Annotated in this window: 50 protein-coding genes, 1 tRNA gene and 3 pseudogenes (2 of these 54 cut by a window edge); 32 read left to right on the top strand and 22 right to left on the bottom strand. The window is 71.1% G+C overall.

Annotated elements, in window-relative coordinates; all coding sequences use genetic code 11:
• The 3 genes from BJ965_RS17595 to BJ965_RS17585 form a co-directional block, all read left to right on the top strand.
• On the top strand, positions 1-344 hold the 3' portion of the coding sequence (locus BJ965_RS17595; protein WP_030846305.1) for a response regulator. Its footprint begins 340 nt before the window's first position; 344 of the gene's 684 nt are visible here — the last part of the coding sequence; the start codon falls outside the window, past its left edge; the stop codon is at positions 342-344.
• A gap of 110 nt (positions 345-454) precedes the next feature.
• Complete coding sequence (locus tag BJ965_RS17590) at positions 455-1798, top strand: sensor histidine kinase (RefSeq protein WP_184909541.1); 1344 nt, start codon at positions 455-457, stop codon at positions 1796-1798.
• Positions 1795-2460: a response regulator gene (locus BJ965_RS17585; protein ID WP_184909540.1), complete on the top strand. Its 666-nt coding sequence runs from the start codon at positions 1795-1797 to the stop codon at positions 2458-2460. The genes BJ965_RS17590 and BJ965_RS17585 overlap by 4 nt, the downstream gene beginning before the upstream one ends.
• A gap of 77 nt (positions 2461-2537) precedes the next feature.
• Here the strand turns inward: BJ965_RS17585 and BJ965_RS17580 are convergent, their stop codons facing one another.
• A complete protein-coding gene (locus tag BJ965_RS17580; protein ID WP_184909539.1) occupies positions 2538-2915 on the bottom strand; it encodes an SH3 domain-containing protein in 378 nt (125 codons plus the stop codon).
• A 147-nt stretch (positions 2916-3062) separates the two neighbouring features.
• On the opposite strand from BJ965_RS17580, the gene BJ965_RS17575 reads away from it, so the two are divergent.
• Entirely contained in the window at positions 3063-4268 is a 1206-nt protein-coding gene (locus tag BJ965_RS17575; RefSeq protein WP_184909538.1) for a cytochrome P450, read from the top strand.
• A 24-nt stretch (positions 4269-4292) separates the two neighbouring features.
• Here the strand turns inward: BJ965_RS17575 and BJ965_RS17570 are convergent, their stop codons facing one another.
• Entirely contained in the window at positions 4293-5891 is a 1599-nt protein-coding gene (locus BJ965_RS17570) for an ABC transporter permease (protein ID WP_184909537.1), read from the bottom strand.
• Entirely contained in the window at positions 5888-6793 is a 906-nt protein-coding gene (locus tag BJ965_RS17565; RefSeq protein WP_184909536.1) for an ABC transporter ATP-binding protein, read from the bottom strand. The genes BJ965_RS17570 and BJ965_RS17565 overlap by 4 nt, the downstream gene beginning before the upstream one ends.
• A 74-nt stretch (positions 6794-6867) precedes the next feature.
• Between BJ965_RS17565 and BJ965_RS17560 the strand changes: the two genes are divergently transcribed.
• The 5 genes and pseudogenes from BJ965_RS17560 to BJ965_RS17540 all read left to right on the top strand — a co-directional run bounded on the left by BJ965_RS17560 (position 6868) and on the right by BJ965_RS17540 (position 12209).
• On the top strand, positions 6868-7371 hold the full coding sequence (locus BJ965_RS17560; protein WP_184909535.1) for a GbsR/MarR family transcriptional regulator: 504 nt from the start codon (positions 6868-6870) through the stop codon (positions 7369-7371).
• A 177-nt stretch (positions 7372-7548) separates the two neighbouring features.
• A pseudogene (locus BJ965_RS17555) lies at positions 7549-7822 on the top strand (IS5/IS1182 family transposase); the annotation flags it as partial.
• Positions 7823-7953: 131 nt separating this feature from the next.
• Positions 7954-9231: a hypothetical protein gene (locus BJ965_RS17550; RefSeq protein WP_221514604.1), complete on the top strand. Its 1278-nt coding sequence runs from the start codon at positions 7954-7956 to the stop codon at positions 9229-9231.
• A gap of 17 nt (positions 9232-9248) precedes the next feature.
• Positions 9249-10715, top strand: a complete 1467-nt coding sequence (locus BJ965_RS17545) for a GMC oxidoreductase (protein ID WP_184909534.1) — start codon at positions 9249-9251, stop codon at positions 10713-10715.
• Positions 10716-10757: 42 nt separating this feature from the next.
• Positions 10758-12209: an SIR2 family protein gene (locus BJ965_RS17540; protein WP_184909533.1), complete on the top strand. Its 1452-nt coding sequence runs from the start codon at positions 10758-10760 to the stop codon at positions 12207-12209.
• Positions 12210-12215: 6 nt separating this feature from the next.
• On the opposite strand, the gene BJ965_RS17535 is transcribed toward BJ965_RS17540, so the two are convergent.
• Together BJ965_RS17535 and BJ965_RS17530 are read right to left on the bottom strand one after the other, a co-directional pair.
• Positions 12216-13202, bottom strand: a complete 987-nt coding sequence (locus BJ965_RS17535; RefSeq protein WP_184909532.1) for a Gfo/Idh/MocA family protein — start codon at positions 13200-13202, stop codon at positions 12216-12218.
• 449 nt (positions 13203-13651) lie between these two features.
• Positions 13652-14533: a diacylglycerol kinase family protein gene (locus BJ965_RS17530; RefSeq protein WP_184909531.1), complete on the bottom strand. Its 882-nt coding sequence runs from the start codon at positions 14531-14533 to the stop codon at positions 13652-13654.
• Between the two features lie 185 nt (positions 14534-14718).
• Here BJ965_RS17530 and BJ965_RS17525 point away from each other — a divergent pair, with 185 nt between their 5' ends.
• On the top strand, positions 14719-16002 hold the full coding sequence (locus BJ965_RS17525) for an adenylosuccinate synthase (protein WP_031109635.1): 1284 nt from the start codon (positions 14719-14721) through the stop codon (positions 16000-16002).
• 135 nt (positions 16003-16137) lie between these two features.
• Positions 16138-16431 (top strand): hypothetical protein, encoded by a 294-nt coding sequence (locus BJ965_RS17520; RefSeq protein WP_184909530.1) that lies wholly within the window; start codon positions 16138-16140, stop codon positions 16429-16431.
• Between the two features lie 26 nt (positions 16432-16457).
• Here the strand turns inward: BJ965_RS17520 and BJ965_RS17515 are convergent, their stop codons facing one another.
• The 3 genes from BJ965_RS17515 to BJ965_RS17505 all read right to left on the bottom strand — a co-directional run bounded on the left by BJ965_RS17515 (position 16458) and on the right by BJ965_RS17505 (position 19409).
• Entirely contained in the window at positions 16458-17108 is a 651-nt protein-coding gene (locus BJ965_RS17515; protein WP_184909529.1) for a hypothetical protein, read from the bottom strand.
• 121 nt (positions 17109-17229) lie between these two features.
• Positions 17230-17931, bottom strand: coding sequence for a GntR family transcriptional regulator (locus BJ965_RS17510; protein WP_184909528.1), 702 nt, complete (start codon positions 17929-17931; stop codon positions 17230-17232).
• Between the two features lie 122 nt (positions 17932-18053).
• On the bottom strand, positions 18054-19409 hold the full coding sequence (locus BJ965_RS17505) for an aspartate aminotransferase family protein (RefSeq protein WP_184909527.1): 1356 nt from the start codon (positions 19407-19409) through the stop codon (positions 18054-18056).
• Positions 19410-19571: 162 nt separating this feature from the next.
• Here BJ965_RS17505 and BJ965_RS17500 point away from each other — a divergent pair, with 162 nt between their 5' ends.
• The 7 genes and pseudogenes from BJ965_RS17500 to BJ965_RS39370 form a co-directional block, all read left to right on the top strand.
• Positions 19572-20186, top strand: a complete 615-nt coding sequence (locus BJ965_RS17500) for a DJ-1/PfpI family protein (RefSeq protein WP_184909526.1) — start codon at positions 19572-19574, stop codon at positions 20184-20186.
• Positions 20183-20641: a MarR family winged helix-turn-helix transcriptional regulator gene (locus BJ965_RS17495; RefSeq protein WP_184909525.1), complete on the top strand. Its 459-nt coding sequence runs from the start codon at positions 20183-20185 to the stop codon at positions 20639-20641. The genes BJ965_RS17500 and BJ965_RS17495 overlap by 4 nt, the downstream gene beginning before the upstream one ends.
• A gap of 78 nt (positions 20642-20719) precedes the next feature.
• On the top strand, positions 20720-22669 hold the full coding sequence (locus BJ965_RS17490; protein WP_184909524.1) for a serine/threonine-protein kinase: 1950 nt from the start codon (positions 20720-20722) through the stop codon (positions 22667-22669).
• 131 nt (positions 22670-22800) lie between these two features.
• Positions 22801-24363: a substrate-binding domain-containing protein gene (locus tag BJ965_RS17485; RefSeq protein ID WP_184909523.1), complete on the top strand. Its 1563-nt coding sequence runs from the start codon at positions 22801-22803 to the stop codon at positions 24361-24363.
• Positions 24364-24484: 121 nt separating this feature from the next.
• Positions 24485-24784, top strand: coding sequence for a CU044_2847 family protein (locus tag BJ965_RS17480; RefSeq protein ID WP_246545922.1), 300 nt, complete (start codon positions 24485-24487; stop codon positions 24782-24784).
• A 5-nt stretch (positions 24785-24789) separates the two neighbouring features.
• Positions 24790-26571 (top strand): annotated as a pseudogene (locus BJ965_RS40445) (nSTAND1 domain-containing NTPase); the annotation flags it as partial.
• A 63-nt stretch (positions 26572-26634) separates the two neighbouring features.
• Positions 26635-28170 (top strand): annotated as a pseudogene (locus BJ965_RS39370) (ATP-binding protein); the annotation flags it as partial.
• 12 nt (positions 28171-28182) lie between these two features.
• Here BJ965_RS39370 and BJ965_RS17470 read toward each other — a convergent pair.
• Entirely contained in the window at positions 28183-28944 is a 762-nt protein-coding gene (locus tag BJ965_RS17470; protein ID WP_184909520.1) for an SLATT domain-containing protein, read from the bottom strand.
• A 276-nt stretch (positions 28945-29220) separates the two neighbouring features.
• Here BJ965_RS17470 and BJ965_RS17465 point away from each other — a divergent pair, with 276 nt between their 5' ends.
• The 3 genes from BJ965_RS17465 (at position 29221) to BJ965_RS17455 (ending at position 30908) form a co-directional block, all read left to right on the top strand.
• Positions 29221-29562, top strand: a complete 342-nt coding sequence (locus BJ965_RS17465; RefSeq protein WP_078615225.1) for a YbaB/EbfC family nucleoid-associated protein — start codon at positions 29221-29223, stop codon at positions 29560-29562.
• A gap of 94 nt (positions 29563-29656) precedes the next feature.
• On the top strand, positions 29657-30256 hold the full coding sequence (recR, locus tag BJ965_RS17460) for a recombination mediator RecR (RefSeq protein ID WP_003991835.1): 600 nt from the start codon (positions 29657-29659) through the stop codon (positions 30254-30256).
• A complete protein-coding gene (locus BJ965_RS17455; protein ID WP_184909519.1) occupies positions 30249-30908 on the top strand; it encodes a DUF5063 domain-containing protein in 660 nt (219 codons plus the stop codon). Before recR ends, BJ965_RS17455 begins: the two co-directional genes overlap by 8 nt.
• A 4-nt stretch (positions 30909-30912) precedes the next feature.
• On the opposite strand, the gene BJ965_RS17450 is transcribed toward BJ965_RS17455, so the two are convergent.
• Positions 30913-31749 carry a PhzF family phenazine biosynthesis protein gene (locus BJ965_RS17450; RefSeq protein ID WP_184909518.1) on the bottom strand — a complete coding sequence of 279 codons (837 nt, stop codon included), beginning with the start codon at positions 31747-31749 and terminating at the stop codon, positions 30913-30915.
• Between the two features lie 172 nt (positions 31750-31921).
• Between BJ965_RS17450 and BJ965_RS17445 the strand changes: the two genes are divergently transcribed.
• Positions 31922-32449 (top strand): SgcJ/EcaC family oxidoreductase, encoded by a 528-nt coding sequence (locus BJ965_RS17445; protein ID WP_184909517.1) that lies wholly within the window; start codon positions 31922-31924, stop codon positions 32447-32449.
• Positions 32450-32455: 6 nt separating this feature from the next.
• On the opposite strand, the gene BJ965_RS17440 is transcribed toward BJ965_RS17445, so the two are convergent.
• Both BJ965_RS17440 and BJ965_RS17435 read right to left on the bottom strand, forming a co-directional pair.
• Positions 32456-33814, bottom strand: a complete 1359-nt coding sequence (locus BJ965_RS17440; RefSeq protein WP_184909516.1) for a sensor histidine kinase — start codon at positions 33812-33814, stop codon at positions 32456-32458.
• A complete protein-coding gene (locus BJ965_RS17435) occupies positions 33811-34620 on the bottom strand; it encodes a response regulator transcription factor (protein ID WP_184909515.1) in 810 nt (269 codons plus the stop codon). Before BJ965_RS17435 ends, BJ965_RS17440 begins: the two co-directional genes overlap by 4 nt.
• A 234-nt stretch (positions 34621-34854) precedes the next feature.
• Here BJ965_RS17435 and BJ965_RS17430 point away from each other — a divergent pair, with 234 nt between their 5' ends.
• From BJ965_RS17430 to BJ965_RS17415, 4 genes are all read left to right on the top strand, one after another.
• On the top strand, positions 34855-36132 hold the full coding sequence (locus tag BJ965_RS17430; RefSeq protein WP_030846224.1) for an aspartate kinase: 1278 nt from the start codon (positions 34855-34857) through the stop codon (positions 36130-36132).
• Positions 36132-37217 carry an aspartate-semialdehyde dehydrogenase gene (locus BJ965_RS17425; RefSeq protein WP_184909514.1) on the top strand — a complete coding sequence of 362 codons (1086 nt, stop codon included), beginning with the start codon at positions 36132-36134 and terminating at the stop codon, positions 37215-37217. Before BJ965_RS17430 ends, BJ965_RS17425 begins: the two co-directional genes overlap by 1 nt.
• A gap of 577 nt (positions 37218-37794) precedes the next feature.
• Positions 37795-38370: a SigE family RNA polymerase sigma factor gene (locus BJ965_RS17420; protein WP_184909513.1), complete on the top strand. Its 576-nt coding sequence runs from the start codon at positions 37795-37797 to the stop codon at positions 38368-38370.
• Positions 38371-38498: 128 nt separating this feature from the next.
• Positions 38499-39536: a hypothetical protein gene (locus tag BJ965_RS17415; protein ID WP_184917248.1), complete on the top strand. Its 1038-nt coding sequence runs from the start codon at positions 38499-38501 to the stop codon at positions 39534-39536.
• Positions 39537-39650: 114 nt separating this feature from the next.
• Here the strand turns inward: BJ965_RS17415 and BJ965_RS17410 are convergent, their stop codons facing one another.
• The gene (locus BJ965_RS17410) at positions 39651-40445 is read right to left on the bottom strand and encodes an SURF1 family protein (RefSeq protein WP_184909512.1); all 795 of its coding nucleotides are present in this window, start codon (positions 40443-40445) and stop codon (positions 39651-39653) included.
• Positions 40446-40639: 194 nt separating this feature from the next.
• Positions 40640-41464, bottom strand: a complete 825-nt coding sequence (locus tag BJ965_RS17405; RefSeq protein WP_184909511.1) for a class I SAM-dependent methyltransferase — start codon at positions 41462-41464, stop codon at positions 40640-40642.
• Positions 41465-41565: 101 nt separating this feature from the next.
• On the opposite strand from BJ965_RS17405, the gene BJ965_RS17400 reads away from it, so the two are divergent.
• Entirely contained in the window at positions 41566-43434 is a 1869-nt protein-coding gene (locus tag BJ965_RS17400; RefSeq protein WP_184909510.1) for a S9 family peptidase, read from the top strand.
• Between the two features lie 286 nt (positions 43435-43720).
• On the opposite strand, the gene BJ965_RS17395 is transcribed toward BJ965_RS17400, so the two are convergent.
• On the bottom strand, positions 43721-45613 hold the full coding sequence (locus tag BJ965_RS17395) for a potassium channel family protein (protein WP_184917245.1): 1893 nt from the start codon (positions 45611-45613) through the stop codon (positions 43721-43723).
• A gap of 183 nt (positions 45614-45796) precedes the next feature.
• On the opposite strand from BJ965_RS17395, the gene BJ965_RS17390 reads away from it, so the two are divergent.
• From BJ965_RS17390 to BJ965_RS17380, 3 genes are all read left to right on the top strand, one after another.
• Positions 45797-46915, top strand: a complete 1119-nt coding sequence (locus tag BJ965_RS17390) for a permease (protein WP_313666929.1) — start codon at positions 45797-45799, stop codon at positions 46913-46915.
• Entirely contained in the window at positions 46912-47622 is a 711-nt protein-coding gene (locus BJ965_RS17385) for a TIGR03943 family putative permease subunit (protein ID WP_184909508.1), read from the top strand. Before BJ965_RS17390 ends, BJ965_RS17385 begins: the two co-directional genes overlap by 4 nt.
• 64 nt (positions 47623-47686) lie before the next feature.
• Positions 47687-48097, top strand: a complete 411-nt coding sequence (locus tag BJ965_RS17380; RefSeq protein ID WP_184909507.1) for a hypothetical protein — start codon at positions 47687-47689, stop codon at positions 48095-48097.
• 499 nt (positions 48098-48596) lie between these two features.
• On the opposite strand, the gene BJ965_RS17375 is transcribed toward BJ965_RS17380, so the two are convergent.
• From BJ965_RS17375 to BJ965_RS17355, 5 genes are all read right to left on the bottom strand, one after another.
• The gene (locus tag BJ965_RS17375) at positions 48597-49196 is read right to left on the bottom strand and encodes a DUF5994 family protein (RefSeq protein ID WP_221513147.1); all 600 of its coding nucleotides are present in this window, start codon (positions 49194-49196) and stop codon (positions 48597-48599) included.
• Positions 49197-49342: 146 nt separating this feature from the next.
• Positions 49343-49690 (bottom strand): hypothetical protein, encoded by a 348-nt coding sequence (locus tag BJ965_RS17370; protein ID WP_184909506.1) that lies wholly within the window; start codon positions 49688-49690, stop codon positions 49343-49345.
• Between the two features lie 343 nt (positions 49691-50033).
• A tRNA-Pro gene (locus BJ965_RS17365) sits at positions 50034-50107 on the bottom strand.
• A 47-nt stretch (positions 50108-50154) separates the two neighbouring features.
• Positions 50155-50925 carry a Pr6Pr family membrane protein gene (locus BJ965_RS17360; RefSeq protein WP_184909505.1) on the bottom strand — a complete coding sequence of 257 codons (771 nt, stop codon included), beginning with the start codon at positions 50923-50925 and terminating at the stop codon, positions 50155-50157.
• Between the two features lie 152 nt (positions 50926-51077).
• Positions 51078-52016 (bottom strand): metallophosphoesterase, encoded by a 939-nt coding sequence (locus BJ965_RS17355; RefSeq protein ID WP_184909504.1) that lies wholly within the window; start codon positions 52014-52016, stop codon positions 51078-51080.
• Between the two features lie 135 nt (positions 52017-52151).
• On the opposite strand from BJ965_RS17355, the gene BJ965_RS17350 reads away from it, so the two are divergent.
• Positions 52152-52616, top strand: coding sequence for a GatB/YqeY domain-containing protein (locus tag BJ965_RS17350; protein ID WP_031105819.1), 465 nt, complete (start codon positions 52152-52154; stop codon positions 52614-52616).
• A gap of 120 nt (positions 52617-52736) precedes the next feature.
• Here the strand turns inward: BJ965_RS17350 and BJ965_RS17345 are convergent, their stop codons facing one another.
• Positions 52737-55016: a transglycosylase domain-containing protein gene (locus BJ965_RS17345; protein ID WP_184909503.1), complete on the bottom strand. Its 2280-nt coding sequence runs from the start codon at positions 55014-55016 to the stop codon at positions 52737-52739.
• A 409-nt stretch (positions 55017-55425) separates the two neighbouring features.
• Between BJ965_RS17345 and wblA the strand changes: the two genes are divergently transcribed.
• Positions 55426-55764 carry a transcriptional regulator WblA gene (gene wblA, locus BJ965_RS17340; RefSeq protein WP_030846174.1) on the top strand — a complete coding sequence of 113 codons (339 nt, stop codon included), beginning with the start codon at positions 55426-55428 and terminating at the stop codon, positions 55762-55764.
• A gap of 237 nt (positions 55765-56001) precedes the next feature.
• Here the strand turns inward: wblA and BJ965_RS17335 are convergent, their stop codons facing one another.
• Positions 56002-56870 carry the 3' portion of an ArsA family ATPase gene (locus BJ965_RS17335; protein ID WP_184909502.1) on the bottom strand. It continues 577 nt past the right edge of the window, so 869 of the gene's 1446 nt are visible here — the last part of the coding sequence; its start codon lies beyond the right edge, outside the window; the stop codon is at positions 56002-56004.

Genomic DNA, 56870 nt, shown 5'->3' with positions numbered 1-56870 from the left:
CGGCGGAGCAGCTCGCCGAGGCGGTCCGGGTGGTCGCCGCCGGGGAGGCGCTGCTCGCCCCGGTCATCACCCGCAAGCTGATCGCCGAGTTCTCGCGGCTCGACGGCAAGCCCCGCGCCCCGCTCAAGGAGCGTATCGGCGACCTGACCGAGCGGGAGACAGAGGTGCTCGCGCTGATCGCGCAGGGCCTGTCGAACGTGGAGATCGCCCGGCACCTGTATGTGGCCGAGCAGACGGTGAAGACCCACGTGGGGCGCATCCTGGTGAAGCTGGGCCTCAGGGACCGGACGCAGGCGGCGGTGTTCGCCTACGAGTCGGGGCTGGTGCGGCCGTCGGGCTACTGAGGGACGGACCCGATCGCGCCTGGTCGGCCCCGTAGTACCTGAGAGGGACGGGCGGGAACCCGTCTCACTGGGGACGACCGGCACCCGGGGGTGCGCATACCGTTCTGTACGTGACCGAGACGACTCACACGCAGACCACGCCGCCGGGGGACCGGGCCACATCGCGCAGCCCGGAGTACCGGGTGGCGGTGGATTCCCTGCGTGGCCTGAGGCAGGACCTCTTCCAGGACGCGTTCGCCTACCGGCCGCTGCCGGCCCGGCGTACGGACGGATGGATCGTCCGGCGGCTGCCGGGCCGGCTGCGGGAGTACGCGGCGTGGCTCCCGCACGCCCTGATCATCGCGGCGGCCCTGATCACCCTGGCCTTCTCCACCGTCGACAGCGGCGGCCCGGCCCTGCTGCTCGGTCTGCTCTGCGCGATTCCCGTGCTGCTGACCATGGTGCGGCCGGTCGGGGCGTTCTGGGCGTCCATGGTCTCCACCCCGCTCGCCTCGGTGCTCGGCAGCCGCTGGGGCGAATGGCCCTGGGCGGCCGGCAGCTTCGCCTGCCACCTGACCGTGCTGACGGTCGTGGCGATCCGCACCCGGCCGCGCACGGCCGGCTGGATGTGGGTGCTGACGGCGCTGTACGCCCTCGTCGCGGACACCGGCATCGGCCCGACGTACTACGAGTACGGCAGCAACTCCGGTGCCATGCTGGTCCTGTCGGCCCTGATCCTGCTCTGCGTCACCGTCTGGCACATCCGGCGTCACGCCGAGCAGGAGGTCACCGCCCAGCAGACGGTCACCGCGCACGAGCGCTCCCGCCGCACGCTGCTGGAGGAACGCACCACCATCGCCCGCGAGCTGCACGATGTCGTCGCCCATCACATGTCGGTCGTCGCCATCCAGGCGGAGGCCGCGCCGTACCGGGTGGAGAACCCGCCGCCGGAGCTGGAGAAGGCGTTCGCCACGATCCGGGAGAACGCGGTGGCGGCCCTGACCGAACTGCGCCGGGTGCTCGGCGTCGTCCGCGCCGAGGACTACGAGGTTCCGGACGCCCCGCAGCCCACGCTCGCCGATCTGGACGGGCTGCTGGCCAATGTCCGGGAGGCCGGGCTGATCGTGGAGAAGGCGGTGACGGGCGCGGTGCGGGAGCTGCCGCAGGGCGTGGAGCTGTCGGCGTACCGCATCGTGCAGGAGGCCCTGAGCAACACCCTGCGGCACGCGCCGGGGGCGGTCGCCCGGGTCGAGATCGGGTACGTGCTCGGCGGCCTGGGGCTGCGCATAGTCAACGGCCCGCCGCCGAACCCGAGCCTGATCAAGCCCTCGCCCGGCGCCGGGCACGGCATCACGGGCATGCGGGAGCGCGTGACGATGCTGACCGGCGAGATGACGGCCGGCGGCACGGAGGACGGAGGATACGAGGTGACGGTGTTCCTGCCGGTCGCCCTGCCGGGTGAGGACGACGCATGACCATCCGGGTCCTGATCGCGGACGACCAGATGATGGTCCGCGAGGGCTTCTCGGTCCTGCTGAACGCGATGCCGGACATCGAGGTCGTCGGCGAGGCGGTGAACGGCCGTGAGGCCGTCGCCAAGGTCCGCGAACTCGCCCCGGACGTGGTGCTGATGGACATCCGCATGCCCGAGCTGAACGGCATCGAGGCGACCCGCGAGATCGTCGCCGCCGACGACGCGGCGAAGGTGCTGGTGCTCACCACGTTCGACCTCGACGAGTACGTGTACCAGGCGCTGCGCGCGGGTGCCTCCGGGTTCCTCCTCAAGGACGCCTCGGCCCGCCAGCTCGCCGACGGGGTGCGGGTGGTGGCGTCGGGGGAGGCGCTCCTGGCCCCCTCGGTGACCAGGCGCCTGATCACCGAGTTCTCCAAGCTCTCCGAGAAGCCGCGCCTGATGCCCTCCGCGCAGGCGGCCTACGGGGATCTCACCGAGCGGGAGACGGAGGTGCTGGTCCTCATCGCGCAGGGCCTGTCGAACTCGGAGATCGCGGAGCGGCTGGTGGTCGCCGAGTCGACGATCAAGACGCATGTCAGCCGGATCCTGGTGAAGCTGGGCCTCAGGGACCGGACGCAGGCGGCGGTGTTCGCCTACGAGGCGCGGCTGGTGACGCCCGGCTAGCCCTGGCGCGGACAGCCGTCCCGCACAGCCGGGGGACGTCGCCCCGCAGGCCCTGGCCCCGGGGCGACGCGGACGGATCAGTCCAGCTGCATCGGCGTGCAGTCGCTGACGTAGGACTTGGAGACCCAGCCGGTGGTGCCCTTGGCCAGCCCGCTCCGGGACTTCTGGCCGAGCTGCAGCTTGATCCAGGAGCCCTTGGTGGCGAGCTTCTTGCCCCAGTCGTTCTTGTGCAGGAGGCCCTTGGACGCGTAGCCGGGGCCGGCGCCCGTGCGGAAGTTCACGCCGCTGCCCTTGTAGACGTAGTAGTAGACGCGCGGCTTGCAGGGCATCTCGGCGGCGGTGGCGGCCGGGGCGCCGGCCGCCACCGCGCCGGCGGTCAGCGACAGGGCCAGCACGGCCGAGGCGGCCAGACGGGCGGGGACGCGGGTGCGGAGCTTGGCTCGCTGCTGTGTCATGACGTTCTTTCCTTGCGAAGACTCGTGCCGCTCACACGGCCCGGCCAGCTTAACGATCTTGATGTCGCAAGATCGTTCCCGTCGTGTCCCTGTCGTGTGAGGGAACACCCCTGGTCAGGGACGGGGTTCTGGGGCTAGCGTCCCGGCATGGCTGCATTCGACCCGTGGGACCCGGCGTTCCTCGCCGACCCGTACCCCGCCTACGCCGAGCTGCGTGCCCGGGGCCGCGTGCACTGGTTCGAGCCCACGGACCAGTGGCTCGTCCCGCACCACGCGGACGTCTCGGCACTGCTGCGCGACCGGCGTCTGGGCCGGACGTACCAGCACCGGTTCACGCACGAGGAGTTCGGCCGCACGGCGCCCCCGCCGGAGCACGAGCCGTTCCACACGCTCAACGACCACGGGATGCTCGACCTGGAGCCGCCGGACCACACCCGGATCCGCCGCCTGGTGTCGAAGGCGTTCACGCCGCGCACCGTGGAGCGGCTGAAGCCGTATGTGCGGGGCCTGGCCGACGACCTGGCGTCCGCGCTGGTCGAGGCGGGCGGCGGCGATCTGCTGAAGGACGTCGCCGAGCCCCTGCCCGTCGCGGTGATCGCCGAGATGCTCGGCATCCCGGAGTCCGACCGGGCCCCGCTGCGCCCCTGGTCGGCGGACATCTGCGGGATGTACGAACTGAGCCCGTCCGAGGACACGGCGGCGAAGGCGGTCCGGGCGTCGGTGGAGTTCTCCGACTACCTGCGCGACCTGATCGCGGCCCGCCGCAAGGAGCCGGGCGATGACCTCGTCTCCGGGCTCATCGAGGCCCACGACGAGGGCGACCGGCTCACCGAGCAGGAGATGATCTCCACCTGCGTGCTGCTGCTCAACGCCGGGCACGAGGCCACGGTGAACGCCACGGTCAACGGCTGGTACGCCCTGTTCCGCAACCCGTCCCAGCTGGAGCTGCTGCGCGCGGACCACACGCTCATCCCCTCCGCGATCGAGGAACTGATGCGGTACGACACCCCGCTCCAGCTGTTCGAACGCTGGGTCCTGGACGAGATCGAGATCGCCGGCACGACGATCCCGCGTGGCGCGGAGATCGCCATGCTCTTCGGCTCCGCCAACCACGACCCGGGGGTGTTCCGGAACCCGTCCGCGCTCGACCTCACCCGCCCGGACAACCCCCACATCTCCTTCAGCGCCGGCATCCACTACTGCATCGGCGCACCGCTGGCCCGCATCGAACTGGCCGCCTCGATGGGGGCGCTGCTGGAGAAGGCCCCGACCCTGCGCCTCGCGGCCGAGCCCGAGAGGAAGCCGAACTTCGTGATCAGGGGGCTGGAGGGGCTGGCCGTGGAGGTGGGGTGATCGGTACGCGTCGACGGGTACCGATCACGTGGTCATGTCCCGCCTGCGCAACCCGGCCAGCCCTCCGGCGACCAGCAGCACCGCCAGCCCGGTCAGTACCAGCACCGGCCCCCAGTCCATGGCTCCGCCCGGCAGCTTCGGCAGGTGCCCGAACGGCGAGACGTCCAGCACGGCCTGCGGTACGTCCAGCGCGGGCCCGACCCAGCCGATCAGGAGCACGGCCCCGGCGATGCCCCACGCCGCCAGGGCCGCCCGGGGCAGGACCCCGTGCAGCAGCGCCGCCACCCCGCCGACCACCCACACCGCCGGGAGCTGCACCAGGCACGCCCCCAGGATCGGGCCGGTCTCCCTGCCGTAGCCGACGGCGAGGCCGAGCCCGGCCAGCAGCATGATCAGGGCGGCGCCGCCGAAGGCGATCACCAGATGACCGGCGGCCCAGCGCACCCGCCCCACCGCGTTCGCCAGGACCGGTTCCGCCCGCCCCGAGGTCTCCTCGCCGTGCAGGCGCAGCACCGACGCCACGATGTACAGCGCCGCGATCAGCCCCAGCATCCCGACCATCGACGCCAGGAACGCGTCCGTCAGGCCGGACTGGCCGCCCATGCGCTCGATGATGCGCCGTGCGCCCGCGTTGTCGCCCACCAGGTCGGCCGCGCCGTCGGTCATGCCGCCGTAGACGACCCCGGCCAGGAAGAAGCCGATGCTCCAGCCCAGCACGCCGCCCCGCTGCAACCGCCAGGCCAGGGCGCCCGCGCTGCCCAGCCGGCCGGATGCCGGGCCCGGCCGGGTCGGCAGGAAGCTCATGCCGAGGTCCCGGCGGCCGGCCAGGGCGTAGGCCACCGCGCCCTGGAGGGCCACCGCCCCGGCGAACAGGGCCAGCACCCACCAGCGCTCGTACGCGTACGGCCGCAGGTTCTCCAGCCAGCCCAGCGGCGACAGCCGGGTCAGGACCGACGAGCCGTCGTCCGTCGCCGAGTCGCCCGCCGCGCGCAGGACGAACGCGGCGCCGAGCACCGCCGCCGTCAGGCCGCGCGCCAGCCGTGCGCTCTCCGTCAGCTGCGCGACGATCGCGGCCATCGTGGCGAAGACCATCCCGACGGCGGCGATCCCCAGCCCGAGGGCCAGGGCGCCGGTCGCGCCCTGCCCGGCCAGCCCGGCCGTCACCAGCAGCGCCAGCACCCCGTTCGCGACCGCCGCCGCGAGCAGGGCCGCCGTCAGAGAGGCCCGGCGGCCCACCATCCCGGACGCCACCAGCTCCTGACGGCCGCTCTCCTCCTCGTCCCGGGTGTGCCGTACGACGATCAGCAGGCTCATCACGGCGGCCAGGGCACCGGCGTAGACGCCCACGCGCCAGGCCGTCAGGGCGCCCAGCGAGTCGCCGAAGACCGGGCCGACCATCGCGCGCAGCGAGGAGTTGGTCTCCATCTGCCGGATCAGGTCGGCGCGTTCGGCCGGGGTGCCGTACAGGCCCTCCAGGGTGCCCGGCATGGAGAGGACCATCAGCGCGTTCACCGCGATCCACACGGGGATCATCACCCGGTCGCGGCGCAGGGCGAACCGCAGCAGGGTGCCCGTGCCGGCCAGGGGGCGTGAACTGCCGGGCCGTACCGCGAACGTGGTCATCGGGCCACCGCCGCGTCCGGCTCGTCCTGGTAGTGCCGCAGGAACAGCTCCTCCAGCGTGGGCGGTGTCGACGTCAGCGACCGTACGCCCGACTCGCTCAGCGACCGCAGGACGCCGTTCAGCCGGTCGGTGTCGACCTGGAGCCGGACGCGGTGCCCCTGCACGTCGAGGTCGTGCACGCCGGGCAGTTCGGCCAGGCCGTCGGGCGGGCCGGCGAGCTCGGCGACGACGCTGGTCCGGGTCAGATGGCGCAGGTCGGCGAGCGAACCGCTCTCGACCGTACGGCCGCCGCGGATGATGCTCACGCGGTCGCACAGCTCCTCGACCTCGCTGAGGATGTGGGAGGAGAGCAGGACCGTACGGCCCCGGTCGCGTTCCTCCTCGACGCACGCCTGGAAGACCTCCTCCATCAGCGGGTCCAGACCCGAGGTCGGCTCGTCCAGGATCAGCAGGTCGACGTCGGAGGCGAAGGCGGCGACCAGGGCGACCTTCTGCCGGTTGCCCTTGGAGTACGTGCGGCCCTTCTTGGTGGGGTCGAGTTCGAAGCGCTCGATCAGCTCCGCGCGGCGCCTCGCGTCGAGCCCTCCGCGCAGCCGGCCGTAGAGGTCGATGACCTCGCCGCCGGAGAGGTTGCGCCACAGCGTGACGTCCCCGGGGACGTAGGCGATGCGGCGGTGCACCTCCACCGCGTCCTTCCACGGGTCGCGGCCGAGGACCTGCGCTGCGCCCGAGTCGGCGCGCAGCAGGCCGAGCAGGACCCGGATGGTGGTGGACTTCCCGGAGCCGTTGGGGCCGAGGAAGCCGTGGACCTCGCCGGCGGCGACCTCCAGGTCGAGCCCGTCGAGAGCATGCGTCCGCCCGAAGGACTTGTGCAGTCCGGAGACGGTGATGGCCTTCGTCATGCTCCAGAACGTACGCTTCTTTCAGAAATTTGTGAAGTTAAGGAAGCGTGTGAATCGCGGATAGGATGAGGTGCATGACGGAATCAACCGGTACCGGCCGGGACGCGGAGGTCGTGTCGAGGTTCGTGGAGTCCTTCGCGGCGCAGCTCGTCGAGGCGGGGATGACGCGCATGCCCGCCCGGGTCTTCGCCGCGCTCCTGTCCTCCGACACGGGCTCGATGACCTCCGCCGAGCTGGGGGAACAGCTGCGGATCAGCCCCGCGGCGGTGTCCGGTGCGGTGCGCTACCTGGCCCAGACGCACATGGTCTCCCGCGAACGGGAGCCGGGCTCGCGCCGGGAGCGCTACCGGGTGCACGGCGACCAGTGGTACGAGGCCCTGACCAACCGCGACGCCGTCCTCAAGCGCTGGGAGGGCGCCCTGCGCGAGGGCGTCACCAGCCTCGGCGCCGACACCCCGGCCGGCCGCCGCCTGTCCGAGACGCTGGCGTTCTTCGAGTTCTTCGACGGTGAACTCGCCGCGCTGATGGAGCGCTGGCGGGTGCACCGCGACGAGATGTTCGGGCCGGAGGGCCCCTAGGTTCTGTCGCCGGATGTCACGCCCACGCTCGGGGGTGGTGTGGCTTGATCGCGCCGACTCGGCCAGGTGTGGATTTGCTCTGGAGCTGCAACCCTTGGCGCCCAGGACGTGCGAGGCCGTGCCGGCACCGTCGCGGGCCAGGAGAATCTTGCTGGTCAGGCCGCCTCGGGGGCGTCCGACCACAGCATCGCCGAGCGGTCGAAGAACTACCGATGCCCGGCCGACCACCAAGGTGTCATCGTTGCTGACACCCGCCTGGTCCTCGTGGTCGGCCGGCCGCTCGCCGGGAACCGCAACGACCGCAAGGCATGGCAGGAGTCCGGCGCCGAATACGCCGCCTGACCGAGCTTCCGGACTGGAGGAACACAACAAGTCCCACAAGCAGGTCCGTGCCCGGGTCGAGTACGTCTTCGCCCGCATGAAGACCCGCCAACCGCAGGGGGGTTGTAAAGGAGGTCCGAACAGGAGCATATTCTTTTGGCGCCCTCTCGGGCTGCGTGATTTATCGCGGGGGAGGGTATGGGGCGCAACTTTCTCACCACAAGAACCGAACGTGTCCGCAGGCATGTTCGAACTCACCTTTTGCGTGCCCTGGTCAGTTCGGTCAGTTCCGTCGCGGTACTGGCGGGATTCCTGTCCGCAGCCGGGGTGGTGTGGCCCCTGTGGTCCTATGTGGCCCTGTGTATCGTCGGCGCACTCGTCTTCCTCGGCGCCTTCGCCGTGCCATCCGCGCGGTTGCGGTACGTGGTGCTCGCCGCCAGTTACACCGATTCCCAATTGGCTCCGCGGCGATCGTCGATGCGGCAAGTCACGCCGGGAGCACCAGTACGCCGTGTGGCGTCGGCCGCGGTGGACGATCCGGTGTATCTCGGGGGCCTGCGCTCCCTGATTCCCTCCGATGCGCCGTTGATCGTCGTTCCGAGCGGATCCCGGGACCTGCCCGACCCGGGTGAATTACCGGTTCCGATTCGTGCCAACCGCAAGGGCTACTCCTTCGTGCAACTGGACCGGTACGCACTCGGTGTTCCCGTCCCCGACATCACCTTCAGCAGGGAACTGCCGGCCGGCGCCCCGGACGGGGACCATTCGGGTGCCGTAGGCGATCTCACCTTCGCCGCGCGGCTGGCCGCCGCCCTGGCGGAACCCGGGCACGAGGTTCCGCTGCTCATGCCGGAACACTGCGTGGACGCCCGTCGGCTCGCGGAGCACGATGTCGTCGTGGTCGGCGGGCCCGACGTCAATTTCTGGCATGCCGCCCTGTACGAGACGGTGTTCGCTTCTTTCGCCACACCCACCAGCAGCGTCCCGCTGGCGATGGGCATGCGAAGCGAACGGAAAGGGGTGGCGAACTATGGATCGACCTACGTGCATGTGAATCTCGACGGGCTTGCGGGCGTTTTCCCCTTGGCTGAATCCGACGCATACGACATCGACGACCGCATGTACCCTGCGTATGGAATGATTCTTGCCTGCCGGAATCCGTTCGCCGCCGCGATGGGAAAGTCCCACTGGTGCACGTTCGTTGCAGGACTCACTTCGGTCGCCACAGCAGGATGCGTCAGCGCTCTCGCTGAAATTCTGCACATCATGCGCGCCGACCCGGAGCGCAACTTCCACAGCCCCGTCCCCACGGCGGGCCGGAACGTCCAGGCGAACGTGTCGGCATTGCTCTGCCGCGTGCTGGAGGTCGAATATCCGATCATGCGCCGGGACGGCGCACTGGTGCCGAGACAGCGACACACCCTGCCGGCAGAGGGCCGCGATCCGCACCACGGTTCTTCCGGAACACCCACGAAGGTCCAATACCTCGATTTCCGGGGTGCTCAGCCACTCTGGCGCGATGTGACAGCCGATCAGTGAAACCCGGGGGCGATGCGATGATGCACTTACCGGAGAGCTGCCAGGTGGCCGTCGTCGGATCCGGCATCGCCGGGCTGACCATGGCGCGGGAACTGGCTTTGTCAGGCGTGCGGTCCTGTGTGGTTCTCGAAGCGGGACCGGTCGGCGATCTCCGGCACAAGAACAGCCTCCCCGGGGACATCGGGCTGCGCCTGTGGCACACGGCCGCAGCCGATCCGTACTTCGCCCGGTCCTGGTCCAGCAACCGTCCGCCCCACTTCCACCGTTCCTCCGGTATCCGGCGCCGGGTCGGCGGCCGCTCGCTCTACTGGCACGGTGTGTGCCTCCCGATCGAGAACGACGTACTGCGCGCCGGGGCATGGCCCCCTTCGGTCGTCGACGCCCTGGGCTCCGTGAGCGGCAGCGGGTGGTACGCCGACACTGCACGGCGGTTGGAGGACTGGCTCGGCGAGCCGCTGGACGCCTCCCGGGGGCCCCTGGAGGCCGCTGTGCTGAAGTGGCTCCTCGCCCAGGGCTACTTCGCCCGGACGGTGCCGCAGGCGGCTCGATTCGACCGCGCCACCGGCATCCGCGTTCCGTACTCCCCGGTAGAGCATTGGCTCAGGGAGGAGCCGGGGGGCCTGCCTCCGGTGCACGCGCGGTGCGAGGTGCTGGAGATGACCCCGACGGCCTCCGGCCGGGTGGCCCTGACACTGGACTCCGGCGGGAGCCACCGGGTCCTGGTCGCGGAACGCGTGTGCCTCGCGGCGGGCACGCTGCCGACCACCGTACTGGCGGGACGCTTGATGATGCGGGTGGCAGGGACGGACGAGTGCCGGCTGGAAGGCCTGAACGACCACATCGTGCAGGGGTTCACCGCCTCCGTGCCACGCCGCGTGCTGGCTCTGCCGCGCCTGCCCGGCGATGCGCTCTGCTACGTCCCCAGGACCGACCCCACGGAATCCAACCTCTTCGTGGACGTCACGGAGACCTCCGATCCCGATCGGGTGCTGCTCACCGCGTGGACCATGGGTGAGCAGGTCGGTGGCGACTCGGCGGTACGCGTCCCCAGGGCCCCCGGTGCCCCCGCCGTCGTGGACGTCCGGTTCAGCGCGCGGGACCACTGCGTGATCGGGCACCAGACGCGGCAGTTGGGGGAACTGGCGGAACGGTTGGCGGGGAAACCGTTGCCCACCGGCGAGTGGCACTTCGCAGCGGGCTCACCTGAGTACCTCCCGGCCCGCACGCGGGCCCGTGCGCATCGTGGCGACGGCGACGGCATCGCCTTCTTCCCCTACGTCTACCCCCTCGGCAGCGTGGACCACGAGTCCGGCACGCTGCCGCTCGGGTCCTCGGTCGCCGACGACTACGGAGCCCTGCGGTGCCTGCCGGCCGTCCGCGTCGCGGGGCCGGCCGCCTTTCCCCGATCCGGTGCGGCGAATCCCTCGCTGACCACCATGGCCCTGGCCACCGGACAGGCCAGGGCCACATCTTCGACCCTGTGACCACCCGCGACGCGAGCGCGTGACACCCCTTCGGAGGCACCCGTGCACCTTCCCAGCGACCTGGTATCGGCCTTCCGCGGCGGACGCGGCGCAGTCTTCGTGGGTGCCGGCGCCTCGGTCGACGCGGGCCTGCCGACCTGGCAGCAGTTCGTCACCCGGCTCGCCCTGGAACTGGACATCGAACCAGGCCCCGACGGGGGCTTCCCCACGACCGAGCTGAACAAGATCCCGCAGTACTACGAGAACCGGTTCAACCGCCGGCTGCTGCTCTCCACGGTGCGGGAACTGCTGGGCGACCGGCGGAACGTGCGGTCGGAGGTGCACCGCCTCCTGGCCCGGCTGCCCTGCACCACCTTCTACACCACCAACTACGACGAACTGCTGGAGGACGCCCTCCGGGACCAGGGGCAGCGGTTCAGCGTCGTCGCGAGCGAGGAGGCGGCACGGGCCTCCTCCGACATCCACGGGCACGTGGTCAGGAAGATCCACGGAACGCTCTCCCAGCCGCAGACACTGATCATCACGAGGGACGACTACGCGCGGTTCGTCAACGCGAACAGCGTCACGATCAACACGCTCCAGAGCGACCTCATCCACCACATGTTCCTGTTCGTGGGGTACAGCCTGAGCGACCCCGACTTCAACAACATCTACGACAACGTCCTGTACAACATGGGGAACATGGCGCAGACGCACTACCTGTGCGTGCCGCACGCCTCGGCGATGGAGATCGACGACCTCGCGCGCCGGGGCATCAAGACGATCGACCTCTCGGGATGGCCCGGGGCGAACCCCAGCGAGCAGCTCAAGTCGTTCCTGTCGGACCTCGCCAACGCCACGAGTGATCTCGTGCACATCGAGAGGTTCTTCAAAGGACTGCGGAACGGTGACAGGGTGCCGCTGGTCATCAGCTCGACCCTGAACGACGGTGAGCAGTTCGTCTTCTACCCGGACTGTGACGTCCGCGTCGCCCAGCAAGTGGAACGTGCGCTGGAACGCATGGGGGTGTCCACCCGCTGGGTGGCCGATCAGGTGGCCCTGGAGGAGGCGGACACGTACATGGGAGACAACGTCGTCCTGATCTGCTCACCGTTCGGCAACAAATTCACACGCCGGGTCTTCGAGGAGCTGGGTCCCGGAAACATCTGCGTGCGCTTCTGTCATACGGACGGAAAGCGCTACATCCAGGACCTGAAAACGGCCAGGGAATACATCGCCGATGATCCCTCGAAGTCGCCCGGGAACGCCGAGATGTCGGACTACTGCGTCGTCGCCCGGTACCGAAATCCGTGGAATCCGAGCAAGCACATCTACTTGTTCGCCGGAATCTACGCCATCGGGACGCATGCCATATCGCAGTACCTCTCGAACCTCATGAACTACCGGCACCTGCCCGACGATCCCGAAGACTCGGTCGCCTTGCTGCGGGTGTCCTTCGTCGATCACGATCCGTACAACTACGACTATGAGGTGGCATTGCACGAGGTCCTGTGAGGTGCCTCAGCCGGCGAAAATAGCGTCCGCCGGAAAACGCAGGTCGATCTTGGATCGGATCGCATCCATCGTTTCCATGATGGACAGGGTCTCGTCCAGCGGCATGAGCGGACTCTCCAGCCGGCCGGCCGCAAGGCACCGGCTGACCTCCTCCGCCTCGTGCTCCATCCCGTTTCCGCGGTGCGGGAACCGGTGGGGGATCCTGCTCCCGTCGCTCAGCAGCAGGTCGAAGGCCGTGGGGTTGTACCAGCGGTCCATCTCGATGCGTCCGCCGGTGCCCAGGATCACGGCGTGCGCGGGGGAGTCGACCTGGATGCTGCACATCAGGCTGGTCAGCTGACCGCCTTCGTGCGTGAGGACGGCCCCGGTCTGTTCGTCCGCGCCGGTAGTCGCACGGGTACTGGTCGCCGCGATGCCGACGGGACGCCCGAACAGGTGGTGGGCCAGTGACACCGGGTAGATGCCGATGTCCATCAGGGCGCCGCCGCCGAGCTCCAGGTTCCGCAGCCGGTGTGTCGGATCCGGATCGCTGTACCAGCCGAGTTCGGCCACGAGGGCGCGCGGCTGGCCGATCGTGCCGTCCGCGACCATGCGCACAACTTCCCGCATCGCAGGAGTGAACCTCGTCCACATTGCTTCCATCAGGAAGACGCCGCGCTCGCGTGCCGCCCTCACCATGTCCGCTGCCTCGGAATGATTGATCGCGAACGGCTTTTCGCAGAGTACGGGCTTTCCGTGCTCAAGCGCGAGGAGAGACGCTGATCGGTGTTCCGTGTGAGGGGTGGCGACATACACGGCATCGACCTCGGGATCCCGCATCAGTGCCTGGTAACCGCAGTGCACCCGGACCTCGGGTGCCAAACGCGTGAGGCGCGCCGCGTTCCTGATGTCGCGCGTGCCCACGGCCACCAATCGCGAACCTTCGGTCACCCGCAGCGCTTCGGTGAACGCGACTGCGATTTTTCCCGTACCGACGATGCCCCAGCGCGTCATTCTGGCTCCTAGAGACGGTGATCGTGTCCTTCAGGGCGTTGCGGGACACGGATATGGTCGCTCACCCATGCGGGAAACGTCTCGATCTGGGCATCGGTTACTGGTCGCGGCGACATCATCCCCTGGCGGCCCTGTGCTAAACGTCCGATCAGGGGTTCTCGGTGGTGAAACGGTCGAGTCTCAGCACGCTTACAACATCGGTGCATAAGCCTTGTGACTTTTTGCGCCATCCCGTGAAAGAACCTGATGGGGCCGCACCCGGCGCGAAGGTGCCGTCCTCGGCCCGCCGGCGTTGAGTACCGTCCGGGCGTCCAGTCGCCTGCGCCTCCGCTCGGCCGGGGCAGCAGCGGCTGCGCGAAGACCCGATCGGCTTCGGACAGTTCATGGCGACGTATCGCCCGACCATGATTCCCGATCGGAGATCATTCGACGACAGACCCCGGGCCCGCTCACCGCCCCGACGGCACCGTCAGCCCCCAGGCGTCCTCCCGCACCACCCACGTCCGGGTCCGTACCGGCCCCGAGACCACCGTGTCCGCGCGGTAGCGGAAGTGCGCCCCGGACACCGTCACCGTCCGGCCCTCGGCCAGCAGCGGCGAGGCCTCCGCGCCCACCGACAGCGGCCTGACCTCCACCGACGCGATCCCCGCGGCGCCCGGCGCCACGGACACCGCCTCCACCGGCTGGTCCAGGTCGACGAGCGTCTCCCCGTCCACCTCGACCCGCAGCCGGGACGGCCCCGGCTCGGGCGCGGCGGCGACCCGGGACGGGCGGCCCGCCGGTACCAGCGTCCGGACCAGGGACTGGCAGGTGCGCAGCCACGGGTGGCCCGGCACGGTGTCCCCGTCCGGCGGGTCCTCCAGGAGCGTCCCGGCCGGAGCGGGCCGCAACGGCGGTATCCGCAGCGCGCCGAGCACCACCCCGTCGCTGTCGTCGACCATCAGATCCATGCGCCGCACGACCCCGTCGAGCACCGCCCGCGCCGCCGCCACCGTCCCCGACGGCACCCCCAGCGACCGGGCCAGCGACTGCGCGCCCCCGACCGGCACCACCGACAGCGCGCATCCGGCCAGCTCCCGGTGCCGGTGCAGCAGCGCCACCGCGCGGATCAGGGCCCGGTCGTCGCCCACCACGACCGGTCGCCGCGAGCCCCGCCGGGCCAGCGCCCGGGCGAACTCCTCCGGCCCGTCCGGCAGGCACAGCTTCATGCCGGCACCCGCTCCGAGCACGTCTTTCGCGATCCGGACGGACTCGCCGTCGGACCTACGGGCGACCGGATCGACCACCACCAGCAGCTGCTCGGACGTCGCGGAAGTCGCCACCTCGGCCATGCCTCGCTTCCTCGGGTAGCATCTTTGTGCAAGAGCCCCTTGCGCTATTGCGCCAGGGGCTTCGTCTATTCCGGGGCATCCGGTCCGACGGTTGGCGGCCAACGACGGTCGCGGTGCACGCGGCTGCGATCCTGCGCGTTCGCCCTCGACCATGGACATGCCCCGCCCGGAAGGGGTGTACGCGCGTGCCCGCACTTGTGCTGCTCGGTGCTCAGTGGGGTGACGAAGGCAAGGGAAAGGCCACCGACCTTCTCGGTGGCTCCGTGGATTATGTAGTGCGCTACCAGGGCGGCAACAACGCCGGCCACACGGTGGTCGTGGGTGACCAGAAGTATGCACTGCACCTCCTCCCTTCCGGAATCCTGTCTCCCGGCTGTACGCCGGTCATCGGAAACGGCGTCGTCGTCGACCCGTCGGTCCTGCTCTCCGAGCTGAGCGGTCTGAACGAGCGTGGCGTCGACACGTCCAAGCTCCTCCTCAGCGGAAACGCGCACATCATCACCCCGTACAACGTGACGGTGGACAAGGTGACCGAGCGCTTCCTCGGCAAGCGGAAGATCGGCACGACCGGGCGCGGCATCGGCCCGACCTACGCCGACAAGATCAACCGCGTCGGCATCCGCGTGCAGGACCTGTACGACGAGTCGATCCTCACGCAGAAGGTCGAGGCTGCCCTCGACGTCAAGAACCAGGTCCTCACCAAGCTGTACAACCGGCGCGCCATCGCCGTGGAGCAGGTGGTCGAGGAGCTGCTGGGCTACGCCGACAAGCTCGCGCCGTACGTCTCCGACACCGTCCTGGTCCTCAACCAGGCGCTGGAGGAGGACAAGGTCGTCCTGTTCGAGGGCGGCCAGGGCACGCTCCTCGACATCGACCACGGCACGTACCCCTTCGTCACCTCGTCGAACCCGACCGCGGGCGGTGCCTGCACCGGCGCCGGTGTCGGCCCGACGAAGATCAGCCGGGTCATCGGCATCCTCAAGGCGTACACCACCCGCGTCGGCGCCGGTCCGTTCCCGACCGAGCTGTTCGACGAGGACGGCGAGGCGCTGCGCCGCATCGGCGGGGAGCGCGGTGTCACCACCGGCCGTGACCGCCGCTGCGGCTGGTTCGACGCGGTCATCGCCCGCTACGCGACCCGCGTGAACGGCCTGACCGACTTCTTCCTCACCAAGCTCGACGTCCTCACCGGCTGGGAGCAGATCCCGGTCTGCGTGGCGTACGAGATCGACGGCAAGCGCGTCGAGGAGCTCCCGTACTCCCAGACCGACTTCCACCACGCCAAGCCGGTCTACGAGATGCTCCCGGGCTGGAACGAGGACATCTCCAAGGCCAAGACCTTCGGTGACCTGCCGAAGAACGCCCAGGCGTATGTGAAGGCGCTGGAGGAGATGTCCGGCGCCCCGATCTCCGCGATCGGCGTCGGTCCGGGCCGGGACGAGACGATCGAGATCAACTCGTTCATCTGACCCGCCCCCGCGTCCGCAGGCCGGCCCCCGTGTGAACGGGGGCCGGCCTGCGTTCCGTCGCAGGGAGAGTTGCCGGGAACCGGCATACGCTGAATTCGTACCCCCGCGTGCGTCGACCAGAAGAAGGTGACCACGATGCGCGTACTGCTCAAGGCATCCATGGACACGGAGAAGGCCAACGAGGCCATCCGGAACGGCACCCTGGGCAAGCTGATCCAGGAGTCGATGGAACAGATCAAGCCCGAAGCGGCCTACTTCACCACCGACCACGGCAAGCGCACCGCCTACGTGTTCTTCGACATGCAGGACAGCTGGCAGATGCCGGTTCTCAGCGAGCCCTTCTTCCTCCAGCTGGGCGCGGAGATCTCCTACACGCCCGTGATGAACATGGAGGACGTGCAGAAGGGCCTCTCCCAGCTGGGACGCTGAGCCGCCGGTCCGGCCGACGACGGGGCTCAGCTGAAGACGATCATCGACCCCTGGGCGAGACTGCGGGTCACGGCCGCGTGCAGCCCGAGCCAGACGTGCCGTTCGCGGGCGAACGGGCTCGGGTCGTACGGGGCGGGCACGGCGGGTTCCTCCAGCTCCGTCGGGGCGAGCGGCGGCTGCGGGGCCGCCGGCGGGTTGGCCGGGTCGATGCCGAGGGCCGGGGCGACCACCTCCAGCTCCCGCAGCAGCGCGTGCGAGGAGCCCAGCGGGCCGCCGCCGGCGAGGAGGGCGTCGTCGGCCAGCGGGCCGGGGAAGTCGACGGGGACGTAGGCGCCCGCGTGGTCGTAGTGCCAGACCAGGTGCGACTGCTGGGCCGTCGACTCGAACATCTCCAGCAACTGCTCGTAGTCGCCGCCGAGTTCGTCCACGGGCGTGACCGGCAGGCCGCACACCTGGAGCAGATAGGCCCGGCGCAGGAAGTGCAGCGCGTCGTAGTCGAAGCCCGCGATCGGGGCGACCTCGCCGGACAGGCCCGGCATGTACTGGTACACCGGCACCGGCGGCAGGCCGGCCTCGGCGAGCACCTTGTTGTATTGCGCGAGTTCCTCGGCGAAGGGGTTGTCCGGCGTGTGGCACAACACGTCCACGAGCGGTACCAGCCACAGGTCACAGGCCAAAGAAGGCTCCTCGCTCAGAGCGGTGGTCGGGTAGCACGGTGGTCAAGAAGGGTAGCGGTGCGCCGCGGTCACGGCTCCCGCCGTGCATGTCCCATACCCATGTCGGCAGCGGCGACTCGGGTCATCGGGAGGCGAGCCGCTCGATCAGGCTGAGCGAGTGCGTGTTGTACGCGGCGATGATCGCCCGGGCGGCGTCGTTGTCGCGGGCGATGAGGGCGTCGACCAGCAGGGTGTGGCCGGCCCACAGCTCGCCGCGCAGATCGGTGAGCCGCCGCAGGTGCTGCACCGCGCACACCCAGGTCTGGACGCGCAGCCGGTGCAGGAAGTCGGCGAGGTAGGGGTTGCCGAAGCAGGCGCCGAGCTCGCGCCAGAAGCGCAGGTCGTAGCCGATGAGGACGATGAGGTCACCGGCGGCGGCGGCCCGCTGCGCCTCCTCGCCGCGCCTGCGGACCCCGGCGACCACGGCGGCGGACCGGGGATCGTCCGGGCGTACCGCATTGGGGCGCCCCTCGGTCAGCGCGAGGAACATGCCCTCGATGACCAGCCCGCGGGCCTCGATCATGCCGCGGAAGTCGTCGACCGAGTACTCGTGGACCCGGAAGCCGCGGTGCTGGTCGGCCTCCAGGAGCCCCTGCGCCGAGAGGTCGACGAGCGCCTCGCGCACCGGTGTCGCGGACACCCCGTACTGCTCGGCGATCTCCTTGACCGTGAACGCCTGGCCCGGCTGGAGCCGCCCCGCCAGCACCTCGTCACGGAGCGCGTCGGCGATCTGCTGCCGCAGGGTGCTGCGTGTCACGGCGCCGTTGCCGGAGCTGGCGGGCATGGTCAGGGCGTCTCCCTCGTCGCGTTCGGGTGGCGTGCGCGTATATGTATGTCTACGAGCACGCCACCTTACGCGTTCGAACGGGACGCGAGGATGTCGGTTACTGACGGGTTTACAGGTGTTTACCCGGTGTACTCGTCCGCCACCGACAGCGCCGAGTCCAGCACGGCGAGGCCTTCCTTGAACTCTGCCTCGCTGATGTTGCAGGGCGGCACGACATGAGTCCGGTTCATGTTCACGAAGGGCCACAGGCCGCCCTTCTTCGCGGCGGCGGCGAAGGCGGCCATCGGGGCGTTCGCCTCACCGGCCGCGTTGTACGGCACCAGCGGCTCCCGCGTCTCGCGGTCGCGCACCAGCTCCAGCGCCCAGAACATGCCGACGCCGCGCACCTCGCCGACGCTCGGGTGCCGCTCGGCGAGCGCCCGCAGCTCCGGCCCGACGACGGACTCGCCGAGACGCGCGGCGTTCTCCACGACGCCCTCCTCCGCCATGACGCCGATCGTCGCGACGGCGGCGGCGCACGCCAGCGGGTGCCCGGAGTACGTCAGACCGCCGGGGTACGGGCGCTTCCCGAACGTCTCCGCGATCGCGCCGGAGATCGCGACCCCGCCCAGCGGCACGTATCCGCTGTTCACGCCCTTGGCGAAGGTCAGCAGGTCGGGCGTGACGTCGAACAGGTCCGCCGCGAACCACTCACCGGTCCGCCCGAACCCGGCCATGACCTCGTCCAGGACGAAGACGATCCCGTGCTTGTCGCAGATCTCCCGCACCCCGGCGAGGTAGCCGGGCGGCGGGACCATGATCCCGGCCGTGCCCGGGATGGTCTCCAGGATGATCGCCGCGATGGTCGAGGGCCCCTCGAAGGCGATCGTCGTCTCCAGGTGCTCCAGCGCCCGGGCGCACTCCTGCTCCGCGGTCTCGGCGTAGAAGCGGGAGCGGTAGAGGTAGGGCGCCCAGAAGTGCACGACGCCGGCGGTGCCGCTGTCGGAGGCCCAGCGGCGCGGGTCGCCGGTGATGTTCACGGCCTGCTGCGTACCGCCGTGGTACGAGCGGTACGCCGAGAGCACCTTCGGGCGGCCCGTGTGCAGACGGGCCATCCGGATCGCGTGCTCGACGGCGTCGGCGCCGCCGTTGGTGAAGAAGATCTTGTCCAGGTCGCCCGGGGTCCGCTCGGCGATCAGCCGGGCCGCCTCCGACCGCGCCTCGATCGCGAAGGCGGGCGCGAAGGTCGTCATCCTCGCGGCCTGCTCCTGGATCGCGGCGACGATCTTCGGGTGCTGGTAGCCGACGTTGGTGTAGACGAGCCCACTGGAGAAGTCGAGGTAGCGCCGGCCGTCGTAGTCCCAGAAGTACGACCCCTCGGCACCGGCGACGGCGAGCGGGTCGATGAGCTCCTGAGCGGACCAGGAGTGGAACACATGGTCGCGGTCGGCGGCCTTGACGGCGGCACCGGCTTCGGGGTTCGGCTGAGGGGTCATGCGGGCGAGCGTAGGTGCGGGAGGGAGGCGGGTGAAATCGGCGGCCTGTCTGGAGTCGGCGGCGGCCCCCCGACAGGTTGTCCAGACGGAACGGCCAGTATTGACAGCGTGCTGTCTTCTAGACAGAATGCTGTCATCAGTGCACGGGATTCAGGAGGAGTCATGAACACCACCGCCGGCAAGCCCGTCCATCTCGCCGTCTACGACACTCTCGCCGACTGGGAGACCGGCCACGCCACGGTCCAGCTCGCCCGCACCGGCCACGAGATCCGGACCGTCGGCCCCTCCACCGCCCCTGTGCGGAGCGCCGGGGGCCTGCGCATCCAGCCCGACCTGGCGCTTGACGGACTGCGACCCGAGGACAGCGCGCTGCTGATCCTCCCGGGCGCCGACCTCTGGGACACCTCGGACGACCTCGCCCCGTTCGCCCGCACCGCCCGGGCGTTCCTGGACGCGGGCGTCCCGGTCGCCGCGATCTGCGGCGCCACCGCCGGACTCGCCCGCGAAGGCCTGCTCGACGACCGCGACCACACCAGCGCGGTCTCCTTCTACCTGGCCGCGACCGGCTACGCGGGCGGCGGACGCTACGTCGAGGCCGACGCCGTCACCGACGGCCCCCTGATCACCGCGGGCCCCACCGAGCCCGTCGCCTTCGCCCGGGAGATCCTCCGGCTGCTCGGGGTCTACGAGGGGGAGGTGCTGGACGCCTGGTACCGGCTGTTCCACGACTCCGACCCGGCGGCCTACGGGGTGCTGGAGAAGGCCGGCGCGCTGTGAGCCGCGAGCGCCAGGACCTGCTCAGCGGCAGCGCCCTCGGGGTGTTCAGGCTCAACGGCCAGTTCCTCGCGGTCGCGGAGGAACTGGCACGGCCCGCCGGGCTCACCGCCGCTTGGTGGCAGGTGCTCGGCGCGGTCCTCCGGGAGCCGCTGCCGGTCTCCGGTATCGCCCGCGCCATGGGCATCACCCGGCAGAGCGTCCAGCGCATCGCCGACCTGCTGGTGGAGCGGGGGCTCGCGGAGTACCGGCCGAACCCCGCGCACCGCAGGGCCAAGCTCCTCGCGCCGACCGACGAGGGACGTGCGGCGATCACCCGGATCGACCCCGGCCACGCGGCGTTCGCCGACCGGCTGGCCGAGGCGTTCGGCGAGGCGGAGCTGGCGGAGGCGGTGCGGATGCTGGAACGCCTGTCCAAGGCGCTCGACCAGGTGGGTCCGCCTGTTACGGAAACGTAGACATCACCCAGGTCACCCCGCCCCGGCCCGCCACTATTCTCGGTCTGTTGCTCACGTACGGGGGAAGGCGGCTGAGCGATGGAGAAGTTGGGGCCCGGGGATCCGCAGCGTATCGGTGCCTACCGATTGCTGGCGCGGCTCGGCGCGGGGGGCATGGGGCACGTCTATCTGGCCCGCTCGGAGCGGGGCCGTACGGTCGCCGTGAAACTCGTGCGCGAGGAATTGGCCGCGCAGGAGGAGTTCCGGGAGCGGTTCCGTCAGGAGGTGCAGGCCGCGCGGCGGGTCGGCGGGTACTGGACGGCGCCCGTGCTGGACGCGGACACCGAGGCGGCGGTGCCGTGGGTCGCCACGGGCTATGTCGCCGGGCCGAGCCTCCAGCAGGTCGTCGGGCACGACCACGGTGCCCTGCCGGAGCGGACGGTCCGCATCCTCGCGGCCGGGCTCGCGCACGCCCTCAAGGACATCCACGCCACCGGCATCGTCCACCGCGACCTCAAGCCGTCCAACGTGCTGGTCACCATCGACGGCCCGCGCGTCATCGACTTCGGCATCGCCCGCGCCCTGGAGACCGTGACGGACGGCGGGCTCACTCGCACCGGCGCGCTCGTCGGATCGCCTGGCTTCATGGCGCCCGAGCAGGTGCGGGGCGACCGCATCACCCCGGCGTGCGATGTCTTCTGCCTCGGCTCGGTCCTCGCCTACGCGGCGACCGGCGCCCTGCCCTTCGGCACCGCCAACAGCGGCGTGCACGCCCTGATGTTCCGCATCGCCCAGGAGGAACCGGACCTGGACGGCGTCCCCGAGGGCATCGCCGACCTCGTGCGGGACTGCCTGCGCAAGGATCCCGCCGCCCGGCCCTCCCTCGACCGCGTACTGGAGCGTACGGGCGCGGACGACACCGTCTCCGACGGCCGCGCCCTCGACCCGTGGCTGCCGAGCGCACTCGTGGCCCAACTGGGGCGGCACGCCGTGCGGTTGCTGGACGCGGAGGATCCGGAGGGGGCCGGCTCGGCGGACGAGGCCGGTGCTCCCGGGCCGCCCGCGGGCCGGCAGGGCTCCGGCCCCCACGAGAACCCCGGCCCCGGTCCCACCCCTGAACACGCCCCCGCCGCCGACGAGTCGGCGCAGCGCCCGGCGCTGCCCCCGGCCCCCGCGACGGCGCCGGCCGCGGCCCCCGCCCCGCCCCCGCCGGGCCGGCCGGGCGAGGGCCCGCCGGTCAACCATCTGCCCACCATGGTCGCGGGGCAGGGCGCGCCCCCGGCGCCCCGGCAACTCCCGGCCGCTGGAGCCGTGCCCCACCCGCAGGCGCAGACGCCCCCGCCCCCGTACCCGGCGTACGGCTACCCCCAGCAACACCCCCAGCCCCACCCCGCCTACGGCGGCCTCGGCTCCACCCCGCCCTACGGCCCACCGCCCTACGGAACGACGCCGCCGTACGGCCCCCAGCAGCCGCAGCAGCCGCGGGGGAACGGCCGTTCCACCGCGCTGCTCGTCGTGATCGCCCTGGTCGTCGCGCTCGCCGCGGGCGGGTCGGTGTACGCGCTGATGCAGGACGGCGGCGACGACCGGGCCGACGACGGCGCCGGCCCGACGCAGGGCACCAGCGCCCCGCCGACCACCCCGGGCCCGTCCCCGACGACCTCGCAGCCGGACACCTCCTCCCCGGCGGACGGCACGATCCCGACCGGATACCTCGGCACCTGGACCACGACCATCGACAACGCCGACGGCGAGCACAGCCGCTCGCTCACCATCCAGCAGGGCGAACCGGGCGACACGATCCTGTCCCTCGTGGCCGACGGCCCGACCAAGGGCGGCGGCGACTACCACTGCGTGTTCGAGGGGCGGTTGACGGCATCACCCGGTGCCGACGGCGCGCTGGAGATCGGCCCCTCCTCCGTGAAGGTCGGGCAGCCGAGCACCGCCTGCACTCCGGGCGCGGCCACCGAGGTCACCCTCCTGCCGGACGGCACGCTCGAGCGCGTGAACACCAGCAGCGGGGAACGGCTGACGTACACGAAGCAGTGACCGACTCACCTCGTGCTCCCGGTCGTTGAACGTCCGGCGAACTCCGGCCGACGAAATGCGGTGGGGCGCTCGTACGGCCGTACGGTGACCGGACGATCGAATCGTCCGGGACGCGGCGGGGGGCACCCACGATGGAGTGGTTGAGCGCGGAGAACCTCGTGGCCGTGGGCACGGCCCTCCTCGGGATCGTCGCCTCGGGCGTGATGGTCTGGTACGAACGCCGGGTACCGCGCCGCAAGCGCGTCGGCTACCGCGTGCAGATGGACAACCCCATCGGCGACGACGTGCGCTCGGGCCGCGCCAACCGCCGTCTCGGCCTGTTCGACGAGGCTCCCGACATGTCCGACGCGACGCTGGTCCTGCTGCGCATCGAGAACGACGGCTCGCAGGGCATCGACCGCGACGACTACACCGGTCCCGAGCTGCATGGACTGACCGCGGTGTTCACCGGCCGCACCGTCCGCGGTGTCTCGGTCACCCAGCCGTCCGACGCCGACCACCTCATGGACCACTTCACCGTCGGCCGCGGCTTCGCCTACGACGGGAACACCCTGCGCATCCCGCGCGTCCCGCTCAACCGCGGCGACCACTTCAAGCTGCTCGTCCTCCTCTCCGGCGGTGATGTGGGCGACGAGATCCGGCTGGTGGGCGGCCTGCGCGACGGCGAGGTGCATCCCAACCGCAGTGCCACGCCGGACGAGAAGCCGCCGCTGTTCAGCCGGGCCGCGCGGCTGATCACCATCGCGCTCACGGCGAGCGTGGTCACCCTGGCGGCGATCGTCGTCGCCCAGGACGACACCCCGCCCCCGATCGGCTGCGCGAGCGGCACCCTCACCCTCACCGGCTCGACCGCGTTCGCGCCCGTCCTGCGCGAGGTGGCCGAGAAGTACGAGCGGGACTGCGGCGGCGACCCCGTCATCGACGTGGACGCGCACGGCTCGACGGCCGGGATCCGCGAGCTCACGGCCGCCGGTGCCCAGGCCGGACGGGACTCCGGGGGCGCCCCGCCGGTGGTGGCCCTGTCGGACGGCCCCAAGCCCGCCGGCCTGCCCGGCCTGCGGGAGAACCGGGTGGCGGTGTCCGTCTTCGCGCTCGTGGTCAACGACGACGTACGGCTGACGAACCTGTCCACCGGTGACGTCTGGCGCCTGTACCGGGGCGAGATCCGCAACTGGCGGCAGCTCGGCGGCCCCGACCTGCCCGTGCACCTGGTCAGCCGGGACGCCAACTCCGGGACGCGGCAGGTCTTCCAGCGCCGGGTGCTGGGCCGGGGCGAGATCGCCAACTCCTCCGTCGACTGCGTCCACAAGGACGACCCCACGGCAGCCGTCATCCGCTGCGAACTCGACTCGACCGAACAGGTCCTGGCGACGGTCGCCGGCCTCCCCGGCGCCATCGGCTACAGCGAACTCAACCTCGCCGGCCGCGCGAAGGGCCTGCACGCGCTCCGCCTGGACGGCGATCCCGCCTCGGTCGACGCCATCGAACACGGCACGAGCGACTACCCGTACAGGGAGATCGAGTACGCCTACACCTACGGCCGGCCCCCCGCCGACTCGCTGGCGTCCAGCTTCCTGACGTACCTGGCCCGCGGCAACGGCCAGGACGTCATCCGCACCCACGGCCACGTCCCGTGCTGGACCCCGGAGGGACTCACTCTGTGCGCGCAGGACGACGGGGGACCGCCTGACTAGGTGCGCTCAGCCGTAGGGAAGTCGACGAACTTCCAGGCGTGGCCCTCCCTCATGCCCGAAGATGGGTAGCGCTCTGCCAGAGCTGGGCGTATTTGGGGGTGTTGTGGCAGATCTTATTGCAATGACCGTTGCCGACGGCGAGGGTAACGCCGTCTTCGAGGTCCAGTCCGACCTGGCGGGGTCGGACCTCGATCTGGCGGCCGACGGCGGTGTGGTGGGCCGAGCGGAGACGACACTGCGGGAAGCTCTGGCACGGGTCCAGCCCGCGCTGGCGCAGGTGTCGCAGACCGTCCGGACGCTGCAACCGGACGAGACGGAGATCCAGTTCGGTCTCAAGATCGGTGGCGAGGGCGGCGTGATCATCGCCAAGGGGACGACCGAGGTGAACTTCGCCGTGCGGGTGGTGTGGAAGCGGAGTTGACGGTCATGCGGGCTCAGCGCGAGGGGTTCATCGTCAAGATCCGTTCGCGAACGCTGGAGGCTCCCGTCGGTGTCGGTTTCGTCGTCGGCAGCCGGCACATCGTCACCTGCGCACATGTCGTCAACGCGGCGCTCGGCGTGGACAAACGCCGTCAGGAGCGGCCGTCCTCCGATGCCCGCATCCAGGTCGAGTTCGCCCTGCTGGGCGATGGTGAGGGTGCCCCGCTGCGGGAGTGCCGGGTGGTGGCCTGGGACCCTCCGCCGGGTCCTCACGGCTCCGGACGGGACGTCGCGGGGCTCGTCCTGGCGGGGGACACCCTTCCGGCGGAAGCGGGGTCCGCGCGCCTGGTGGATGCGGGCGGGGGCCCGGTCAGCGGGACGTCGGTCTCGGTGTTCGGGTTCGCCGGCACCCCACCGCGCAAGTCCAACGGGGCCTGGAGCACCTGCGTGCTGCGGGGTGCCGTGGGCGCGGGGCTCCTTCAGCTGGACGCGCGGACCGAGTCCGCCCTGCGTGCCCAGCCCGGTTACAGCGGGGCCCCGGTCGTCGCCACGGACCGCTGGGGTGACACCGTCCTGGGGATGCTGGCGATCGCCGGCAAGGACGGTGCCGCCCAGGACGCCTACGCCATTCCGCTGGCGGAGGTGGCAGCCGCCTGGCCCGACGTGCTCGGCCGCACTCTGCTGCCCAGCTGCCCCTACCGGGGGCTGGAGACCTTCACGGCCGAGGACGGCAGAAGCGGTGTGTTCGTGGGCCGCGAGGCGGAGATCGCGCGGCTGAAGAACATGGTGAAGGCGCAGCCCCTCGTCCTGGTCACAGGCCCCTCGGGGGTGGGCAAGTCCTCCCTCGTGGCGGCCGGACTGCGGCCCGTGCTGGAGAGCGACGGGTGGCGGGTGGTCTCCTTCCGCCCGGGGACCTCGCCCTTCGAGGCGGTGGCCCGGGCCCTGCTGGAAGCCGAGCAGCCAGGGGCCCGGCACTCCTTGGAGGAGCTGGAACGCCGGGCCCAGTCACTGCGGCAGGAGGGCCTGTGGCCCGTGGCATCCAGGATTGCGGTGCTGACCGGGCAGCGACTCCTTCTCGTGGGTGACCAGTTCGAGGAGGTCTTCGGCGACCGGACCGGGTTCGACCTGCTCCACTTCCTGCACCGCGTCCTCCCGCCCGCGGAGTCCACCCCCGACACGAACGTGCGCGTCGTATGCACGCTGCGCGCGGACTTCCTGCCCGACATGCTGGAACTGCCCGATGTCGGAGGCCGCATCCAGGACCGGCAACTGAACATCTCGCCCCTGGACGAGTCGGCGCTGACCAGGGTCATCGTCGAGCCCGCGCAGCTGTCCGGCGTCACCTTCAGCCCGGGGCTGCCGGAGCTGATCGCGGCCGAGGCGAGCAGGGCCGCGGGGAGTCTGCCGCTGCTGGAGTTCACGCTGACCGAACTGTGGCCGCTCCAGCACGAGCGGCAGATCACCTTCGACGGCTATCACGGCCTCGGAGGGGTGGCCGGAGCGTTGAACCAGCACGCGGAGCACGTGTACCACTGGCTGCGCGAGCAGACACGCCTGGAGGGTCACCGGATCCGCCGTGTTCTGCTGGCCATGGTCCGTTCGCGCGGCGGCAGCGCGAACGCCGTACGGGTCACCGCCCATCGCTCCCATCTCGGTGACGACTGGCGTGTGGCCCAGCTCCTCGCCGGACCCGAGCACCGCATCGTCGTCCTGGGATCCAACGGCCCCGACACAGCCGAGATCGCCCACGAGGCCCTGATCCGGGAGTGGGGCAGGCTGTCCGGCTGGGTGCAGGAGGACGCGGCCTTCCAGCAGTGGCTGAGCCTTGTGGAGGAGCGGGCACGCGAGGGCGACCTGCTGTCCGCCACCCGCGTCGCGGAGGCCCAGCGGTGGCTGGATGAGCGCGCTGACGACATCCCGCCGGAGGTCGCCGCCTTCGTCGAGCACAGCGGTGAGGTGGTGCTGGAGCAGCAGCAGCGAACCGAGGAGCTGCTCCTGCGCTCTCAGCGGCTGGCGGAGCAACTGCGCCTGCGGACGGAGGAACTGGAGGCGCAGGCCGAGGTGATGGTCCGGCAGAACCGGGACCTGGAACTCAGGAACGACGAGATCGAACAGGTCCGGATCGCTCTCGAAGAGCGTGCGGAGCAACTTGCTGTCAGCATGCGCTACAAGAACGAGTTCATGGCCAACATGTCGCACGAGCTGCGTACGCCACTGCACTCCTTGCTCATTCTGGCCCGGATACTGGCCGACAACCGCGACAGCAGTCTGTCGCCCAAACAGGTCGAGTTCGCCGAGACCATCCACGGGGCGGGCAGCGACCTGCTGCAACTGATCAACGACATTCTCGAAATGTCGAGGGTCGAATCGGGCCGGATGGAGGTCTCCCCATCGCTCATCTCCCTGGTCAAGACCGTCGACTACGCGGAGGCCACCTTCCGGCCGCTGACGGCGGAGAAGGACCTCGACTTCTCCGTGACCTGCTCACCCTCGCTGCCCGCGACGCTCGTCACCGATGAGCAGCGGCTCCTGCAGATCCTGCGCAATCTCCTCTCCAACGCCGTCAAGTTCACCGACACCGGGTCCGTCCGCCTGGTCATCCGCCCCGCGCAGAACGTGCCGACGGCGGTACTCGAACGCCTCCTGGACGCCGGTTCCCTGCGCGCCGTGGACGCGCCTGTCATCGAGTTCCGCGTCATCGACACGGGGGTCGGGATCCCGGCGAGCAAACTGGATGTGATCTTCGAGCCGTTCAGACAGGTCGACGGCACCCCCAGCCGCAAGTACGGCGGTACGGGTCTCGGCCTGGCCATCTCGCGGGAGATCGCGCAGTTGCTCGGCGGCGAGATCGTCGTGGAGAGCGAGCCGGGACTGGGCTCGGCGTTCACCCTGTACCTGCCCCTGGAGACCGCGGAACCCGCTCCTCAGAGCCCGCCCCCGCCGGAGCCCGAGACACCTCAGCCACCGGCCGAGGTCCGGTTCCACGGCGAGAAACTGCTCATCGTGGACGACGACGAGCGCAACGCGTTCGCGCTCACCGAGATCCTGGGGCGGCACGGCCTGTCCGTCCTCCACGCGGAGAACGGCCGCGCGGGCATCGAGGTCCTGAGGGATCACCGCGATGTCAGGGTGGTGCTGATGGACATCATGATGCCGGGGATGGACGGCTATCAGGCGACCGCCGCCATACGTGCCATGCCGGAACGGTCGGACCTGCCCATCATCATGCTCTCGGCCCGTGCGAAGGTGGAGGACCGGGGCAGATCCCAGGCGGCAGGCGCCTCCGCCTACCTGACCAAGCCGGTCGAGCTGACATCCTTGCTCGCCACCGTGAAGGACTGGCTTTCAACGGCCGAGTCGGCGGGACGTGCGCCCGGGCAGCTCTGACGCCCGACCGCCTCACCGCGGCTCCGGCGGCCGTTGCCGGGGCATGTTCGGCCGGGCCGTCCCATGCGGTGGCGGCACCGTGAACCGCCCGTTCACCCCCACCTCGGCCCCGCGCCCCGGTCCCGGGAACACCACCGCCTGCAGCCCCGCCGGCGCGGCGCCCCCCGCCCGGAACTCCCCCATCCAGTCCGCCGTCTCCACCCGGACCAGCTCCGTCAGGTCCTCGGAGAACCTCCGCAGCACCCCGAGGCACCGCTCCGCGGCCTCGCCGGCCGTGCCCTCCGCAGGACCCAGCACCTCCCGCACGCTCTCCGCCGCCCAGTCGAACTGGAGCGTCTGCAAGCGCCGCTGCACGGCCTGCGCGGTGGCCACGTCCCGCATCCACCCGGACGTCACCCCGAAGTACCGGTCGACGGCCACGCACGCCGCCCCCACCAGCAGCGCCAGGCACCCCCAGGGCGCGATCCCGCCCGCCACCCCGGTCAGATCCAGCAGGGGCAGCGCGACCCCGGTGATCGCCCCCACCGCGGCCCCGCAGCGCAGCACCCGCGCGCACCGCCGCTTCCACACCCGGTCCGCGAGGTACCAGGCCGCCGTCCGCAGCGCCCCGTGCTCCACCCACCGGTACAGCTCGTCCAGCCGAAGCGCCGGCTCACCCCAGTCCCCGAGCGGAAAGACCCGCCCGGTCAGATCGCCCGGCCGCAGCCCGGCCGCCGCCTGCTCGCCCCGCCCGTCCTGAGGCGGCCCCTCGGGCTGCATCTCCGGCTGACCCACCCGGCACTCCTCACTGACCACGAATGACCACGTACGGTTCACCCACCGATCACGCTGCGCGATGGACGAAAGTCCGCACCCTGCCCGCGCCGGACCCTTCCTACCTCCCAATGGGTGGCGAAGACGTAGCTTTCGCCTCTTTTCCGCCCGGAAGTATTCCTTGATCGGGTATAGGGCGCGAGGGGGACTCACTCGAAAGAGTGCTGGAGCGACGGCAGCCCCGACCACGTAGGCTCGTGCCGAACGGGAAAACCCGTACCGAGCAAGGAGCTGATCGTGATCCCCGGTGGTGGCCAGCCCAATATGCAGCAGCTGCTCCAGCAGGCCCAGAAGATGCAACAGGACCTGGCACAGGCACAGGAGGAACTGGCGCAGACGGAGGTCGACGGCCAGGCGGGTGGCGGCCTGGTGACGGCCACCGTCACCGGCGCCGGAGAGCTGCGCGCCCTGAAGATCGACCCGAAGGCGGTGGACCCCGAGGACACCGAGACCCTCGCCGATCTGGTCGTGGCGGCCGTGCAGGCGGCCAACGAGAACGCGCAGACGCTCCAGCAGCAGAAGCTGGGCCCGCTCGCGCAGGGACTGGGCGGCGGAGGCATTCCCGGCCTGCCGTTCTGACCCGGCGCACCGCCTTCCAAGGAGGGGCGGCAGACAACTACGGTACGTACGGGACGGTGCGTACCGACCCCGAAGACCCAGGAAGGGCAGTCCGTTGTACGAAGGCGTGGTCCAGGACCTGATCGACGAGCTGGGACGGCTGCCCGGCGTCGGTCCGAAGAGCGCCCAGCGGATCGCCTTCCACATCCTGCAGGCCGAGCCGACGGACGTACGGCGTCTCGCGCAGGCCCTGATGGAGGTCAAGGCGAAGGTCCGCTTCTGCGCGACCTGCGGCAACGTCGCGCAGGAGGAGCTGTGCAACATCTGCCGCGACACCCGCCGCGACCCGGCCGTCATCTGCGTGGTCGAGGAGCCGAAGGACGTCGTGGCGATCGAGCGCACCCGTGAGTTCCGGGGCCGCTACCACGTACTGGGCGGCGCGATCAGCCCGATCGACGGGGTGGGCCCCGACGACCTGCGCATCAGGGAGCTCCTGGCCCGGCTCGCCGACGGCACGGTAACCGAGCTCATCCTCGCCACGGACCCGAACCTGGAAGGCGAGGCGACGGCGACGTACCTCGCCCGCATGATCAAGCCCATGGGCCTGAAGGTCACCCGCCTGGCCAGCGGCCTCCCGGTGGGTGGGGACCTGGAATACGCGGACGAGGTCACCCTCGGCCGCGCCTTCGAGGGGAGACGACTCCTAGATGTCTGACGCCACGCTGCACGCGACCGACCAGAGCCCGGACGATTTCGCGGTCCAGATCGCGGACCAGATCGAGAGCTTCCTGGTCGCCGTCACGGAGGTCGCGAAGGGCGACGAGCCGGAATCGGCCGTGCCCTTCCTCCTCCTGGAGGTCTCCCAACTCCTCCTGGCCGGCGGCCGGCTCGGCGCGCACGAGGACATCGTGCCCGACGAGCGCTACGAACCCGACTCGGGCCCCGAGCCGGACGCCGACGCGCTCCGCGAGAACCTGGCCCGCCTGCTGGACCCGATCGACGTCTACTCCGAGGTCTTCGACCCCTACGAGCCCCGCAAGGCGCCCGTGCCGGCCCGGATCTCCGACGACCTGGCCGGCGTCATGGCCGACCTGCGCCACGGCATGTCCCACTACCGCGCGGGCCGCACCAGCGAGGCCCTGTGGTGGTGGCAGTTCTCCTACTTCTCCAACTGGGGCTCCACGGCGTCGGCCACCCTCCGGGCCCTGCAGTCGGTCCTCGCCCACGTCCGCCTCAACCAGCCCCTCGCCGAACTCGACGGCCTGGACACGGACCAGGGCATGGGCGACGACACCCTGGAGATCGAGGCGGGCCGGGTGATGGCGGAGGAGATCGCCGGGCCCCTGGGTCTGCGCCCGGCGAAGTAGCGGGTCAGATCCGAACGGCCGTGCCGGTGACGCCGATTCCGCTGTGCGGGTCCGTCGGCACCGTCACGGTGATCGTGCTCGGCCGCCCCATGTCCACGCCCTGATGGATCGTCAGCGTCGCCGGGGTCGGCACGAGTTCGAGTTCCCTCAGGTAGCCGCCGAACGCGGCCGCCGCCGCTCCCGTCGCCGGGTCCTCGACCACGCCGCCGGGCGGGAACGGGTTGCGGGCGTGGAAGACGGTGGGTGACTCGCGGAGGACCAGGTCGATCGTGGTCCAGTCCCGGCGGGCCATCAGGGCGGCGAGCGCGGCCATGTCGTAGTCCAGGTCCGCCAGCCGGTCCCGGCTCGCGGTGGCGATGACCGGGTGCCAGGCCCCGGCGAAGGCCACCCGGGGCGGCAGCGCCGGGTCCAGGTCCTCGGCGGACCAGCCGAGGATCGCCAGCAGTTCGGCGAGATCGGCCTCTTCGAGCGGGACCGTGCGCGGTGCGACGCTCACCAGGGTCGCCACGAGGGAGCCGTCCGCCGCCCGGTCCGTGGTGACGGTGACCGGTCCGGCCTGGGTGCGCAGGTGCAGCCGGCCGGGGCCGTGCCGCTCCGCGTGGGCCACGGCCGTGGCGATCGTCGCGTGGCCGCAGAACGGCACCTCGGCGAGCGGGCTGAAGTACCGGACGTCCAGCGGGCCGTCGCCGGAGTCCACCACGAACGCCGTCTCCGAATAGCCGACTTCGGCCGCCGCCGCCAGCATCACCTTGTCGTCGGCGCCGCTCGCGTCGAGCGCCACCCCGGCGGGGTTGCCGCCCTCGGGATCCGTACTGAACGCCACGTAGCGAAGTATCTCCATGCCTGGACGGTAGCGCCCGGCCCTCTGTCACGCCGCGTGATTTGGAGGCTCCTTGTATGTGCGCTGTACGCGGCCTGCACGGCCCCTAACCGGTGAAACGCGAGGCTGGAGTCACTTCCACCGCAGAGAACGCGGAGGCAAGCCAACTCCCTTCGATCCCACTGGAGATGTCATGAACCGTCGCCCCGCCCGCCGGCGCATAGCCGTCGCCGTCGCCGCCACCGCAGTCCTGGCCGCCGGCACCCTCGCCGTCGGCACCGGGGCCGCCGGAGCCGACTCCCGCGGCCAGGGCGAGAAGCAGACCAGGCCGGTGACCAAGGCGCAGGTGCTCGGGCTGTTCGACCGCTGGAACGCCGCGCTGCGGACCGGGGACCCGAAGAAGGTCGCCGAGCTGTACGCGAAGGACGCGGTCCTGCTGCCGACCGTCTCCAACCAGGTCCGCACGGACAGAGCCGGGATCGTCGACTACTTCGAGCACTTCCTGCAGAACAAGCCGGTCGGGACCAAGGTCGAGTCCGTCGTCAACGTCCTCGACCGCGACACCGTCATCGACACCGGTGTCTACGAGTTCTCGCTCACCGACCACGGCACGGGCGAGAAGAGCACCGTCAAGGCACGCTACACCTACGCCTACGAGAAGCAGCCGAACGGCAGGTGGCTGATCGTGAACCACCACTCCTCGAAGATGCCGCAGGGCTGAGCCCGGTCAGCCGCCGCCCCGGTGGGACGCCCGGAGCGTGATCGTCACGCACAGGCCGCCACCGGGCGCGTCGGTCAGCGCCACGGTCCCGCCGTCGTCCGTCGCCAGTTGTCTGACGACGGCGAGACCGAGGCCGGAGCCGGACTTGCCGGTCAGGCCCTGGCCGCGCCAGAAGCGGTCGAAGGCGCGGGACTTCTCGGCGTCCGACATACCGGGCCCCTCGTCCAGGACCGACACCCCCACCACATCGCCCCGGGGCTCCACCCGCACGGTGATCGTCCCGCCGTCGGGCGAGACCTCCAGGGCGTTGGAGAGCACGTTGTCCAGCATCTGGTCCAGATGACCGGGGCCGGCCAGCACAGACGGCCGGCCGTCGATACTCCCCCTGAGCGCGACGGTGACTCCGCGCTCGTCGGCGGCCGGTCTCCACACGGCGAGCCGTTCCCGCACGATGTCCATCAGCGGGAGCGGCTCGGCCGCCGTCACCTTCGCCTCGGCCCGGGCCAGCACCAGCAGCCCGCTGACCAGCCGGCTCATCCGGACGACCTCCGCCGTCGCCTGCTCCACGTCCTCCCGTACGAACTCGTCGTCCGTCCCGTCGGCGATGTTGTCCAGGGACAGCCGCAACGCCGTGAGCGGGGTGCGCAGTTGGTGGGAGGCGTCCGCGACGAAGATGCGCTGGGCCGCGATGAGGGTGTCCAGGCGTTCGGCGCCCTGGTTGAGCGTGCGCGCCAGGGTCTGGGTCTCGGGCGGGCCCGTCACGGGGGAGCGGGCGGTCAGATCGCCGTCGCTGAACTTGCTGGCCATGTCGTTGAGCTGGCGCAGCGGCCTGGTCAGACGCCGGGCCACCCCGACGCCGAGCAGGGCGGCCACCCCGAGGACGAGCACGGCGAGGACCGCCCGGAAGCCCCAGATCTGCCACAGCCGGCCGGTCATCTCGTCGGTCGAGTACACGACGCGTACGGCGCCGACGATCCGGTCCGTGCCGGCCGCGCGGGCGGGCACCGTGATCACCAGCTCGGGCCCCCAGATGAAGGAGGAGCCCCAGTCGGTCGTGGCCCTGCCCTCCTCCAGGGCCCGGCTCAGTGCCGCGTCCGCGGCCGGGCGGGGCAGGTCCGCCGGGCAGCTCGCGGTACGGGTCACCTGGATCTCGTCGTCGTAGGCCTTGGCCATCTCCTCCAGGGCCTGGCAGGAGGCGGCCCGGCCGTTGCCCAGCAGCAGGGCCATGGCGTCGGCCTCGCGCAGGACGGCCGACCGGGTGTCGCCCCGCAGCTGGTCCGTGAGCGTGAACGCCACCGGCACGGTGAACAGCGCGATGGCGACGGCGACGAGCAGGACGTAGCTGCGGACGAGCTGGCGGATCATGAGGCGCCGCCGCTCCCGCCCGCGCTGCTGTCCCCGCTGCCGCTGCCGCCGTCCCCGCTGCTGCTGCTTTCGCCCGCGCCGCCGCTCTTGCTGCCGCCGCTCACGTCCGTGCCGGCTTCGGTGTCGGCGTCCCTGGTGATCTCCAGCCGGAAGCCGACCCCGCGCACCGCCTCGATCGTGATCGCCCCCGAGAGCTTGCGCCGCAGTGCCGCCACGTGCACGTCGAGCGTCTTCGTCGGCCCGAACCAGTTCGCGTCCCAGACCGCTTCCATGATCTGCTCGCGCGACATCAGCGCCCCGGGCTCCTCGGTGAGGAAGGCCAGCAGGTCGTACTCCTTGGGCGCGAGGGCGACCTCCTCGCCGGCCAGGCGCACCCGGGCCGCCTTGCGGTCGATCGTCAGGCGGGTGCCGTAGCGGTCGGGGCCGGCGTCGGGTGTCCCCGCGGGGGTGCGGGGCCGCGTGCGGCGCATGACCGCCCTTATCCGCGCGATGACCTCCCGGACGCCGAACGGCTTGGAGACGTAGTCGTCCGCGCCGAGCTCCAGCCCGACCACCCGGTCCGTCTCGTCGCTGCGGGCGCTGATCACGATGATCGGTACGTCGCCCCGCTCGCGCAGCGCCTTGCAGACGTCCAGCCCGTCGGTGTCGGGCAGGCCGAGGTCCAGCAGGACCACCTCGTAGGGACCCTCGTGCTTCAGGGCCGCCCCGCCCGTGGTGACCCACTCGACCTCGAAGCCGTAGCGCCTGAGGCCACGGCGCAGGGACTCGGCGACCGGTTCATCGTCTTCCACCAGGAGTACGCGCACAGGCGAACCCTAGTGCTTGAAAGTTGGGTGACCGGGACCGCGGCTCGTGCGATTGTGACGCCGGGCACTTTCCCGAGTGGCCGGTGCCCAGATGGGCATGAGCGACTCTGGACGGGCGGACCGAGATCTCACCATGCGATATCGCGGAGGGGTTTTTCGGACGCTCGTTAGACTGAGCCGACCGCGGTACGAATGCGTATGAGCGGATAGAGACGGATTGAGCGAGGAGCGCACGTGGGCCTTGTCGTGCAGAAGTACGGAGGCTCCTCCGTAGCCGATGCCGAGGGCATCAAGCGCGTCGCCAAGCGGATCGTGGAAGCGAAGCAGAACGGCAACCAGGTGGTTGCCGTGGTTTCCGCGATGGGCGACACGACGGACGAGCTGATCGATCTCGCCGAGCAGGTTTCCCCGATGCCTGCCGGGCGCGAGCTCGACATGCTGCTGACCGCCGGAGAGCGGATCTCCATGGCCCTGCTGGCCATGGCGATCAAAAAGCTGGGCCACGAGGCCCAGTCGTTCACCGGCAGCCAGGCGGGTGTCATCACCGACTCGGTCCACAACAAGGCCCGGATCATCGACGTCACGCCGGGCCGGATCAAGACCTCGGTGGACGAGGGCAACATCGCGATCGTCGCCGGTTTCCAGGGTGTCTCCCAGGACACCAAGGACATCACCACGCTCGGCCGCGGCGGCTCCGACACCACGGCTGTGGCTCTCGCCGCCGCCCTCGACGCCGACGTCTGCGAGATCTACACCGACGTCGACGGCGTGTTCACCGCCGACCCGCGCGTGGTGAAGAAGGCCCGGAAGATCGACTGGATCTCCTTCGAGGACATGCTCGAACTGGCGGCGTCCGGGTCGAAGGTGCTGCTCCACCGCTGTGTGGAGTACGCCCGCCGGTACAACATCCCGATCCACGTCCGGTCCAGCTTCAGCGGACTCCAGGGGACCTGGGTCAGCAGCGAGCCGATCAAGCAAGGGGACAAGCAGGTGGAGCAGGCTCTCATCTCCGGTGTCGCGCACGACACCTCCGAGGCCAAGGTCACGGTCGTCGGCGTGCCGGACAAGCCGGGCGAGGCGGCCTCGATCTTCCGCACGATCGCCGACGCCGAGATCAACATCGACATGGTCGTGCAGAACGTGTCCGCCGCCTCCACGGGCCTGACGGACATCTCCTTCACGCTGCCGAAGACCGAGGGCCGCAAGGCCATCGACGCGCTGGAGAAGAACAAGGCCGGCATCGGCTTCGACTCGCTGCGCTACGACGACCAGATCGGCAAGATCTCCCTCGTCGGCGCCGGCATGAAGACCAACCCGGGCGTCACGGCCGACTTCTTCACGGCCCTGTCCGACGCGGGCGTCAACATCGAGCTGATCTCGACCTCCGAGATCCGCATCTCGGTGGTCACCCGCGCCGACGACGTCCCCGAGGCCGTCCGCGCCGTGCACTCCGCGTTCGGGCTCGACTCCGACAGCGACGAGGCCGTCGTCTACGGAGGCACCGGCCGCTGATGGCCGATCTCCGACAGGACGCCCGGACCGTACGGTCCGGGCGTCCGACGCTTGCCGTGGTGGGGGCGACCGGTGCCGTCGGCACGGTCATGCTCCGGATCCTGTCCCAGCGGGCCGACGTCTGGGGCGAGATCCGGCTCATCGCCTCCCCGCGCTCGGCCGGCCGCAAACTGACCGTGCGCGGCGAGGAGACCGAGGTCGTGGCCCTCAGCGAGGAGGTCTTCGACGGGGTCGACGTCGCCATGTTCGACGTCCCCGACGAGGTCGCCGAGCGATGGGCGCCGCTCGCCGCCGCCAAGGGCGCGGTGGTGGTCGACAACTCCGGCACGTTCCGGATGGACCCGGACGTGCCGCTCGTCGTGCCCGAGGTCAACCCGCACGCCGTGCGGATGCGCCCGCGCGGGATCATCGCCAACCCCAGCTGCACGACGCTCACCATGATCGTGGCCCTGGGCGCGCTGCACGCCGAGTTCGGGCTGCGCGAGCTGGTCGCCTCCTCGTACCAGGCCGTCAGCGGCGCCGGGCGCGCCGGTGTGGCGACCCTGCGCCGGCAGCTGTCCCTGGTCTCCGGCACGGAACTGGGCATCCACCCCGGCGACGTACGCCGGGCCGTCGGGGACCACACCGGGCCGTTCCCGGAGCCGGTCGCGCTGAACGTCGTGCCGTGGGCCGGCACGGCGCAGGAGGACGGCTGGTCCTCGGAGGAGCTGAAGGTGCGGGACGAGTCCCGCAAGATCCTCGGCCTGCCGAACCTCCCCGTGGCCGTCACCTGTGTCCGGGTGCCGGTCATCACCACCCACTCCCTGACCGTGCACGCCCGCTTCGAGGGCGAGGTCACCGTCGACAAGGCCCGCGAGATCCTCGCCACGGCGCCCGGGGTCGTGCTGTTCGACAACCCGGCCGCGGGGGAGTTCCCGACCCCCGCCGACGTCGTCGGCACCGACCCGACTTGGGTCGGGCGCGTCCGGCGGGCGCTGGACGACCCCACGGCGCTCGAACTGTTCGTGTGCGGGGACAACCTGCGCAAGGGTTCCGCGCTCAACACCGCGCAGATCGCCGAGGTGGTCGCGGCCGAGCTGTCCTGACGCGGCCGGGCTGTTCTGACGCGGCCGGCCCGTCCTGACGCGTAGGAGTCTTCCCGACCGGGTGGTCGCCCGGGTTTCGTGAAGTTTCGCGGCGCGGAAATCCACGGCCGATGTCAGAGGCGGTTTGTAGGATCTGTGGACGACATGTGAGCCGGTCGATGGTCCGGACCACTTGTTCATGGCGCTTCGGCATCAGAGGATTTACCTCCCCGTCCTCCGCAACCGTGCGGAGGGCGGGGAGCGTCTTTGCGGTCGCCCTTCGGCCGTGGGAGCGCTTCATCAGGCGTGGGGACGCCTGGAACCGGGCGTGGGGACGTCCGTTCACATTTGGACATAGGGGAAGAGCGGGACGCATGAGGGCATTTGATGCACCATCGGTTGTGCTGCCTGACGCGGGTAGACCGTCGACGGCGACGGTCGGCGTGAAAGTGATGCCCGGCACGTACAACCCTCACAGGGGTAAGCGTGTCCAACAGGCGTGGCAGAGGTACTCGACTTCAGCGCGGCACGCGGCACGGTCCTTCGACCGCCCCGTCCGGCGGCTCTACGACCCCGCATGGCCGGTACGCCCGGTGGCATGCCGGTGATCGCGCCCGTGCCCGCAGCGCGGCCGGCCCGCATCCCCAATCAGCGCGACGGCGCGGAGGACGGCCTCGCGGCCGGCACCACCGTCGACCACCTCACCGAGACCTACCGGGCGCACTACCGCTCGCTGCTGGGTCTCGCCGCGCTCCTCCTCGACGACACCGCCTCCTGCGAGGACGTCGTCCAGGAGGCGTTCATCCGTGTCCACTCCGCCCGCAAGCGGGTGCGCGACCCCGAGAAGACCCTGGCGTACCTGCGCCAGACCGTCGTCAACCTCTCGCGCTCCGCGCTGCGCCGCCGCATACTCGGCCTGAAGCTGCTGTCGAAGCCCATGCCCGACATGGCCAGCGCCGAGGAAGGTGCCTACGACCAGCTGGAGCGCGACTCCCTCATCAAGGCGATGAAGGGGCTGCAGCGCCGCCAGCGCGAGGTGCTGGTGCTGCGCTACTTCGCGGACATGACCGAGGCGCAGGTCGCCGAGACGCTCGGCATATCGCTGGGCTCGGTCAAGGCCTACGGCTCGCGTGGTATCGCGGCGCTCCGGATCGCCATGGAGGCGCCGGCATGAGTGACGGCAACGGCAAGGGCGGCAACGGGCGCGACCGCCCCGAGCCCGACGAGCGCCTCGACGAACGGCAGGCGCCGACCAGGCTCCACGGGCACAATCCGAAGCAATCGCACGCTGGGAACGGAACTGTGAACCACGGCCCCGACGATCAGAGCCCCGAAGGGTTCGACTCGGACGAGCTGGACCTGCGCAGGATGCTGCACCAGGTGGTGCAGGAGGTGGAACCGCGCGACGGCACCCTGGACTACCTCCGCAAGGCGGTACCGCAACGGCGGGCCCGCAAGCGGCAGGCCGTCGTCGGCATGGCCGCCGCCGCGCTCTTCATCGGCACCGCCATCCCCGCCCTGGTGCACGTCTCCAACGCCACCGGCTCCGACGCCAACCCGTCCGTCGCCGGACACGCCTCCGAGACCCAGGGCGGCGCGAGCCAGGGCAAGGGCCCGGACGGCGGCGAGAGCACCGCGGGCGGCTCCTCCGGCAAGGCCGAGGCCAAGGAGAAGGGCGACAAGAAGGAGAAGGACAAGGGCAAGGGATCCGGCGCCTCCACGGGCGCGTCCCAGGGCGCCGACCCCGCCTCCACCACCGCCGCCGGCATCCCGGCGTGCACCCCCGCCCAGCTCGGCCCCGCCTCCGGAAGCAGCAACGCCCCCGACTCCACGGGCGCGGTCTCCGGCTCCTTCCGCGTCACCAACGTCTCCGGCGCGGCCTGCACGGTCACCGGCCCCGGCTCGGTAGCCGCGCTGCCGCAGGGCGCAGCCGACATGAGCAAGGTCGGTTCGGCCCGGCACACCGCGGGTGACGCGGCGGCCGGTCTGCTGCCCGACCCCTCCCTGGAGGCCGTCCAGCTGGTCCTCCAGCCGGGCATCGGCTACGACGTGAAGTTCGCCTGGGTCCCCTCCGAGACCTGCCCCACCCCCGGCGGCAGTGTCGGCGGCCCCGACCCCAGCCCCGACCCCACCCCGTCGGACGACCCGGCGGCCACGGGCGGCACCTCCACCGGCGGCGACACGGGCACGGCCCCCCAGCTCGCCAGGGAGGACGGCACGGTCGACGGCAGTGTGGCGGTGACGTACACCCCGGTCACGGGATCGGGCGCGAGCTCGGTGACGGTGTCCAACGCCTGCGCGGGGACGGTCTACTGGACGGGCGTGCTGGCGGGGTCGTGAGCGCGGGATCGTGACCGCCGGGTCGTGAGCGCGGGGTCGTGACCGCCGGGTCGTCGTGACCGTGGCGTCGCGTCCGCGGGGCCGCGGACGCACGCGCCCGAGCCCGGGTGCCGCTCACTGCACCGCGGCGTCCACGGCGACCGGCTCCTCTTCCTCAACCAGCCCCAGCTCCGCATCCCGCGCGGACTCCACCTCGCGCCGCAGCAGCCGGAACCACATGAAGATCACGAACCCCACGAAGGCGAACCACTCGGCGGTGTAACCCAGGTTCTGGAAGGCCTTCAGATCCAGCCCCGAGTCCGGCGGCGCGGCGGCCGGCACGGCCTTCATGCCCGAGTCGCCCTTCGCCAGCGTGACCCACGCGTCGTACACGTCGTACGGCACCAGGTTCACCAACGACGCCGCGCTGATCGCCGAGGTCTGCCCGGCCGGCAGCCCGCCCTGCGCGCTGACCCCGTTGTCCCCGGGCGTCTCCGACGCCTGCAGCGCACCGGTGATCGTGACCTCACCGGCCGGGGGAGCGGGAACCTTCGCCGCGTCGGCGGAACCGGGCAGCCAGCCCCGCACCACCGGGAGCGCCTCGCCCGAGCCGGTCCGCAGCAGTGTCAGGACGTAGAAGCCCTGCTTGCCGTCGAGCTCGCGCCCGGGCACCAGCAGCTGCTTGCCGTACGTCCCGCTCGCGGTGACCAGCTTCCCGGACGTCGCCTTGTCCACCGGCAGCATGTCCTTCAGCGGCCGGGGCGCCTCGTGCCGGGCCTCGGAAACCTGCTCGGTCGCGGTCCGGTGATCCTGCACACGGTCCTCGAACCGGCCCAGCTGCCAGGACCCCATGAAGATGCAGAAGGGGATGGACAACAGCACGAAGACGTTGATCCCCCACCATCGGGGCGTCAGCAGAAACCGGTACACACCCCCACGGTACGGGGGCGCCGGGCAGGATCCGGCCGCGGGGTCGGCAACGGGGCGGGGCGTCGGGCGGGTCCGGACGCCGGGCCGCTCCAGTACCGCTCGGCCAGGTGCTCCCGGCCCGCCGGGGGCTCGTCCGGCTCGGGCTGACAATCGGGTCAGACCTGCGCGAACGCCCCGGCCGAGGCTCAGTGTGCTCAGTCCTTGCGGGCCCGGATCGAGTACATCAGCGGAATCCGCGGCCGGTCCGCCGGGAAGCGGAAGTAGCCGTCCCGCCGCTCGAAACTCCCGAACCGTCGGAACAGCGACACGTCGTGCTCGTGCAGGAACTCGATCCGCAGCCCGGCCCCCGCGAGCGCCGAGACGACCTCGCCGACCGGATGCTGCCACTCGACCCGCCGGCTGTGCGTGAACTCGGCGCCCTCGGCCGCGTAGGACCCCGCGCTCTCCTCGACCCAGGCGTCCCGGGCGAAGTAGTCGTGCGTGATCCGCGAACCGGTCTCGTCGTCGAGGACGTCGGTGAGCGGGTGGAACTCGGAGAGGTAGAGGAACCCGCCCGGGGCCACGAGCGCCGCGACGGTCTCCGCCCAGCGCCCGATGTCGGGCAGCCAGCACAGCGCGCCGACGCCCGTGTACACGATGTCGTACGACGGGTCGGGGACCGCGGCCACCGCGTCGTACACGTCCGCCGCCACGAACGCCGCCCGGTCCGTGCCGAGACCGAGGTCGTGCGCGAGCCCGCGGGCCAGTGCGACGGCGGGTTCGGAGAAGTCGAGACCGACGACGCGGGCGGCGCCGTGCCGGGCCCAGGACAGCGTGTCGAGGCCGATGTGGCACTGAAGGTGCAGCAGAGAGCGGTTGCCGACGTCGCCGACCTCGGCGAGCTCGAAGTCGCGCAGCGGGTCCTGACCGGTCCGGAAGGCGTCGAGATCGTAGAAATCACCGGCGACGTGCAGCGGCACCCGCTCGTCCCAGTGGGCGCGGTTGACCTCGTTCCAGTCCGCCGGGGTGGGGGAGTACAAGAGTGCGACTCCTGCCTGCTCGGAGGGGGGACCGGTGGAGGTTATCCACAGGCTGGGGACCTCGCCAGCGAATTGTCGGCCGGGGCGTGCAGTATGGGGCCATGACTGAGAGCAACGGGTCCGCCGCGCGGGATCAGCGGGACCAGCACGAGCAAGCGGTACAGACGGGACGGCAGGAGCGGATGCCGGACTGGGAGAAGCGCTTTCGGGCGCCCCGGGTGTCCCTGCCCGACTGGGCGGAGGACGCGCCGGACCGCTCCCTGTTCGTCTCGAACGCGACCGGGACGTACGAGCTGTACGCCTGGGACCGGTCGACGGGCGAGCAGCGCCAGGTGACGGACCGGCCGAACGGCACGACGGACGGCGTGCTGTCCCCGGACGGCGCGTGGATCTGGTGGTTCGACGACAAGGACGGCGACGAGTTCGGCGTGTGGCGCCGCCAGCCCTTCACGGGCGGCGCGGACGAACCGGCCGCCGCGGGCCTGGACGCCTCCTACCCGGCCGGCCTCGCCCTCGGCCGTGACGGGCGTACGGCGGTCGTGGGCCGTTCCACGGACGAGGACGGCACGACCATCCACCTCGTGCGCACCGGCGAGGACCCGGTGGAGATCTACCGCCACCGCGAGTCGGCCGGCGTCGGCGACCTCTCCCACGACGGCTCCCTCATCGCCGTCGAGCACACCGAGCACGGCGACGCGATGCACTCGGCGCTACGCGTCCTGCGCCCCGACGGCACCGCGGTCGCCGACCTCGACGACACCGAGGGCGGCACCCGCGAGCTGGGCCTTGAGGTCCTCGGCTTCGCCCCCGTCGACGGAGACACGCGCCTGCTCATCGGCCACCAGCGCCGCGGCCGCTGGGAGCCCCTGGTGTGGGACGTGGCCACCGGCGAGGAGACGGACCTGGCGCTGGAGCTGCCGGGCGACGTCAGCGCCGAGTGGTACCCGGACGGCAGCGGCCTGCTCATCGCGCACAGCTTCGAGGCCCGCAGCGAGCTGTTCCGCTACGACCTGGCCGGCCGCACTCTCTCGGAGATCCCGACCCCGAAGGGCACGGTGTCCGGAGCGACGGCCCGGCCCGACGGCAGCGTGGAGTTCCTGTGGTCCTCGTCGGCCGAGCCCTCGGCGGTGCGGTCCACGACGGGCGGTGTCGTGCTCGACCCGCCCGGCATGAAGTCGCCCGGCTCGGTGCCGGTGGAGGACGTGTGGGTGGAGGGCCCGGGAGGCCGCATCCACGCCCTCGTCCAGAAGCCGCGGGGCGTGACCGGCCCGCTCCCCACGGTCTTCGACATCCACGGCGGCCCCACCTGGCACGACAGCGACTCCTTCGCGGCGGGTCCGGCCGCGTGGGTCGACCACGGCTACGCGGTGATCCGTGTCAACTACCGCGGTTCCACGGGCTACGGCCGGGCCTGGACGGACGCCCTGAAGCACCGTGTCGGTCTCATCGAGCTGGAGGACATCGCCGCGGTCCGCGAGTGGGCCGTCACCTCGGGCCTCGCCGACCCCGACCGTCTGATCCTCACCGGCGGATCCTGGGGCGGCTACCTCACCCTGCTCGGACTCGGCGTCCAGCCCGACGCGTGGACGCTCGGCATCGCGGCGGTGCCCGTCGCCGACTACGTCACGGCGTACCACGACGAGATGGAAGCGCTGAAGGCGATGGACCGCACGCTCCTCGGCGGCACCCCCGAGGAGGTCCCCGACCGCTTCGAGGCGTCCTCCCCCCTCACCTACGTCGACGAGGTCAAGGCCCCGGTCTACATCTCGGCCGGTGTCAACGACCCCCGCTGCCCGATCCGCCAGATCGAGAACTACGTCAAACGCCTGGAGGCACGAGGCGCGGTGCACGAGGTCTACCGGTACGACGCCGGTCACGGCTCCCTGGTGGTGGACGAACGGATCAAGCAGGTGCGGCTGGAGCTGGAGTTCGCGGAGAGGCACCTGAAGGGGCGGGGGAGCGCCCAGTAGCTCGGGGAGCGGGGGCGGGGTGGTGTGGCGGCCGTGGGTGTGGTGTGGCTGATCGCGCGGTTCCCGCCCCCTTGGGCTCCTGCGGAACCCGCGGGTGGTTGTGCCGACGGCCCCGTGGGTGGTCGTGCTCGGGTCTCGCCCGTGTCTTTGCGGGCAATCGTGCCGCTGGGGCGGCACGGGTGGGCGCGGGCGGCACCCCGCTGCGCCGGGTTGCGCGAACGGCCCCGGCCCCGGCACCGACGCCGGGCACCTCGTGACAACGGGCCGCGAGGAACACCGTCCGGCGTCACGCCCCCGCCCGCTCCCGCCTCCTGCGCCCCAGCAACTCCGCCAACCCCCGCCGCGTCGCCGCCAGCACCACCCGGTCTCCCGCCCCCAGCACATACGTAGGAGGCAGATCCCACACCAGCCCCGAGGCCGGCGCGCCGGCCTCCTCCCCGCTCTCCCCTTCACTGCGCCGCCGCCCAGGAGGTGACGTGTTGAGCGCCAGCACCCGCCACGCCCCGGCCCGGAACGCCTCCCCGACCGTCCGCCCCTCCAACTGCGGATGCCCGGCCACATCCACCTCGGCGAACAGCAGCACCCGCCGTTCCACCGGGATCGCCCCCAGGATCTGCCGCCCCATCATCGCCCCGGCGAACGCGGGCGCGGCGAGATGCGACACACTCCGGCTGCGCGTGAGGGCGAACGGGTGCGCGGCCCGCAGCGTGCGGTACACGGCCGTCGCGAAGTCGTCGTCGTACAGCCGCAGTACGACCCGCAGATCGGGCCGTACGGACCGGGCGTACAGCGAGGCCTCCAGATTCGTCGTGTCCGCGCTGGTCAGCGCCAGCAGCGCATGGGCGCGGTGGATCTTCGCGGCCTCCAGGACCCCTTCCTGCGTGACGTCCCCGAGCACCACCGGCACCCGCAGCCGCCGCGCCGTGGCCATCCCGCGCGCGTCCGGATCGGACTCCACGCACACCACCGGGATGTACAGCTCCCGAAGCCGCGTCAGTACCCGCGTCCCGATCTTGCCGAGTCCGAGCAGCACCACATGACCGCCGAGCCCCCGCGGCGGCTTCCGCAGCGCGGACGCGCTGCGGAACGTGCCGAGTGCCTCCAGCACCGCGGCCAGCAGCACCGGCAGCAGCAGCAACCCCACCAGCCCGGACAGCAGTTGCAGCACCTGACGCGCGGTCGACTCGTGGAAGGCGGGATCGTTGATGCCGAAGAGATCGAGCAGCGTCACATACGTGGCGTACAGCGGATGCTCGCCCGTCACGATCATCAGCCCTACTGCGAGCGCCAGCACACAGGCCACCAGCCCGGCCAGCGACCACCGCAGCCGCCGCGAGAACAGCGAGGCGAACGGCGGCACACCACCCCGCCCGGCGGGCAGGGACGGCCCGGAGTACGACACCTGCTCCAGGACGACGGTCCCGCGCCCGGTCGCCGCCGCCACCGCCGCCTCGTCCGGCAGCAGGTGCGGCCCGTGCTCCCCGCTGCCCTCGGAACCGTCCGCACCGGCCGGGTCGTTGCTCGTCGCGGACAGCAGCGCCAGGGTGCACAGCCCCGGGTCGGCCACCTCGCCCGGCCGTGGCGGCTGCCGTTCCACCGCACGCAGCACGAGCCCTTCCGTCTGGACGACCTTGCTGGTGCCCACGAGGGCGGTGGCGGCCAGCGCGGGCGCGGCCGTGTCGGCGTCGGACAGCACCGTCGTCGACGCGTCGATGCCCGCTCCCCGCCCGTCGCCCGAGGCCACGGCGGCGGTCTGGTCCAGCAGTTCCTCGATGTGCTGCCCCAACCGCCGGTTGTAGAGCCGGAGTACGAGTCGGAGGCGGGGGTTGAGGCGACGGGCGGTGAGGGCGGCGCGGATGTTGGTCTCGTCGTCGTCGTGGACGAGCGCCAAGGCCGCCGCTCGGTCGGCGCCCACCTCGGTGAGGACGGCCTCCGTGATCTCCGGAGCCTCCACGACCTGCTCGTTCGAGGCCGGTTCACCGCTCGTGCCGGTCCGGTTGACCGCCGCGTTCACGACCCGGTCGAGCAGCGCCGCCGAGGCCGCCCGGGCCCGTCCGACCACGGGCCGGCGCACCCGTCTCCCGGAGGGCGGTACGACGAGCGTGACCTGCTCGGCGTAGACACCGCGGAGTTCGGCGGCCAGCCGGTGCGCGAGCCCGTCGTCACCGCACACGATCATGTGCGTGGCCGGATCACTCGGCTGACCTTGGTTCGGAACGCTCCCCACGAGGAGAAGACTGCCTCACCGGGGCGGCCGGTTCCAGAAGGGGACGGTGAGCCGTGAACGCCCGGCCGTCGCCGTCCGTACGCAAGGGGAGGGAATGGGGCAATGCCCTCGCGCACCACCGGAGGTACCGGGCCCGTGGCCATCACGAAGACCGCCCCGCAGGACGGCGCCGATCCTGGGGAAGCCGAGCGCGAGGATGCCGAGCGCGGGGGTGCCGAGCGCGAGGATGCCGACCGCGGGGGTGCCGACCGCGGGGGTGCCGAGCCTGCGGACACCGCGCCGGTCGGCGGCAAGGAAGAGGAGGCCCGGCACCTCAACTCCCCCCTCCTCCTGACCCTTCTGCTGCTCACGGCGGTGATGTTCCAGGACCCGATCCGCGGAGCCCTGGCCGCACCGGTGATGCAGAGCTGGATGACGGTGTTCGTCGCGGTCATGGTCCAGGCGCTGCCGTTCCTGGTGCTCGGTGTGCTGCTGTCGGCGGCGATCGCGGTGTTCGTACCGCCGTCGTTCTTCGCCCGGGCGCTGCCGAAGCACCCGGCGCTGGCGGTCCCGGTCGCGGGGGCGGCGGGCGCGGTGCTGCCGGGCTGCGAGTGCGCGTCCGTGCCGGTGGCGGGCGCGCTGGTCCGACGGGGCGTCACCCCGGCGGCGGCCCTGGCCTTCCTCCTCTCGGCGCCCGCCATCAATCCCATCGTGCTGACGGCGACGGCCGTGGCGTTCCCCGGCAACCCCGAGATGGTCCTGGCCCGTTTCGTCGCCAGCCTGCTGGTGGCCTGCTCGATGGGCTGGCTCTGGCACCGCCTCGGCCGCACGGACTGGCTGCGTCCCCCGGCCCGCGCGTCGTACGAGGGGCAGAGCAGGGGCGCGGCCTTCTGGGGCTCGGTCCGCCACGACGTGACGCACGCGGGCGGTTTCCTGGTGGTCGGCGCGATGGCCGCGGCGACCCTGAAGGCGGTGGTCCCGGCGGACTGGCTGGGCGTCGCGGCCGGACATCCCGTGCTGTCGGTCCTGTTCCTCGCGGCCCTGGCCGTCCTGCTCTCCATCTGCTCGGAGGCGGACGCGTTCGTGGCGGCGTCCCTGACCCAGTTCTCCCTGACGGCCCGTCTGACGTTCCTGGTCGTCGGCCCGATGATCGACCTGAAGCTCTTCGCGATGCAGGCGGGCACCTTCGGCCGCGCCTTCGCCCTGCGCTTCGCCCCCGCGACCTTCGCCCTGGCCGTCGCCGTATCGGCCCTGACCGGAACGGTCCTGCTGTGAACCGCCTGGCCCAGACGGCCCTCCTCTTCCTGCTCGGCGCGACCCTCCTGCACGCCGGCACGACCGACCTCTACCTGCGCTACGTCAAGGAGGGCCTGCGCCCCCTGGTCCTCCTGGCGGGCGCGGTCCTGATCGTCACGGCGGCGGCAACCCTCTGGTACGACCGCCGCTGCGCCCCGGCCCACGACGACCACCACCGCGAGCCCCGCATCTCCTGGCTCCTCACGCTCCCGGTCCTCGCCCTGATCCTGGTCGCGCCGCCGGCCCTGGGCTCCTACAGTGCGGCGCACACCGGCACGGCCCTGACCAAGCCCTTCGGCTTCCCGGCCCTCCCCACCGGTGACGCCCCCCTCCACCTCGCCGTGGCCGACTACGCCGGCCGCGCGATCTACGACGACGGCCGCGCCCTCCGCGACCGCGAGCTGAAGATCACCGGTTTCGTCACCCTGGACCGCGAGGGCGCCCCCTACCTGGTCCGCATGGGCCTCAACTGCTGTGCGGCGGACGCCCAGCCGGTCAAGATCGCCTTGACGGGCAACGCCCCTCCCGTCCTGCGCCCGGACACATGGCTTGAGATCACCGGCACCTACACACCCCGCCGCACGAAGGACCCGGTCAACGACGGCCCGATCCCCTACCTGAAGGTGACGACGGCGAGGCCGGTCCCCACTCCGCACGACCCGTACGACGAGACGTGGAACACCTGAACCGCGTTATGGCGCAGCCCCATTGGGGTACTCGGAAGGAACCGCTGATCAGCGAGGGGTACGCATGACCACACTCCACGGCGAGCAGACGGCGGGCCTCGGCCGCCCGCTCCCGCCCGAGGCGGTCCGCGCGGAACTGGCGAAGGCCGACCACCGGGCCGGCCTGACCCTGGCCACCCTGGGCGCTGCCCTGGCAGCCCTCCTCACCGCGATCACCGTCGGCGTCATCACTCCCACCCAGTACGGCGCGATCCCCCAGCTCCTCCTCTGGACGGGCTGCGCGGCCTGCGCCCCGGCCCTGGTCCTCCTGAGCCTGGCGAGCAGACCCCACCCGGCCACGACGGGCGCCACCCCGACCCAGCTCTTGAACCGCACCACCTGCACCAAGCGCCGTCGCATACGCCAGGCGATGGCGTGGGGCGCGGCGTTCCTCACCCTGACCCTCGCGGGGACGCTGGCGGGAATCCTCTCCTAGGCCCGCCCCCGCCTCCCCGCGGGCGGGGCCGCCCAGGTGCCCCCCGGGCTCCCACCGGGAGCCAGTCATGACGCCTCGGTTCAGCTGCCTGCCTCGGAACACGGGCCCCGGCCGCTTCTCGCAATGTCACGGCCCGGGTGGGCGCCGGGGGACACGCGTCGGCACGGGCCGATGCGGCCATCCGTACGCGCGCCCGGCGGGGAACCCGGCTGATCACCTGTGGTGAGTGGTACGACTACGGCGACGGCGCGGTGGGAAGCGGCCGCGGCCCCCGTCGCGGTGGTCCCGCCGTTCGCCGGCGGTGGGCGACCCGGATCGGTCCGGTCCCACCGGGAGCTGCGGAGCGCCGCGGCCGCGACGGCCGGGCAGGGGCGAGCTGTACCGGTACCCCGCGATTCTGTCGGAGTGCTGGAGGTTGAGCCGGTGAATCACGTATGCCGCGGCCGCGATGAGCACCACGAAGGCGGCGGTTGTCAGGAAGGCGTTCATGGCCGCCACCTCACGTACCGCTGATCAGTCGGCCGGGCCGGCCGGGCGGAGCGGTCTGTTGGGGAACGGCCGTTGACACCGTGGAGGCGCCGCCCTCGTACTCCCATGTCTCGTCCGGGTCCAGTGGCTGCTCGGCCGCCAGGACGCCGTGCCGGGACTCCTCCGCGGCGATGAGCGCGCTCGCGGTGAGCGGCGGGCCGTCATGGCCGGAAGCGGCAGCCATCAGCCGGGCCGCCGACTCATCCCCGGTCTCGGGTGGGATGACCAGGAGATCCCAGCGGCTGGTGCCGTAGGAGAGCAGCAGCAGCTTGTGCGGGTCGATCTCCGGGGTGAACCAGCCGACCTTGACGATGTGGCCGCCCACGGGAACCCTGCGGGGGATGACCGGCCAGTGCGTCGGGTTCACGGCGATGCGGGTGATGCGGCCCCACAAGGGGTCCAACACGTCGGTGAGTGACGGCAGTTCGCTCAGCAGATCCCGGGAGCGGGGCCACCAGGCACCATCCAGGAGTCCGCGGGAGGCGCCGTCGTCGGTCTTCAGGGCGAGACGCGCGGCCGGGGCTGCGACGGGCTCGCGGCGCGGCAGGGTGGGGTACAAGGTCGCCGACATGATGCGGACCCGTCTCCGGGCCGCTTGCGACGGCCCGGGTTTCATCCTTCGCCGAGAACGACCCGGCGTGGAAGCCGGTGTGCGGAATGCCCTCGGTAGTGTCCAGACTACTCCGAGTTCTGCCGCAGCAGGGAGTATGCGGCCGCCTAGAGCTGGAGCAGCCGCTGGGTGATCTCCCGGTACTGCCTCAGCGCGTGCCGGAGTTCGTCGGACTGTGTTCCGGGGGCCTGGTCCTGCCATCCGGCGCGCAGGAGACGCCGCCGCTCCGCGAGGGCGTTCACGAGCTGGGCGGTGGCTTCGTCGTAGGCGCTCTCGGCCTCTTCCACCGCCTCGCGTGGAGTGTCGGCGAAGGTGTTGAGGGCGTGCCGGAGGCGCTGGAGGATCGCGTCCCTTTCGGCCGACGGGAGCAGCGGCTCCGGGCCCGGGGTGCGGAGTTCGGCGGAGCCCCCGGTGTGGCCCGCGGGCTGCTGGGCGCGTGTCTGGTCGTACATCATCGGTTGCCGCTTCCGTTCCGCCCGAAGGCGCTCTTGGTCTTCTCGACGGCCTGCTTCAGGCTTCGGAGACCCGGTCGATCCTGCCTCGGCGTTGCGGTCGCTTCTCGCGGGCGACCCTGTTGTCAGGTGGCGGCATGGCCTGCGCCGTGCCGCCAGTCAACGTCCGGCGGCGGTCGGTGTCAACGCGGTGGTCACGCGATCCGGCCCGTGATCCAGACCGGCGCGGTGGTCATGGACGGCATCTTCAAGTGCGGTCCGGAGCGTTGGTCACGCAGATGGACACGCATACGAAACAGGTCCGCAGCCTACTCACATGAGTAGGCTGCGGACCTGGTGTTCACTGTCGGGGTGGCGGGATTTGAACCCACGACCTCTTCGTCCCGAACGAAGCGCGCTGCCAAGCTGCGCTACACCCCGATGTCGCTGCTGTCGCGGCGACGACGTTTACTTTAGCCCACCGGTGGCTAGAGACGAAATCCGGTTTTGCCGCGGTGGCGGATGGGGTTCGGGCGGGCGTGGTCGAGGGCTACGAGGAGCACGGCCAGGGCGTAGAAGGAGAGGCCCAGGAGGAGGGCGTTGCCGAGGACGCGCTTGAAGCCGTCCTGGCCGACGTCCAGGAACGGGTAGAGGTAGCGGTCGGGGGTGCCCGGGAGGAGCAGCTCGCCCCGGGTGAGGCAGAAGGCCAGGTAAGCCATGGGGTAGAGGAGCCAGGTGCTGGCCTGGCGGAGGCGCATGCGGCCGGGGGACGTGAGCAGGAGCCAGTCCAGTACCGCCGCGATCGGGGTCACCGTGTGCAGCACCGGATGGGAGGGCGCCGGCCCGCCCGTCGGGGTCGCGGCCTCGCCCGCGAGGGAGAACGGGCTCGCCGCGTCGGCCAGGAGCAGGTGGTGCACCAGGGCCGCGATGACGACGTAGAGCAGCGTCGCCCCCAGCACGGCCCCCGGCAGGGGGCGGCTTGCCGTCCATGCGCGGCGGGCCGAGAGTGTCATGACCAGCGCCAGCAGCATGTTGCTCTGGATCGCGAAGGAGCTCAGGGCCCGGGACGGATCGCCGAGGAGCAGTTCGAGCGTGACGCCTGTGACCGCCGCGAGGGCGATCAGCAGGCGGAAGGCCGCGGCCGCGGGGCGGCGGACCGGGGTGACGACGGCCGTGGCCGGCACGGGGGCGGGCTTCAGCGCCGGCGGGGACGGTATCGCTGGGAGGTCCGGGATGTCCCGGGGTATCGGGGCGGTCATGCCCCCACGCTGGCAGAAACGGACATAGGGGGCGATGTGGGCGGGGCTGTGCGGGTTACCCATCCGGGGTGACCCGTCCGGGGCGACCCGTCCGGGGTGACCCGTCCGGGGTGACCCGGATGGGGTGACCCACCCGGGCCGACCCCCTCGCGCTACCTCCCCGGCACCTCTCGCCCCACCAACGTCAGCAACGTCGCCTCCGGCGGGCACGCGAACCGTACCGGTGTGTAGCGGTTCGTTCCGCAGCCCGCCGACACGTGGAGGTACGACGTATGGCCCTCAGCCGAGTGGGTGGACAGGCCCTTCACCCGCTCCGTGTCCAGGTCGCAGTTGGTGACCAGGGCGCCGTAGAAGGGGATGCACAGCTGGCCGCCGTGGGTGTGGCCGGCCAGGATCAGGGGGTAGGCGTCGGCCGTGAAGGCGTCGAGAGTGCGCAGGTACGGGGCGTGCACGACGCCCATCGAGAAGTCCGCCGCCTCGGACGGGCCGCCCGCCACCTGCGCGTAGCGGTCCCGCTTGATGTGCGGGTCGTCCAGGCCCGTGAGCTCCACCGAGCCGCCCTCGAGCTTGAGCTCGCCGCGCGTGTTGGTCAGGTTGAGCCAGCCCGCCGCGTCGAAGCCGTCCCGCAGGTCCTCCCACGGGTTGTGCACCACGCCCTCGGCCGGAGCGTTGCCGTTGAGCCCGTGGCGGCCCTGCGCCTTCTCGAGCAGGTAGCGGGCGGGGTTGCGCAGCTTGGGGCCGTAGTAGTCGTTGGAGCCGAAGACGTACGCGCCCGGGAACTCCATCAGGGGGCCGAGGGCGTCCAGGACCTCCGGGACGCCCTCCGGGTCGGAGAGGTTGTCGCCCGTGTTGATCACGAAGTCGGGGCGCAGACCCGCCAGGGACCGCAGCCAGCGCTGCTTCTTGCGCTGGCCGCCGACCATGTGGATGTCGGAGACCTGCAGCACACGCAGGGGACGCATCCCCGGGGGCAGGACCGGGACGGTGACCCGGCGGAGGCGGAAGGAGCGGGCCTCGAAGCCTGCCGAGTACAACAGTCCGGCGGCGCCAGCCGCCGCGATCCCCAGGGGTACTCCATATCGCGCGCGCATACGACCATCGTGTCAGACCCGGGCCGTTGCCCGTGTCCGGGCGGTACGCGAATTCCCCTGACGGCACCGGGCATTAGACGGCCGCCCCACAAATCGAGGGGCGCCGCTCCTCCCGCACCTGCGACAATCGACCCCATGACCACGCTCAAGTCGAAGCTGCAGGAAGACCTCAACGTTGCGATCAAGGAGCGCGACGAGCTGCGCTCCTCGACGCTCCGGCTGACGCTCGCCGCGATCACCAAGGAGGAGGTCGCGGGCAAGGAGAAGCGCGAGCTCTCCGACGACGAGGTGCAGAAGGTGATCACCCGGGAGGCGAAGAAGCGGCGTGAGGCGGCCGACGCCTTCGCGCAGGGTGGTCGTGCCGAGCAGGCCGAGCGGGAGAAGGCGGAGGGCGAGGTCCTCGCCACGTATCTGCCGCAGCAGCTGTCGGACGAGCAGCTCCAGGAGATCGTCGCCCAGGCCGTCGAGGAGGCGAAGGCGGCCGGTGCGGAGGGGCCGCGGGCCATGGGTGCGGTCATGAAGATCGTGAACCCGAAGGTGGCCGGGCAGGCCGAGGGTGGCCGCGTCGCCGCCGCGGTGAAGAAGCTGCTGGCCGGCTGATCTTCCAGTACGTCTCAGCGGGACGTCGGCTGATCTCTCGGCCGAGCGACGACGGCCCCTTCCCACCCGCGCGGGTGGGAAGGGGCCGTCGTCGTTCAGCGCACTGCCGGCACAGCCGGCTCAGCCGAACCGGCCGCCGTTGCCGTTCCCGCCATTGCCCTGGCCCCGGATGAAGCCCTCCGGGATGGAGAACGAAGGCGTGGGCTCGTCGCCGCCTCCGCCGTTGTTGCCGCCGACCAGGCCGCCGATGAAGCCGTCGTCGCCACCGTTGTCGCCGTTGCCCCCGTCGTCCCGGCCGCCGTCCCCGTCACCGCGGTCCCGCGGCTTGCTGTCGGGGATGTGCACGTCGTTGAAGTCCTCGACGGGCTTGCCCTCCAGCGCGCCGGACATCATGTCGCCCCAGATCGGGCCGGGAACCTCGCCACCGAAGACCTTGCCGTACGACCGGCCGCCGATGGTGATGCCGACCATCTTCCGCTTGTGCGCGGGGTCGCCGACCCACACGGCACCGGCCATGTTCGGCGTGTAGCCCACGAACCAGGCCGCGTAGCGCTCGTCCGTCGTACCGGTCTTACCGGCGCTGGGGCGGCTGCCGAGGCCGGCCTTCTTACCCGTACCGTCCTCGACGACGCCCTTCAGCAGGGCGTTGATGGTGTCGGCGGTGTTCTCCGACATCGCGCGCGAGCAGGTCGACTTCGGGACCTCCAGCGACGTGGTCTTGTCGCCGACCCGCCGGTTGACCGACTCGATGGCGACCGGCGTGCAGTGCATGCCGCGCGAGGCGAAGGTCGCGTACGCGTTCGCCATGGTCAGCGGGGACATCTCCTGGGTGCCGAGGGCGATGGAGGGCACCTGCGGCATCTTGTCGCCGTCGGCCCGCACGACGCCCATCTTCTTGGCCATGGTCGTCACCGGGCAGATGCCGATGTCGCTGATCATCTGCACGTAGTAGGTGTTGACCGACTTGGCGGTCGCCTCCCGCATGTCGTACGGGCCGACCTCGGAGGAGTTCTCGTTCTGGAGCTTCGCCGGGTTGTTGGGGTCGTTCACCCACCGCTTGTCGTCACAGGCCGAGACCGGGCTCGGGTACGGCATCTGGTACGGCGAGGAGTAGACCTTGTTCGCCGGCATGCCGTCCTCGAGGGCGGCGGCGGCCACGATCGGCTTGAACGTCGAACCGGGCTGGTAGCCCATGCCGCCGCCCATCGACTGGTCGACCGAGAGGTTGATCTGCGTCTGGTTCTTCTTGAAGCCGTACGGACGCGACTGGCCCATGGCGAGGATCTTGCCGGTGCCGGGCTGGACGAGGGTGGCGGCGGTGGCCACCTCGTCGCTCTTGTAGACGTGGTCCTTGATGGAGGCCTGCGCCGCGTTCTGGGCCTGCGGGTCCATGGTCGTGCGGATGGTGAGACCGCCCTGGTTCCAGATCTTCGCGCGCTTCTCCTTGGTCTTGCCGAAGACCGGATCGTTCAGGAAGACCTCGCGCACGTAGTCACAGAAGAAGCCGGCGCCCTTGACCGCCGTGATGCAGCCGTTCTTGGGCTTGCTGACCTTCAGGCCGAGCGGTGCCTTCATCGCGTCGGAGGCCTGCGCCCTGGAGATGTCGCCGACGGCCGCCATGCGCTGCAGCACGGTGTTGCGGCGCTTGGTGGCCTCCGCCTCGTCGTTGACCGGGTCGTACCGGCTGGGCGACTGGACGATGCCGGCGAGGAGCGCCGCCTCCTGGACGTTCAGGTCCTTGGCGGACTTGGAGAAGTAGCGCTGGGCGGCGGCCTCGACGCCGTAGGCCTGCTGGCCGAAGAACGTGATGTTCAGGTAGTTCTCGAGGATCTTCTTCTTGCCCAGCTCCTCCTCGACCTGGATCGCGTACTTGAGCTCGCGGATCTTGCGGCCGATGGTCTGCTGGGTGGCCTGCGCGACCTTGGTCGGGTCGTCGCCGGCCTCCTCGACGAAGACGTTCTTCACGTACTGCTGCGTCAGGGTGGAGGCGCCCTCGGAGACTCCGCCGGTCTGCGCGTTCTTGTTGAGGGCGCGCAGGACGCCCTTCAGGTCGACCGCGCCGTGCTGGTAGAAGCGCGAGTCCTCGATCGCGACGATCGCCTTCTGCATGTACGGCGAGACGTCCTTGAGCGGGACCACCGTGCGGTCGCGCGAGTAGACCGTGGCGATCTGGCCGCCGTCGGCGTCGAGGATCGTGGTGCGCTGACTCAGCGGCGGGGTCTTCATGTTGGCCGGGAGCTCGTCGAAGCTCTCGACCGACCCCTTGGCCGCCAGTCCCAGCGCGCCCACCGCGGGCAGCGCGATGCCGGCCAGCACGGCTCCCGCGAGGACACTGACACCGAGGAACTTGGCGGCCTGCTGCGTGGGAGACAGACCACCGCCCGAGCGCTTCATTGGCATGAGGGCAGCCTACGTTCTCATTCACCGGACAGGCGTATAGGCCTTGGCCTAAGCTGCTCTCAACTGTCACAGCCGTGAGGTCACGTATCAATACGTCCGGCGACCCCGAATCGTTCCGGGTGTTCCCCAATTTTTTTGGTGGGGTCGTGTCCGAATCCGCCTTGTGTGTCATACGGCGCCCCATGTGACGCAATGGAACTGTCCCGGTTTGCCGGGAAGGTTACGTATGTCGCCAGCTCACTCCCCCGGGTGATCTGCCGCTTACCCATAGTCCGTTCGGGCCATTCAAGATTGGGCCCGCTGGGGGTGTTGCGCTGTGCCCACCTTCCGTAACGTCCTCAACTGGCGGCGGTGAATATGCCGCTTGCCGCCGTGGGGGAGCCTCGATTCGGGAGAGGACGGCGCCGGTATGGGCTGGGTAGTCGACTGGAGTGCGCAGGCGGCCTGCCGCACTACCGATCCGGATGAACTGTTCGTTCAAGGAGCAGCGCAGAACAGGGCCAAGGCGGTGTGCACCGGATGCCCGGTGCGCACGGAGTGCCTGGCCGACGCGCTCGACAACCGCGTCGAGTTCGGCGTGTGGGGAGGAATGACGGAGCGGGAGCGCCGCGCACTGCTGCGCAGGCGTCCCACTGTGACCTCCTGGCGCCGGCTGCTGGAGACGGCGCGTACGGAGTACGAGCGGGGGTGCGGTGTTCTGCCCCTCGACGACGACGAGATCTACGAGAACTACGCAGCGGTGAGCTGAGGGTGAGCTGAGGAGTCCCTTCGGGAGCTCCCCAGGTCCAGGTCTGAGGGCTCTGTCAGGGCCCTTCGCCATCACCCACGGATTCTCAGCCGACGGGTCTTTCGGCGTACGGCTTCTTCGCCGACGGGCTTTTCGGCGTACGGGTTCTTCGCCCTCGTCACGAGCCCTGCGCCCTCGCCGGGTTGTCCTCCAGACAGACCCGGCACGCGCCTCGGGTACGCAGCACGGGTACGCGCCTCAGGCACTCGCCTCGGGCGTCTCCGGCTGGTCGGCGGGGTCGGGCAGCTCGCGCTCGTCGGCCGCGAGCCGGTCGCCGATCTCGCGCAGTCCCGCGAGGTCGTGCACGTCACCGGGCAGCGCGGCCACTTCCGTCACGGCCACCTCGGGGTGGAGCGCGGTGAAGCGGTCACGCGTGCGCTGCTCACGGGAGAGCAGCTGCATACGATCGGCGTGCAGCCTCAACAGGCCCGCGGTGAGCTGGTCGACGGACCGCTCGGGGGCCTCGGCCTGCTCGGTGTCCGCAGGGCCCTTGGCGTGCCCGGTGTCCTCGGCAAGCTCGGCTTCTTCGGTGGGGGAGCCACCCTCGGGAGCCGATGCCGGAGCCTGAGTTGGTGTTCTGGGCGTGGGAGAGTCTGAACTTTCCTGTGCGTCGGGGGAGTTACGAAGTCTTGCTTTCCCGCCCTCCTGATCCACAATGCGGGGCTCTTCAAGATTTTCCGCGGCGGCGAGTGCCCGCTCGGCCGACAGCCGGTCGGCCCCGCTGCCGTGCACCCGGTTGAGTACCAGACCGGCGAGCGGCATGTCCTCCGCGGCCAGCCGCTCCACGAAGTACGCGGCCTCGCGCAGCGCGTCCCGCTCCGGAGCCGCCACCACGAGGAACGCCGTGCCAGGCGCCTGGAGCAGCTTGTACGTCGCGTCCGCGCGGGTGCGGAAGCCGCCGAAGGTGGTGTCCATCGCGGACACGAACGTCTGGACGTCCTTGAGGAGCTGACCGCCGAGCAGCTTGCCGAGGGTGCCGGTCATCATCGACATCCCGACGTTCAGGAACTTCATCCCGGCGCGGCCGCCCAGCTTCGCCGGTGCCGTCAGCAGCCGGATCAGCCGGC

Source organism: Streptomyces luteogriseus (assembly GCF_014205055.1).
Taxonomy (GTDB): domain Bacteria; phylum Actinomycetota; class Actinomycetes; order Streptomycetales; family Streptomycetaceae; genus Streptomyces; species Streptomyces luteogriseus.
This window is presented reverse-complemented; position numbering and strand designations above follow the sequence as displayed.

Coding starts and splice junctions, on each gene's coding strand:
- BJ965_RS17485 (WP_184909523.1), top strand. CDS start 22,801: ATGGAGTGGTTGAGCGCGGAGAACCTCGTGGCCGTGGGCACGGCCCTC.
- BJ965_RS17370 (WP_184909506.1), bottom strand. CDS start 49,690: ATGATGTACGACCAGACACGCGCCCAGCAGCCCGCGGGCCACACCGGG.
- BJ965_RS17350 (WP_031105819.1), top strand. CDS start 52,152: ATGACCACGCTCAAGTCGAAGCTGCAGGAAGACCTCAACGTTGCGATC.
- BJ965_RS17455 (WP_184909519.1), top strand. CDS start 30,249: ATGTCTGACGCCACGCTGCACGCGACCGACCAGAGCCCGGACGATTTC.
- BJ965_RS17520 (WP_184909530.1), top strand. CDS start 16,138: ATGCGCGTACTGCTCAAGGCATCCATGGACACGGAGAAGGCCAACGAG.
- BJ965_RS17580 (WP_184909539.1), bottom strand. CDS start 2,915: ATGACACAGCAGCGAGCCAAGCTCCGCACCCGCGTCCCCGCCCGTCTG.
- BJ965_RS17510 (WP_184909528.1), bottom strand. CDS start 17,931: ATGCCCGCCAGCTCCGGCAACGGCGCCGTGACACGCAGCACCCTGCGG.
- BJ965_RS17535 (WP_184909532.1), bottom strand. CDS start 13,202: ATGACGCGCTGGGGCATCGTCGGTACGGGAAAAATCGCAGTCGCGTTC.
- BJ965_RS17570 (WP_184909537.1), bottom strand. CDS start 5,891: ATGACCACGTTCGCGGTACGGCCCGGCAGTTCACGCCCCCTGGCCGGC.
- wblA (WP_030846174.1), top strand. CDS start 55,426: ATGGGCTGGGTAGTCGACTGGAGTGCGCAGGCGGCCTGCCGCACTACC.
- BJ965_RS17450 (WP_184909518.1), bottom strand. CDS start 31,749: ATGGAGATACTTCGCTACGTGGCGTTCAGTACGGATCCCGAGGGCGGC.
- BJ965_RS17560 (WP_184909535.1), top strand. CDS start 6,868: ATGACGGAATCAACCGGTACCGGCCGGGACGCGGAGGTCGTGTCGAGG.
- BJ965_RS17420 (WP_184909513.1), top strand. CDS start 37,795: ATGCCGGTGATCGCGCCCGTGCCCGCAGCGCGGCCGGCCCGCATCCCC.
- BJ965_RS17380 (WP_184909507.1), top strand. CDS start 47,687: ATGACCACACTCCACGGCGAGCAGACGGCGGGCCTCGGCCGCCCGCTC.
- BJ965_RS17480 (WP_246545922.1), top strand. CDS start 24,485: ATGACCGTTGCCGACGGCGAGGGTAACGCCGTCTTCGAGGTCCAGTCC.
- BJ965_RS17505 (WP_184909527.1), bottom strand. CDS start 19,409: ATGACCCCTCAGCCGAACCCCGAAGCCGGTGCCGCCGTCAAGGCCGCC.
- BJ965_RS17360 (WP_184909505.1), bottom strand. CDS start 50,925: ATGACCGCCCCGATACCCCGGGACATCCCGGACCTCCCAGCGATACCG.
- BJ965_RS17445 (WP_184909517.1), top strand. CDS start 31,922: ATGAACCGTCGCCCCGCCCGCCGGCGCATAGCCGTCGCCGTCGCCGCC.
- BJ965_RS17440 (WP_184909516.1), bottom strand. CDS start 33,814: ATGATCCGCCAGCTCGTCCGCAGCTACGTCCTGCTCGTCGCCGTCGCC.
- BJ965_RS17575 (WP_184909538.1), top strand. CDS start 3,063: ATGGCTGCATTCGACCCGTGGGACCCGGCGTTCCTCGCCGACCCGTAC.
- BJ965_RS17375 (WP_221513147.1), bottom strand. CDS start 49,196: ATGTCGGCGACCTTGTACCCCACCCTGCCGCGCCGCGAGCCCGTCGCA.
- BJ965_RS17500 (WP_184909526.1), top strand. CDS start 19,572: ATGAACACCACCGCCGGCAAGCCCGTCCATCTCGCCGTCTACGACACT.
- BJ965_RS17400 (WP_184909510.1), top strand. CDS start 41,566: ATGACTGAGAGCAACGGGTCCGCCGCGCGGGATCAGCGGGACCAGCAC.
- BJ965_RS17425 (WP_184909514.1), top strand. CDS start 36,132: ATGGCCGATCTCCGACAGGACGCCCGGACCGTACGGTCCGGGCGTCCG.
- BJ965_RS17490 (WP_184909524.1), top strand. CDS start 20,720: ATGGAGAAGTTGGGGCCCGGGGATCCGCAGCGTATCGGTGCCTACCGA.
- BJ965_RS17395 (WP_184917245.1), bottom strand. CDS start 45,613: ATGATCGTGTGCGGTGACGACGGGCTCGCGCACCGGCTGGCCGCCGAA.
- BJ965_RS17355 (WP_184909504.1), bottom strand. CDS start 52,016: ATGCGCGCGCGATATGGAGTACCCCTGGGGATCGCGGCGGCTGGCGCC.
- BJ965_RS17530 (WP_184909531.1), bottom strand. CDS start 14,533: ATGGCCGAGGTGGCGACTTCCGCGACGTCCGAGCAGCTGCTGGTGGTG.
- BJ965_RS17585 (WP_184909540.1), top strand. CDS start 1,795: ATGACCATCCGGGTCCTGATCGCGGACGACCAGATGATGGTCCGCGAG.
- BJ965_RS17345 (WP_184909503.1), bottom strand. CDS start 55,016: ATGCCAATGAAGCGCTCGGGCGGTGGTCTGTCTCCCACGCAGCAGGCC.
- BJ965_RS17565 (WP_184909536.1), bottom strand. CDS start 6,793: ATGACGAAGGCCATCACCGTCTCCGGACTGCACAAGTCCTTCGGGCGG.
- BJ965_RS17545 (WP_184909534.1), top strand. CDS start 9,249: ATGATGCACTTACCGGAGAGCTGCCAGGTGGCCGTCGTCGGATCCGGC.